The sequence below is a fragment of the Pseudoalteromonas distincta genome, from assembly GCF_000814675.1.
Classification (GTDB): Bacteria; Pseudomonadota; Gammaproteobacteria; order Enterobacterales; family Alteromonadaceae; genus Pseudoalteromonas; species Pseudoalteromonas distincta.
Genome location: NZ_JWIG01000030.1, coordinates 1 through 57,671, shown reverse-complemented (window position 1 = coordinate 57,671; position 57,671 = coordinate 1). Strand labels below are relative to the sequence as shown.

The window sequence follows — 57,671 nt, the reverse complement described above, 5'->3', positions numbered from 1 at the left end:
CGAATAGCTTGCTTGCTAAAAAAAGCCTACATTTTGTAAGGTCTCTCACACACAAATTTAGCTTTAGGAGCCTTACATGTCAGGCGAATATAAACAGCAATATAATGCCTTTAAACAAAACCCAGCCCAATTTTGGCTCGAACAAAGTAAAAATATTCCATGGTATAAAACCCCCACAAAAGCATACACACAAGACGACGACGGGCTTTACCATTGGTTTAGTGACGGGCAATTAAACACCAGTTTTTTAGCGCTAGACCAACACGTTATTGCCGGATTTGGCGAGCAAACTGCACTTATTTACGACTCCCCGGTCACTAATACAAAGCAAACTTATAGCTACTCACAACTACAACAAGAAGTTGCTAGATTTGCAGGCGTAATACAATCGTTAGGTGTTACAAAAGGCGACCGCGTTGTTATTTATATGCCAATGATCCCACAAGCTGTTATTGGTATGTTGGCGTGCGCTCGTCTTGGTGCTATTCATTCGGTGGTATTTGGTGGGTTTGCTGCACACGAATTAGCTGTACGCATTGATGATGCCAAGCCCAAACTTATACTTAGTGCCTCATGCGGTGTTGAAGTAAACAGCGTTATTGAATACAAACCACTCATTGATAACGCAATAGACTTAGCTACACACAAAGTAGAACACTGCGTTATTTATCAGCGCCCACAAGTTACCGCCACTCTTAAGCCTAAACGAGACATAGATTGGACTCAGGCAATGCAAACGGCTGCAAGCGCAGATCCGGTGCCTGTAAATGGAGATGATCCGCTTTATATTTTATATACCTCAGGCACGACAGGCACACCCAAAGGCGTAGTACGCGAAAATGGCGGTCACGCAGTGGCAATGCAATACAGCATGGCAACCGTTTATGGTATGAAGCCCGGCGACGTATTTTGGGCAGCGTCTGACATTGGCTGGGTGGTTGGGCACTCTTATATAGTTTACGCACCGCTAATGTATCGCTGCGCGACCGTATTATATGAAGGTAAACCCGTTAAAACGCCCGATGCTAGTGCATTTTGGCGCGTGGTAGAAGAATATAAAGTAAATGCATTATTTAGTGCCCCCACCGCATTTAGAGCAATTAAAAAAGAGGATCCAAATGCCGATGGTTTTAATCAATACGATACCTCAAGCTTAAAACGTTTATTTTTAGCTGGCGAGCGGTTAGATCCTCCCACTTACGAGTGGCTTAAAGAAAAAACCAAACTGCCAGTGCTCGATCATTGGTGGCAAACAGAAACCGGCTGGGCTATTGCTTGTAACCCTGTAGGGCTTGAGTACTTAGCAACAAAACCTGGCAGCTCTACCGTGCCTACTCCAGGTTTTGACGTGCGAATATTAGATATGGATAGCAATGAATGCGCAGCTAACGAGCAAGGCGCCGTGGTAATTAAACTGCCACTTCCACCAGGTTGCCTACCAACTATTTGGCAGGATACCACGCGCTTTAAAGCAAGCTACCTAAATGAATACGAAGGTTATTATTTATCTGGCGATGGTGGTTATATTGATGAAGACGGCTACCTATTTATTATGGGCAGAACCGACGACGTTATAAATGTAGCAGGACATAGGCTTTCTACCGGCGAAATGGAAGAGATAGTAGCCGCGCACCCTGCTGTTGCTGAATGCGCTGTTTTTGGTGTGAACGATCCTCTAAAGGGGCAACTTCCTATGGGAATGATCGTGCTTAAAAATGATTTTATGGGCTCAAGTACCGACGTGGAACAAGCGCTTGTTTTAAGTGTTCGTAATCAGATTGGCGCTATTGCGTGCCTTAAAAATATAGTTAGCGTAGATAGGTTGCCCAAAACACGCTCGGGTAAAATACTGCGTAAAAATTTGCGCCAACTGGTTGATGGCGAAGAGCTACAAATACCTTCAACCATAGATGATGCCAGTATCTTTGAAGAAATAAACCAACAACTAACACAAAGATAAACCCAACCAACCTATCTAAAGCCATTTTTATAATGGCTTTTTATTTCATCCTTATATTTGATCCTTTTACTTAAGCTTTGGTTAGAGTTTAAGCTTTAATTTAACCAACAGCTGAAATTTTTTACGGCTTAATGCTTTCTTCTTTTAATAGCGTTATTAATTTAATCAATTTAAAAAGGAATGGTGTATGCCCCGCTTGCTACAAAAACTATTAACCACAGCCCTATTGTTTATAGGTTTTTCCACACAAGCCTATGAAATAGAAGACTTAGGAGATGGCTTACACCGCTTTATAGACGACAGACACCGCTCAGTATTTTTAATCACTTCTGAGGGCGCAATTGTTACCGACCCGCTTAATAAAAAAGCCGCCACCTGGTTAAACGAGCAAATTAAAACCCGCTATAACGTACCGGTAAAGTATGTAATTTATAGCCATAATCACAGCGATCATATTTACGGCGCAGAGGTATTTAAAAGCCCGCACACCACGTTTGTAGCGCATAAACTCGCTGCGCAAGATATTAAAAACACGCAAATGAAAACAGTAACGCCCAGCCTTACTTTTGATAACGAGCTACTACTTACCCTTGGTGATTCCACAGTAAAGCTTAACTACCATGGTCCAAACGATGGTCGTGGTTCGGTTAGTATATTATTCGAAAAGCAAAAAACGTTATTTGTAGTTGATTGGATTGTTATTGGCAGAATGCCGTGGCAAAAACTGTGGAGTTACGATATTCAAGGCATGATTAACTCAACTCAAACGGTACTCAAATATGACTTTGATACTTTTGTAGGTGGTCATGCCGATATTGGCAGCAAGGCTGATGTAGCGCGTTACTTAAGTTATTTAGAGCAGCTTTACAGCCAAGTAACCGCGGCTGCGCTTGCAGGGCAAAGCCTAGAGCAAATAAAACAAAACGTTAAGCTCGATGAATTTTCAGATTTAAAGCAATACCAAGCCTGGCTGCCACTTAATATTGAAGGGGTATACGAGCGCCTCATGGAAGAATCCGGCATGGGCTGGCGCAGCGATTTATAAATTGTATGCGTGTGCATTTGTTGCTTGAATACAAATGCATACGTATTCACATTGAATTAACAGTGCAAGCTTGTGATAGTGCACTTTTTGTATGCTAAGGCGCCACCATGAAATTAGTTGCTTTACTGTTTAGCTTATTAATATTTGTAGTACATACCAGCTATGCAAACACGGCCACCGTGCAAGTAAGTAAAGGCCAAATTGAGGTAATCGACAATATAGAATCACAGTTTGTAAAAAACCGCTTTTTAAATGTTTGGCTACCGCCAGGTTACAACAAAAACACCACCTACGACGTGCTCTACATGCATGATGGCCGCATGTTGTTTGATGCAAATAGCACATGGAACAAGCAAGAATGGCGCGTAGATGAAGTAGCCGGCACATTAATAGAGCAAGGCAAAGTACGCCCATTTATTGTGGTAGGCATTCCAAACGCCGTAGAAAACCGCCACAGCGAATACTACCCACAACAACCGTTTGAGGCCTTAAGCAAGCAAAAGCAAAACGCCCTTTACCAGTTAGAAAAATACCCAGGCCATAAATTATTTGCCTCTAAGGTTTACTCAGATAACTACTCACGCTTTTTAGTCAAAGAAGTTATTCCTTATATTGAGTCTAACTACAACGTAAACAAAGGCGCGCAACACCGCTATATTGGTGGCTCTAGCATGGGTGGGCTAATATCGTGGTACACACTACTTAATTACCCTAACGAATTTGCCGGCGCTATTTGTATGTCGACCCACTGGCCAGGTATTTTTAGCCACGATGACGAAGTATTTGCCCAGTTTAAAAACTACATTGCCAACAACATCACAAAGCTAAGTAACCAAAAAGTGTATTTTGATTATGGCGATAGCACCTTAGATGCCATGTACCCTAAGTTACAAGCGCAAATTGATGATTTATTTATGGCGCAAAAATACCCAGCAAAACTTTGGCAAAGTCAGTACTTCCCTGGGGAAGATCACACCGAAAACGCATGGGCCAAACGCTTACATATTCCCCTTGAATTTATGTTTAGAAAAACCAAGCAAGCTGCCCCCGAGTAATCATTTATACCAATCGGCTTAATTAAGTGATCTATTTTGAGGATGGAAAAACGTGTTGATAGCTAGGCAAAAAATTCGCTATTTAGTTGTTCTCGGCAATTGCTCCTGCATTGCCTACTTTCTGCATCCATGCAGTTGTAAATGAGAAATTTTTAACGCTGAGAGCGACACGTTTAGCCCCTCAAAATGATTAAGTATTATTGCGGATTGATATTATAAGTAATACGCCTCATCATTAATCATAAAAAAGCGTATTAGCTAAAATCAACCACCACTTCATAACGCCCAGGCATGTCGTTCACTTCGTATACCCAACCGTGTCGTTTTATTATTTTTTCGCTTAACTCTAATCCTAAACCGTAGCCAATATTGGCAGGCTTGTTTGTGTTATTAGCAGTGTGTGGCGTATCAGTTTGTTCGCTGCTATTTACTATAATCACACGGCTGCCCTGCTGAGTAATTCGCACTTGCCCTTGTTGCGTATGCTGATACGCATTACGTATTAAGTTAGTAAGCACAATGTGGCATGCGGTGGCTTCGGTATTAATAGTCGTATTTTGGTTATCGGTATTTATAAGTACTTCAACTTGTTTTGAATTGAGTAAATAATCGAGTTCGTTACCCAAGGTCGTTATTTTTTCGGCTAGGTTTACGGGCTCTGGTGCACTTTGCTGGTCGTCATTTCTGCTAAGCCACAATAACGTCTCGGTTAAATCGCTCATGGTTAAACCGGCGCGCTCTATTCGCTGCAGTGTAAGTTGCTGTTTATCGCTTAAAGGTGCTTTTTCGCTTAAGCGGTTAAGTAACTCAACGTTGCTACGAATAACCGAAATTGGTGTACGTAACTCGTGGCTCGCATAACTTAAAAAGCGCTGTTCTCGCTCAAGGCTGTCGTGAGCAGAAAGCAAGCTACTGCGTATTAACGTTGCCAAGGTATTTAGTTCGTTATAGGTAAAGTCGGGCGGCGTGTTTTGTAAATTCTTTTGATTTAAAGACTTAGCCCAACCGCGTAGTGATTCAACTGGCTTAGCTATTTTTTTCATTACCATAAACAAAAAGAAGGTAAATAAAGCAATTGCCGTAACCCCTGTTAACGCTATCCATGCCAATTTTTTTATAGGTTTATCGGGTGAGCTTTGTTTTTTAAGGCGTTCTTTTTCAAGCATAATGCGTGATACGTAACGGGGCTCCCCTGCAGGGTTTTGAAAATACGCTACAAAATAAAGGTCTTCCGGCATTGAAAAAAACGATGGTTTTACTTTGCTTTTTTGTAGTACGCCAATCTCTGTAGGCTTTGTAAAGCGTTGCTGAATTTCGCTTGGCATGTCTTCCCAGCGACTCGCTATTTTAAAGCCAATCATTTCTGCAGGTTCACCGTTTTTAACCTCAGTAGATTGCGAAAGCGCATGCATTACGCCATTTAACCCTCGGTCTAAGCCATCAATAAAATAATTAACACTTAAAAACGAAAAACCAATTGCCATTAATGAACTTAAAAGCACCATGGTAGCAAAAAAATACAACCTCAGGCTGGGTCTAATTTTCATGCTTGTGTCCCATTTTTTAATTTTAGCGCAAACCCTACACTGGGTATTGTTTCTAGTACGGCTTGGCAATGCGCTTGCTCTAGCTGTTTACGCAAATGATGAATATGCACTTTTAAGCTATTGCTGTCTGGCTGATCGTCGCCCCATATTGCTTGCATAATTACCTGTCGGGTTACCGGTTTTTGCTGCTCTCGTACAAGCACTTCTAATAACTTAAAAGTAATGGGTGATAACTTTAAACTGTGCGCAGCCACTGTTGCTGTATGCGCGGTTAAATTAAGTGTTAAATTAGCAAAGGTAAGTCGCTTAACCTCTCCACTTTTACGCTTTGCTAATACTTGAACCCGCGCTACTAGCTCTTTCATCGCAAATGGTTTTACTAAATAGTCGTCACTACCGGCTGCAAACCCCTCAAGCTTATTGTCGAGGCTATCGCGCGCTGTCAGCATTAATACAGGTATATCAATGCCTTGCTCACGCAATGATTTACACATGGTTAAACCGTCCATTTTGGGCATGTTTACATCTAATATAATCATTTGATATTGATTACGTTCTATTAAATTTAAACCCATTACGCCATTGCTTGCATGGTCACACTCTATTGACTCAATTTCGAGATAATCAACAATGGTGGTTGCCAAGTCTATGTCGTCTTCAACCAGTAGTACGTTTATCATTAAGAGGCTGTTTCCTGCGTTTTATTTTTAGCACCTAGCGATATTAGCACAGCATCAATACCGCGTTTAGCATCGGTTTGAATCATCAATAATGCCGGTATAAGTATTAAGGTAATAACCGTGGCAAACAAAATACCGTAGCCAAGTGATGCCGCAGCAGGAATTAAAAACTGTGCCTGCATTGAGGTTTCGCTAAGTAGCGGCACTAAGCCTGCGTACGTCGTAATTGAGGTAAGTAATACCGCACGTAACCGGCTCGTACACGACTCAACTATGGCATCGTGCGTGCTCATGCCCTCTTCTTTTACTAGTTCGTTAAAGCGTGAAACAAGTAATAAGCTGTCGTTTACAACTACTCCACTGAGCGCCAAAATACCATTTAACGACAATATACTAATGGTTAAGTCGTTCCACCAATGTCCTAAAATAGCGCCCACAATGCCAAACGGAATTGCTACCATAATCAACATAGGTTGAATGTACGATTTAAGCGGAATAGCCAGCAACACGTAAATAACTAATAAAGCCGCTACAAACATAGTGCTCATTGAGCTGGTGGTTTCGCTTTGTTGCTCTGCCTCTCCTGCAAAATAAACACTTAAGTTAGGAAATTGCTGTGTTAACTCTGGAATTAAGTCGCGCTTTAAATTAGCAACTAACTCGTTTGGAGCAATCACGTTTTTATCTACTTGGGCGCTTAAATAAATTGCACGTAGTCCATCAATGCGGGTTATTTCATCTTGCTGATATTCACTGCTTACTGTGGCTACGTTAACTAAAGGGACAACCGTGCCATCGGGTAGGCGAATACGCGACTGCATTATATCGGCAGGTGTTTTACGAGCACCTTCTGGGTAGCGTACACGTACTTTAACTTCATCTTTATTACGTTGGTAGCGCTGTACAACTGCACCACCAAAGGCTTGCAGTACTTGCTTTGATAAACTAGCTGTATCCATGCCAAGCGCGCGACCTTGTGCATTTAGGGTAAATTTAAGCTGTGGCTGACCTGGGTTTAAGTTGTCGTCTATTCCGTTAACGCCTGCGGTATTTTGTAAGCGCTCCTTAAATAGTGCGCCCGCCGCCATTACGGTTTCGTCGTCCCACGCTTTAAGCTCAACTTTAAAGTTATCAACCATTTTACGCGTGGCTAATATTTGTAATTTTTTACTGCCCTCAAGGCTACCTGCTACGCGCTGCCACTCTTGAGCAAATTCGCTTGCTGTAAAAGCGCCTTCGTTTAATAGCTCAATGCTTACTTCACCGCTGGTGTCGCTGCTACTAATGACTTGTAGGCTGGTTATTTCGCTTTTGTCAGAGCTCAACTTAGTCATTAAGTTTTGCTCAGCTTGTAATGCACTTTGCTCAAGCGTTAGTAAGTTTTTGTTTGTTTGCCCATAAGCGGCGTCGTTTTGCATAACCAAATCGGCTGTTACGGTATCGCCTGCAATACTTGGGAAAAAACCAACTTTAACTGTGCCTGTCATCGGCATGCCAATAACTAATATAAAAAAGGCGATAAACGCAGCCACTACGGCGTATCTAAAGCGCAGTGAAAATTCAATAACCTTGCAGTAAATGTTTTTACTAAACCAGCTTAAGCCGCTATCAGCACCATGTTGTATTTTTGACCACAGACCTGCTAAGCCTTTTTTAACTTGGCGTTTAGTACTAATGTGGGCTAAATGCGAGGGTAAAATAAGTTTTGATTCAACAACTGAAAGCAGTAAACAAATGGTCACTACAGTGGCGAATTGAGAGTAAATTTTACCTAAGTTGCCCGACACATTCGAAAGCGCTACAAACGCAGCCACCGTGGTTAACACCCCAAATATTGTTGGCACAGCAACCTTCATGGTGCCTAAAACTGTATTATTTAATGTATCGCCATGTTTTTTACGTGTGGTGTAAATACTCTCGCCTACAACAACGGCATCGTCTACCACTATGCCCAGCGCCATAATAAAGCCAAAGGTGGTCATTTCGTTTATGGTCAGTGCGGTGTAGCCATCGGTCATAAAATAAAGCGTGCCAAAAAATACAAACGGCAAGCCACCAGCCACCCACAGTGCTACACGTACATTTAAAAATATGGCAAGTATTACAAACACCATAATAATACCGGTCACCGCGTTTTTAGTAAGTAGCGATAAACGCTCGGTGATCATGGTGCTTTTGTCGTGCCAGCTTTCAAGCTCTACGTTTTGAGGTAATAAACCGCTTTCGTGCCATTTATCTATTACGCTATTAGCTTGCTCAACAATGGTAGTTATATCGCTGTTATCGCCCATTAAAATTTCAACGCCTACGGCATTTTGTTGGTTATAACGGCTTAATGAATTGCTATCTTCGGCAAATGAGTCGGTAACGGTGGCTACATCGCCTAACTTAATTTGTGTGCCTGATGCGGTTGTTAACAATACAATATTGGCAAAGTCGCGCTGCCAGTAAGCTTGGTCGGCGGCTTTTAAGCGTATAATTTTACTGCTATCGCGTAAACTAGTCGAAAGCGGGCTTGATGACTCATTATTTATGACCTCACTTACATCACTAATAGTTAAGCCATACGCTTGTAATTTACCTTCGTCGATTTCTATGGACATCATCGGGTCGAGCACACCCGACTGCGCTACGTCGCTAATGCCTGATTGCGCTAATAAATCGGCTTTAAGTTTTTCACCCAGGTTTTGTAATGTATGGCGATCGGCATCCCCGAAAAGTTGCAGCGTTAATGCATGATCTTGCCTACGGGCTTTATCAATAACAGGTTGCTCAGCATCTGCCGGAAAGTTATTAATAGCGTCAACTTGGTTTTTAACGTCAACAAGTAACTCATCGAGTGAGTAATCAGTACTTTTTTCAATGCTTACATGGCTGCCGCTAGCATCGGATGTAGAGGTAATACGTTTAATACCCGATACGGTTTCGAGCGCTTCTTCTATTTTTAACGCTATTCCTTCTTCGGCTTGCAATGCATCGCCACTGTCGTAAACCACCGATACCGAAATAGTATCTGGCTCTAAACTCGGAAATGCCTCTTTACGTAAAGTCGTAAGCGACATAATACCCATTACAATCACACTAACTAACAATAAGTTAGCGGCAACAGAGTTATTTGCAAACCAATTAATAATACCGTGCAGCGGGTTATTATTACTGGGTAATTGAGGTGGTTGATGAGGACTCATTATTGCATCTCCTCAACTATTGGATTTACTTTCATGTCGTTTAAGTAACTAACAAGTGGGCGCGCCACCACTTTTAGATTTTTAGCACCATCTACTGGCGTAATATATACGTAATCCCCACGCTCGAATACTTTATTAGCGTGTGTGCTTACTAAGCTATTTTGATCATTTACGTACCAAATTAAGCCATCTTGAGATATCGCCGAAGCAGGCAGTTTTATTACGTTAGTTAACTGCTTACCGGCAATTTCTACCGCTAAAAATGTGCCAGGCAGTAACGGCGTTGTTTGCTCAAACGGTTTATCTAAGGCAACAATTACGCTGCGTTGACGCGAGCTGTCATCAAGGTGTTGCTCAAAACGTGCAATATAACCGTTCCATTTAGTATTAGTGGTTACATCAGTTAAAATAACATCGCCTGATTTATTATTTGCTAGGTTTTGCCACTGACTTAATGAAAGCGGTACCGTTATTTCTACTTTGTCAGTGCTGTTTAGCGTGGCAAGCGTATCGCCAATACCTACATAAGTACCTAAATCTATATCGCGCGATAAAATAACAGCGTCAAATGGTGCACTTAACTGGGTGTTATTTACATCACGCTGTGCGGTTTTAAGTGCATATTGTGCTTTATCGAGCGTAGCTTGCGCGGCTTCTAATTGCAGCGTTCTAAATACAAGCGGCGAACTTGGTGCTTGCGTAACGCCTGAGCGATCCCATTCACGTTTTGCTTGATTACCTAAATCTTGCTCTTCTTGCAGTGCTAGTTTTGCATCAGCCAATGTTGCTTTTGCACTAGCTAGAGCTTGTAAGTATTCGGTGTCATCAATTTGTGCAAACACCTGCCCTTTAGTTATTAAGTTACCGGTCGCAAATTGCTCGCTCATACTGGTTACTTCGCCTTTAACTTGTGCTTTTAAGCTAAGTGACCAATGCGCTTTAGCTTCACCATGCCCACTAACATAAGCCTGATAAGTGCTCGGAGCTGCATTAATTACCGATACATTTGGGGCAATAGCTTTAATAGCGGCAGGTTGTGGGCTATTTGCTTGTTCAGCCATTTTTTGACCGTTATACACAATAGCAAGCCCTATACAAACAATAGCAACAAGCGTTACAACAACCGGTGTCGGCGAAATTTTCATGACGATACTCCAAGGCCCAAAGCGAGGCCTAAATCTATGCGGTTAGTTAAAAGGGTGTAGTTTATTTGGCTAAGCTGGGCTTGCAGGTCGTATACTTTTTGCTGCACTGTTAGCAAATCTAAAATATCAACCAAACCTTGTTGATACTTACTTTGATAGTTACTAAAGCTGCGTTGAGCGCTGGTAAGTGCATTGCTAATTTGCAGTTGTTGCTCGGTTAATGATTGCTCCTGCCCGAGTGCATTTTCAACTTCGTTTACCGCACTTAGCAGCGTATCTTGGTACTGCCAAAACGCTTGCTCGGCATTTAATTTTGCAATATCAACTTGCGCACGCAGTGCTCCACCTTCAAATAAAGGGGCACTTAAACTGCCTAATAAACTCCACACTGGGCTGGTTAATAATGCTTGGCTTGGCGTGCTTGCTAAATCACTCAGTGATGCCGAAAGCGAAATACTCGGTAGTAACTCTTTGTACGATACATCAACCAAGTAATGCTTTGCCTGAATGTTGTAATAAGCACTTTGTAAGTCAGGTCTGCGCGCCAAATCTTGCTCTGGTAATGTACTTAATGGCTCAATAACGCTTGGCAGTGTTAATGTACTTGGCAGGTTTTGAAGTTTATCAGTGCCTACAATTAGCATTAAAGCACGCTTTGCTTTTGCTATTTGTTCTTGATAATCGGCAATGGTCGCGCGAGTAGATGCCGTGCTAGTACGGGCGGTATCAAGCGCTTCTAAATCACCTAATCCATATTGGTAGCGCTCTACAATACTTTGCTCATTATTTTGTAAAACAACTAAACGTTGCTTCTCTATATCGAGCAAATTTTGCTGCAAAATAATATTTAAATAAGTACGAATAACACTCGCTACTAATGTGTCTTTAGCACCTTGATAAGTAGCTTGGTTACTGGCAATAGTCATATCTTGCGCGGCTACGTTGTCAGCAATTTTTTGCCATATATCGGCTTCCCAACTTATACCTACTGATGAGCTGTATTGCGTGCCTTCGGTTTTACTGCGCTGCGCGTCAAATCCTGCATCTACACTAAACCACTGACTTGCAGCAGTTACATCACGCTGCGCATAAGCTAGTTTTAATGCAACATGCACTTGATTAAACGATGGGTTATTAGTAACAGCTTGCTCAATAAGCGAATCAAGCCCTTCAATATCCACCAAATCGGTAATGTAATTTACTTGCTGTGCGTTACTTTGCGTGTACTGCCAGTTTGTATGTTGTTTTAGCGACTGCTCAGTACTATTACCTTGATAGCTTGGCTGACTACTACATGCAGCAAGCGTACAACTAAGTGCAAGTAAAAAACCGGTTGAGTGCTTTTTAAAATAAACCATTTAACTATGCCTAATTCGTACTATTACACATAGCTTATTAGGTCGAGGGTTAAGGAGGGGTTAAATGATTTAATCTAAATATTGGGTTGCTAATTTAACAGTAAAAAGTAGTCACTTTAGATGTTTTATATCGTTATAAGTTTTGTAATTGCTCTATCAACCATTTATGAATAGGGCTGTTATTAGTACGCGGATGCCATGCGGCTATTACTTTAAATGTAGGGGGCAGAGCTTCTATTTTTAGCTGTTTAACTTTGCTGTTTGGTAATAATCTTGATGGGTAAAACGCGAGCATATCGGTTGTATGTAAAATGTCGGGCACCGCAGAAAAACTTGGTACCGACATTACAATATTACGTTTTAGCCCTTGGCTTTCAAACCACTGATCGTGCGATCCGCGCAAATTTGCACGAGATGGCGACACCACTAGCTGTGGATGCTTTGCAAATTGCGCCAAACTCAAAGGTTCAGTGTAAGTAGTGTTACCTATACCGGTAATACACAAATGTTGTTCTTCAAACAAAGTGATATAAGAAAGGTTGTCGGGTATAAATTCTGGAAAGCTTATCAGCAAATCAAGCTCGCCTGCCGTTATAAGTTGATTAACGTTATCTGATGCAAAGTCGCGCACTATCAGCTTTAAACCTGGCGCTTCGCGGCGGGTAATATTAAATAATTGTGGCAATAAAGCCTGCGTGGCGTAGTCGGTTGCGCTTATGGTAAACACACCTTTATAAGTTTGCGGGCTAAACTGCTCGGGCTCTAGTAACGACTCTAATTGCTTTAAAATATTATTAACAGGTGCCTTGAGCCCTTGCGCTTTAGGAGTAGCAACCATGTTATTGCCTTGGCGAATAAACAAGCGATCGTCAAATAAGTCTCGTAGTTTTCGTAGTTGCTCACTAATAGCTTGTTGCGTTAACCCCATTTTTTTGGCTACTTGTGAAAGATTTTGCAGTTCTAATAAGCTACTGAGTACTCTTAACTGCTTTATATCGAGCCGACTGATACCATTCATAATTGTATGCTGTACAAAAAAGTGTTGTTTCAAATTGTATCTTTAAATCTCTATGCTGCCAATGTTGCTTAACCACTATTTAAGCCTTTGTTTGCTTTATAAGAGAATTTAAAATGAAATCAGAATTAGTTAATACCGCCCCATTATTCTCATCAATTGAGCTTGGCCCTTTTACACTTAAAAACCGTATTGTGATGCCTCCTCTTACTCGCTCTCGCAGCACTCAGCCTGGCAATATTCCTAATGAATTAATGGCTGAGTATTACTCGCAGCGCGCATCGGCTGGTTTTATGGTTACCGAAGGCACACAAATAGAACCTCGTGGGCAAGGTTACGCTTGGACCCCAGGTATTCACTCGCAAGCACAAATTGAAGGCTGGAAAAAAGTAACACACGCGGTACACGCTAAAGGCGGTGTTATTTTTGCTCAGCTTTGGCATGTAGGGCGCGTATCGCACGCCACACTACAACCAAATTCAGGTAAACCGGTTGGTCCTTCAGACATTGCAGCTGACAATGTAAAAGTATTTATTGAAACCGCACCTGGTGAAGGCGCATTGGCTGACCCAAGTGAGCCTCGTGCGCTAACAACAACTGAAGTTGGCGAACTGGTAAACATGTATGCTCAAGCTGCACGCAATGCTCTAGAAGCTGGCTTTGATGGTGTGGAGCTTCATTGTGCTAACGGCTATTTAGTTAATCAGTTTATTTCTGAGCATACTAATAACCGTGACGATCAATACGGTGGAACGCTTAGTAATCGCCTGCGCTTTTTAAAAGAGATAGTTGAAGCGGTAAGTGACGTTGTAGGCGCAAACCGTTTAGGTGTACGCTTTGCTCCTTTATTTGAAAGCACAGATGAAACACGAGTGTATTTAGGGCTTGTTGAATCAAACCCTCATCACACTTATATCCAGGCCGTTAAAGTGCTTGAGCAAGCAGGTATTGCTTACTTATCGATTGCGGAAGCTGATTGGGATAACGCTCCCGATTTACCACAAGAATTTTATAAAGCAGTCCGAGCTGAATTTTCAGGGCGCATTATTTATGCAGGTAAATACACAGTAGAAAAAGCAGTGCGTATTTTAGGTGAAGGTTACGGTGACTTATTTGCATTTGGTCGCCCATTTATAGCTAACCCTGATTTACCAGAGCGTATAGCAAATAATTGGACGTTTAACGAAGCTGATGCAGCCACTATGTATGGCGGTACTGAAGTAGGTTATAGCGATTATCCTTTTTATCAAAAGTAATTAACCAGCAAAGCCAAGGAAGGCTTAATTACTAATTTAATAGCTATTTTTTGTGACACGACTAATCATTTTAATATATTAAAACGTTCCTATAATCGTCAAAAACTAGAGATTATGTCAAGAACCGTCAGTAAAATGTAAAAAGCTGTAAGCATAACTCCGTTTGCTGTTGTATGTCAGTTAACATTCAGTTTGAGCCGCTAGTATTGAACCCAGTTATGTAAAAACATAAACGAGGCAATACTATGAAACTTACTTTTTTACTACCTGCCCTGCTCGTCATTGGCGCAGTATCAGGCTCTGCGCTTGGAGCACAAAACGAGCGAGAGAATGATAAAAGCTTTAAACGCGATCACGACAAACGTGTTGAATATAAACGCGATGAACGCCGCCATGAAAAAAAGCAGCGTATTGAGCATAAAAAAGAAAAACGAGAAGACCGTAAGCAAGAAAAACGTAAACTTGCTAAGTACAAACAGGAAAAGCGTGAACAATACCGCTACAACCAGCGAAAATATAACTACTTAACAAGCCATCACAATTCAGTCGCTTACAGACAAAATCGATTTATAAACCATTTACCACGCAATAGCGCATCAATCAGATTTAATGGTATTTCGTTTACGTTTAACGACGGCCTTTATTACCGTAAAGCTAAAAGAGGCTACCATGTTGTTAAACCACCTAGAGGCCTGCGTATAAATACGCTTCCAAGAAATTACAGGCATTTTAAACACCATAATACGACTTACTACACTTATCAAAATGTGTACTACATTGCGGATAATGATGGTTATACGGTTGTTGATGAGCCATCAACTCGCCTTAATCAGGCAATAAAAGTGGGTAATGTGAATGACTATAGCTTGGGCCAAACTTACGACTCACTGCCTCAGGCTGCACAGGCCGTAATCATTAACTCACAGCAGTATTTTAAATACGGCGGTATTTATTTTTTACCGCAAATAAGTGGTGACGACATAAAATACCTTGCCATTAAGCTAGGTTAAACTCGCTATAAATTAAAAGGCCTTACTGTAAATAGTAGGGTCTTTTTCATTCCCCTCCGTAGGTAGTAATTTACAGCAATAAAATCAATTCTCTCTAAACATTAACATGTCTTAGTATTTGTAAGCTTTTTTGTTAAACTAGCTCGCATATTAATAGTGAGAGTGTATTTATGTCGGGTGAGTTTCCACGTGCTGGTTTTTGGCGCCGTTTTGCGTCGTTGGTCTACGATACGTTAGCCATTATTGCGTTTGCGATGTTAACTGTAGTGCTGTATTTATTTGCAGTACAGGGGCTTATTTCTCTCGATGTAATTAGTTTAAATGGCGCAGAGGATGTATCTGCATTTATTCAAAATTCAAATCTTCTTTCGGGTATTCGTACCGCTCTTTTAATTATTGTTAGCTTAGTATTTTTTGGCTACTTTTGGACTAAAAGCGGGCAAACCATTGGCATGCGTGCATGGCGTTTAAAAGTACAAACTCTTGAGGGTAATTTAATTAGCTGGCCGCAATCAATTATCCGCAGCGTTAGCGCTTTACTCGGTTTAGGTAATTTGGTGGTGTTAGTCGATTTTAAAAACAAAAAAGCACTGCAAGATTACATATCTAAAACAGAAGTTATTGCGCTTACTAAAGAAGAAAACAGACGTATTTATAGTGAGCTTGATTAATACCAGCTTTCCAAAACTGGTAATTAAAAAGCAAAAAGGGTGACCACTGGTCACCCTTTTTAATGCTTTGAATAGGTACTCTATACCCGTTTATTCATCAAATATGTCGCAAAGCCTATAAATATAATACTGGGTAATACCGCCCCTATAATGGCAGGTATTTGGTAAACCATAACTACAGGGCCAAATATTTCATTAGTTAAGTGAAACACGATCCCCGTTACAACACCCATAATAATACGTGCGCCCATAGTAACGGTACGCAGTGGGCCAAATATAAACGAGAGCGCCACCAGCAGCATTACCGCTACAGATACAGGCTGCATAAGCTTACGCCACAGAGCAAGCTCGTAGGTACTGGTGTCTTGTTCGTTTTGCTCTAAGTAAGTTAAATACGACCAAAGCCCAGTAAATGAAAGTGACTCTGGTTTTACCGAAACAACCCCTAACTTTTCAGCGGTCAATTGTGAAGGATAAAACTCTTCTGGTAGTTGCTCTGTTGTGGTTTTTTCGCTCGTAATAATAACCTTATTTACATCACGAAGTAGCCAGCCTTCTTTTCGGCTCAGTGCATCTTTTGCTTTAGTGATTTGGGTAAGCTCTAACGATTTGTCAAAGTGGTACATGTGTACCCCATTGAGCCTGCCGTTTTCGTCAACATCTTCAATATTAATAAAATTGCTGCCGTCTTTAGCCCATACACCTTTTTGTGTGTTAAATACATCGCCGCCATGTATTGCTTGGTTACGCATTTCTTTGGCGTGTAATTGCGCTTCAGGTGCACCCCATTCGCCAAGTGCCATCATGCATACAGCCATAAATATGGCCGTTTTCATCACAGAGCCAATTATTTGTAAGCGCGACATGCCAGCCGCTTGCATCACTACCAGCTCACTGTTTGAAGCAAGTGCCCCCAAACCCGTTAAGCCACCAATTAGCGCAGCCATCGGAAAAAACACCACTAAATCGCCAGGTATTGTGTAAAGCGTGTAAAGCATTGCGGTCATTAAATCGTAACTGCCACGCCCTACCGACTTTAGCTGGTCGATAAACTTAATTAAGGTGCTAATACCAACAAGTACCAACAATGCAAAGCCGGTAGTTTGTAAAATACTGCGGCCTAAATACCAATCAAGCGTTTTCATCATGAGCCTAACTCCCGCTTAGTTACAACGGCTTTAAGCCAAGCGCCCAGCGGTCGCCCTTTTATAATTAATAATCCACCTATAAACAAGGCACTTAAGTGAATCCACCACAAGCCGATTGAAGGCGGAATTTTGCCATCTTCAACTGCAAATTTAGCGGCATTTAGTAAAATAAAATAGCCTAAGTACAAGCTTATAGCAGGTACTAGTTTTGCAAATTTACCTTGACGAGGATTAACTACACTTAGCGGTACTGCCAGTAAGGTAAGTAGCGGAATTGATAACGGAATAGCGAGTCGCCATTGCCATTGAGCAATAGATTCTGGAGTATTAATGGCGAGTAACTGATTAGTAGGCACAGCCTCTAATTTACGGCGTTGGTGCTCTATTTCTTGTTCTCGTATTTGTACGCTGTAACCATCAAATTCTGTTAAGTTAAGTGCAGGCGTTGTGCCATCTGTTTCGTAACGTTTACCGTCTGTTAGTACGAGCTGTTGCTCACCATTTACGGCTTCAACCACAACACCTTGCTGTGCATATACTAAGCGCGCTAAGTTGCCTTTTTCGCTATCGGGTAACTGTGCAACAAATACCTTATTGAGCTCTTTGCCGCCCTTTTCAATATTATGAATAAACACCACGGCTTTTTCGTTACCGGTTTCTTGGAACCGCCCAGCTCTGAGTGCGGATAACCCCGCATCGGCTTTGGCTTGCTCTTTTAATTGATACTCTTGCTCGCTTGCCCACGGCGCTATATACATAGTCAGTGCTGCGGCTAATATAGCAAGCCCTACACTTGATATAAGCGTTACGCGCACAACATACCATTCACTTACGCCACAGGCTTTAAGTACGGTCATTTCGCTATCGGCGTAAATACGGCTGTAGGCTAAAATAATGCCTAAAAATATACTCAGCGGAAGTATTAGCGAGGCTAGTTGTGGAAGTTTTAGTGCAATCATCGATAACACTAATTTAGCAGGAATGCTGCCCTCAGAGGCATCACCTAAAATACCAACTAACTTTTGTGACAAAAATATTGTCATCAAAGTTAAAAATACGGCGACCTGCGATTTTAAAACCTCAGCGGTCAAATAACGGAAAATTAGCAATGCTCGCCCCTGTTAAACATGGAATTTCACTACGATAGTGAGAATTGAATAGTTAAATAGCTATTTTACCCAATTAATACCGGCAAATAGGCTATTATTATAAGCCATCAAAATTAATTATCCTACCTAAGTGCACGATATAATGTTGCATTAGTAGCCCTTAAGCATATAAAGTTCAATTACACAGTAAGAGTCTAACAAAATCAGCTAAAATAAGAATTATCCTTACATAAGTTACGTAGATAAGACTAGAAAATACTTTTTTAGCCCCAACTTAGTAACTTAAACGACTCAAAACCAGGAGTAACAATGGAATTTAACGTAAAAAGTGGTAGCCCAGAAAAACAGCGCAGCGCATGTATTGTGGTTGGCGTTTACGAGCCACGTAGGTTATCCCCCATTGGTGAACAACTCGATAAAATTAGTGATGGTTATATCTCTAATTTACTTCGCCGTGGCGATTTAGAAGGTAAGCCAGGCCAAGTTTTATTATTGCATCATGTACCTAATGTATTAAGCGAGCGCATATTGCTTGTTGGTTGTGGTAAAGAGCGTGAGCTTGATGATAAGCAATATAAACAAATCATTTCTAAAACTATTAATACCTTAAACGAAACGGGCTCTATGGAAGCAGTCTGCTTTTTAACAGAGCAACACGTTAAAGGTCGCGACACCTACTGGAAAGTACGTCAGGCAGTTGAGACAACGCAAGACTGCCTATATACGTTTAACCAACTGAAAAGTAAAAAAGTAGACCCTCGTCGTCCACTGCGTAAAATGGTGTTTAACGTACCAACACGACGCGAACTAACTATTGGCGAAAGCGCTATTGAGCATGGTTTAGCCATTGCAGCAGGTAGTAAGCTATGTAAAGACGTAGCTAATATGCCACCAAATATTTGTAATCCTGTGTACTTAGGTGAACAAGCACAAGAGCTGGCAACTGATTTTGACAACATCACTGTTGATCTTATTGGCGAAAAGCAAATGGCAGAACTTGGTATGAATTCTTACCTAGCTGTTGGCCGAGGTAGTGATAACGAATCGATTATGTCGATTATTAACTACAAAGGCGCCGCTGATGACCAAGCCCCTATTGTACTTGTTGGTAAAGGTCTAACGTTTGATTCAGGCGGTATTTCATTAAAACCAGGCGAAGGCATGGACGAAATGAAATACGACATGGGCGGAGCAGCAGGCGTTATTGGCGCAATGCGTGCACTTGCACAAATGCAATTGCCGATTAACGTTATTGGTGTTTTAGCGGGTTGTGAAAACATGCCTGGCTCAAATGCGTATCGTCCAGGTGATATTTTAACAACAATGTCAGGGCAAACAGTTGAAGTATTAAACACCGACGCTGAAGGCCGCTTAGTATTATGCGACGCACTAACATATGTTGAACGCTTTAATCCAGATACGGTTATTGACGTAGCAACGCTAACTGGCGCGTGTATTGTAGCCCTTGGCGCGCATGCTACTGGTTTACTATCAAACCATAACCCACTTGCGCACGATTTATTAAAAGCGTCTGAGCAAAGTGGCGACCGTGCATGGCAGTTACCGTTATGGGATGACTATCAAGATCAACTAGAAAGCCCATTTGCTGACTTTACGAACTTAGGTGGACGCTCTGCGGGCACTATTACTGCGGCATGTTTCTTATCTAAATTTACTAAAAAGTATAATTGGGCACATTTAGATGTTGCCGGTACAGCGTGGCGCAGTGGCGCTAAAAAAGGCGCAACGGGCCGTCCTGTTCCTATGCTTACTCAGTATTTATTAAACCGAGCAGGTGTAAGCGAAGCTACGCACGATTAATAATCTATTTAGCTATTTATAAGGCGCCATTTGGCGCCTTATTTATTTGTGTATTAATTGAAGCAAACCCCGTTATATGGCAAAATCTGCCTCTTAATTTATGTATATCAATTTGGTATACATTCAATGTCATGGGAAACCCCGATACAATGAACATGAACGCTAAATTTTTCGTTCTAAAGCAACAAGATGAGTCTAAAGCGAAGGCTGACGATCATTTTGCATTGGCAGCTCAAATTGCAGCCGATCAGTATCGAAATGGGCAGCGTGTGTTTATTTGTGTTAACGATAACGAAGCAGCCTGTGCCATTGATGAAATAATTTGGGCATTCGATCCAGATAGTTTTGTGCCACATAATTTACAAGGTGAAGGCCCTAAAGGCGGCGCACCTGTAGAAATTGGTATTACGCCACCTGTTGGCAATCGTAAAGTTTTAATTAACTTGGCTACTCAGTTACCGGATTACATTCGTCGGTTTAACCAAGTTTTTGATTTTGTCCCCGTAGAACCAGCTGCTAAGCAAGCAGCCCGCGAGCGTTTTAAAAAGCTACGCCAACTCGGTGCCAATCTCACCACGCAAGATATTAATAGCTAGCCAATCAGGCAAACTAACCAACTAATTTAAGTACTTATTTAAGGTTCTGTGTAATGGATAAAACCTACAATCCGCAAGATATTGAACAGTCGCTATATCAAGACTGGGAACAAAAAGGCTACTTTAAGCCATCTGGCCAAGGCGTACCATATTCAATTATGATCCCGCCGCCAAATGTCACTGGTAGCTTACACATGGGCCACGCCTTCCAAGATACAATAATGGATACCCTAACGCGTTTTAAACGTATGCAAGGTAACAACACATTATGGCAAGTAGGTACTGACCACGCAGGTATTGCAACGCAAATGTTGGTTGAGCGTAAACTGCATGCCGAAGAAGGCAAAACACGCCATGATTTAGGCCGCGAAGATTTTATTAATAAAATCTGGGAATGGAAAAAAGAATCTGGCGGCACTATCACTAAGCAACTTCGTCGCCTTGGCGCATCGGTTGATTGGGATCGTGAACGCTTTACCATGGACGATGGCCTATCTGAAGCCGTTAAAGAAGTGTTTGTACGCCTTCATAAAGAAAACCTAATTTACCGAGGCAAGCGCCTAGTAAACTGGGATCCAAAATTACACACGGCTATTTCTGATCTTGAAGTTGAAAATAAAGACAAGCAAGGCCACATGTGGAACTTACGTTACCCACTAGCTGATGGCGTTACAACACAAGACGGAAAAGACTACATAGTAGTAGCAACAACACGTCCTGAAACCATGCTTGGCGACTCGGGTGTTGCAGTAAACCCAGATGATGAGCGCTACACAGATTTAATCGGTAAAGAGATTTTATTACCCATCGTTAATCGTCGTATTAAAATTGTTGCTGACGAACATGCCGATAAAGATAAAGGCACGGGCTGTGTAAAAATAACCCCAGCGCACGACTTTAACGATAACGAAGTGGGCAAGCGTCATCAAATGCCGATGATCAACATTTTCGATAAAGACGCCGCTATTCTTACCCAAGGTGAAACATACACCTTTGACGGTAAAGAGCTTGAGTTTGATGCACCAATACCTGAGCGCCTACATGGACTTGATCGTTTTGCAGCGCGTAAAGCAATTGTGGCAGAATTTGAAGAACTAGGCCTACTAGAAAAAATTGAAGACCATGGTTTAACGGTTCCTTACGGCGATCGCTCTGGTGTGGTAATTGAGCCACTGCTTACCGACCAATGGTATGTACGTGTTGCACCACTTGCAGAACCTGCAAAAGACGCTGTTAAAAACGGCGACATTCAATTTGTACCTAAGCAATACGAAAACATGTACTTCTCGTGGATGAACGACGTACAAGATTGGTGTATTTCACGCCAGCTTTGGTGGGGTCACCGTATCCCAGCTTGGTACGACAGTGAAGGCAATGTATTTGTTGGTCGCGACGAAGCCGAAGTTCGCCGTGAAAACAACATTGCAGATAACGTAACGTTAAGCCAAGACGAAGACGTACTTGATACGTGGTTCTCGTCAGCACTTTGGACTTTCTCTACACAAGGTTGGCCTGAAAATACCGATGATTTAAAAACCTTCCACCCGTCTGACGTGCTGGTAACTGGTTTTGATATTATTTTCTTCTGGGTTGCGCGCATGATTATGATGACGCTGCACTTTGTGAAAGACGAAAATGGCAAACCACAAGTTCCGTTTAAAACCGTGTATGTAACGGGTCTGATACGTGATGACAATGGCGATAAAATGTCTAAGTCAAAAGGTAACGTTCTTGACCCACTAGACATGATTGACGGCATTGAACTTGAAGACCTAGTACAAAAGCGTACTGGTAACATGATGCAGCCAAAACTTGCCGCTAAAATCGAGAAAGATACGCGAAAAGTATTTGCAGGCGGTATTGAAGCACACGGCACCGACGCCCTTCGCTTTACACTTGCTGCAATGGCATCTACCGGTCGTGATATTAACTGGGACATGAACCGCCTTGAAGGTTACCGTAACTTCTGTAACAAATTATGGAACGCGAGCCGTTACGTATTAATGAATACAGAAGAGCAAGACTGTGGTTTTGCAAACGATGCACAAAAAGAGCTTTCATTAGCTGACCGCTGGATTTTAGGCCAATTTGAGTCAACAGTTAAAACGTACACTGAGCACCTTGATAACTACCGTTTTGACTTAGCTGCTAACACGCTTTACGAATTCACTTGGAACCAGTTCTGTGATTGGTACTTAGAGCTAACTAAGCCGGTATTATTTAAAGGTAATGAATCGCAGCAACGTGGTACACGTAATACACTTATTACCGTACTTGAAAGCTTACTACGTTTAATGCACCCAATGATGCCGTACATCACTGAAACTATTTGGCAACGTGTTGCACCTCTTGCAGGCCTTGAAACAACAAACACCAGCATTATGGTTCAGCCGTTCCCTGTATATAATGAAGCAAGCGTTGATGCTAAAGCGATGGACGACTTAGAGTGGGTTAAACAATTCATTTTAGCTATTCGTAACATTCGTGGTGAAATGGATATTAGCCCAAGTAAACCGCTTAGCGTATTACTTGCTAATGCATCAAGCGACGACGTGCGCCGCATTGAAGAAAACAAATCATTTTTAGCATCACTTGCAAAAATTGAAGAGTTTACAATGCTTGAAAACAAAGACGGGGCACCTGCATGTGCAACGTCTTATGTTGGCAACCTTGAGATCATGATCCCAATGGCAGGCTTAATTGATGTGGAAGCCGAGCTTTCGCGTATTAATAAGCAACTCGAAAAAGCAGAAAAAGGCCTAGCACAAGTGCAAAACAAACTCGCTAACGAAAAGTTTGTAAACAACGCACCTGAAGCCGTACTTGCTAAAGAAAATGCAAAACTGGCTGAGTTTAGCGATGCTAAAACTAAGTTACTTGAGCAAAAAACTAAAATAGAAAGCTTATAAGCTTTCATAAAATGCCTATTAACACTATTTAATAGGCATTAAAAAAGCCGCTCACTTTAATTAAAGTGAGCGGCTTTTTTGTGCCCAGAGCCTAAGCTCTAAGCATTTATACAAATATTAGAATTTGTAGTTGTATTGAGCGCCAATAAGTACTGCATTACCTTCTGATTCAAACTCAAATCCATCTTCTTCAAAGTTCTGAGTTTTACCACGGATAATACTTACGCCTAGATCTACGTTAGAGTTTTGATCAATTGTGTAGTTACCACCGAATGAAAGCCAGAAACGATCGGTATCTGGAATAGAGATCGACAGGTGATCTTGTGATACTGGAGACTGATCAAATGCTACACCAGCACGAAGTAATAAATCTTCGTTATATTGGTAATCTGAACCAACAGCGAAACGGTACGAATCAGAGAAGCTCTCATCTTTGTTAAATGCGCTAAACTTATCGCCTGTTGGAGCTGTTACTTGTGCTTCTAATGAATCAAAGCTACTCCAACCTGTCCATAAAATACTGTAATGAAGACCAAGTTTTTCATCTAATTGATGAGAACCTGAAAATTCAGCTATTGCAGGAAGTGTTATTTCAACAGAACCAGGTAATTCAGTTCCATTTAATCCACCAAAAGCTGTTGGTATTTGATTCGAATAATCACCTTCGAATGTAATATCTGTTTCTGTACGATAATTAAAACCAAAACGGCTGTTATCATCTAGCTGATACATTAAACCAACATTTAAAGCGTAACCTGTATCATCACCTTCCAAGTTCACAACTTCAGTGCTTGAAGCAAATGGTAAACCAGAGCCAGCATGACGCACAATTGTTGCATCAGCATAAATTACGTTTAAGCCAATACCATAGCTAAACTTTTCAGTAACTTTATAAGCAACGCTTGCATTTAAGTTAACGGTGAAGATTTCTGTTTTACCAGCAATCTGTCCTGCTGAGTAGTCATCGTCAAAGTCTGTTGATAAACCAAAGTTAGAAAATGCACCAAAACCAAGTGATACTTTATCGTTGTAAGGCATAGTAAAGTAAGCTGCTGGTACCACTGCACTTGGGGCAATGCTATCGTCATCTAATGTAGATTGATCAATACCAGTTGGCGCGCCTTCACCTTCTAAGCTTACATCTGGGATTACACCAATAGCAGCAACACTTAGTTGTTTATCTTTAAATAAAGTCATTAGTGCTGGGTTACGTGCAACTACAGACGCATCGTCTGCGATAGAAGCTTCACCAGCGTATGCACGGCCTAAACCCGATGCATTTTGCTCTGATAATTGAAACGCAGCTGCAAAGCTATCAGCTGAAACAAATGCAAGCGAAGCTGCAATAAGAGTTTTAGAAAATTTCATTGTTGAGTCCTTAACCAAACTGACTGTCTGGGTACTATGTGTGTTGTTATTAGGATTTGAAACTTTGCTACACTACCTTAATTTTTTGTAAAAAACTCTATGAATGCGTCAAAAAACAGCAAAAAACATGTTATTTAACGACATTTTAACAACTATTTAAAACTCATCGGATGAGAAATGTGTTATTAGAGCTAAAGCTCTAATTGTAATTAATTATCATTTAGATTGACTTGAAATATATAGCAAATTACACTCACTATAAAATCGCAAAGGAAGTAAAACTGTGATCATTTTATTTATTATTACAGGGCTAATATTTTGTGGGGCGAGTGTATTTTGCTTTTACAAAGCAAACTACTGTGCATGCACTCAAGCAGGACAATGCGATAACCCCGTAAACCATTATTGGCTTGGGGCAATGTTAAATGCGTTGATCTCTTTAGGACTGTGTTGTTTTGCATTGCACGTAGAGTTAGGTACTTTGCTATGGCTCACACTGATGGGAAGTTGTTTTTTGGGTGCGTTTATTTCTGCAAAACAAACTAAAAAAAGGCAATGCAGTAAAACTAGTTCAACAAATGCTCTTTTAGCAGGCGAGACAAATTAATCTGATAATCAAGAGGCTTAACACTCGCTAGTATTTTCAGCTCTTGGGTGTGCTCACTTAAATCTATGTCTTTAGGTGTAACATGATGATTGTGCTTAGCATTATAAAATAGTTTAATTTTAGGTTTTATAGGATTTAATACGTTCCCTTCAAGCACTAAGGCTAAACGTTCATTCGTTAATTTTACAATAGTCCCTACCGGATGGACCCCCAAGCATTTTATAAAGCGCTGAACTAACTCACCATCAAACAAGTGCTTATTGGCTAATAAGTAGCGTAATGCATTAATAGGCTCATCACCCTCTTGGTGCATTCTATCGGCTGTCATAGCATCGTACACATCTACAATTGCCATTATACGCGCCGGGCGACTTAACTTTTCAGCCTGCAGGCCTCGCGGATAACCAGAGCCATCTAAACGCTCATGATGATTTACTATCATATCGAGCATAAGGGGAGTTATACCCTTCTCACCTTTAACTAAACCTAAACCTTGGGCAACATGCTTTTTAATTGCTGCTAGCTCGTTATTACTTAGTTTAGTTGGCTTGGAAAATATACCCTGCGGTAATTTAGCTTGGCCTAAGTCATGAAGTAACGCCCCCATTGCAAGCTCTTGTACAACAGCCTTTTCATACCCTAAGTATTTAGCAAATACAGCAGTAAAAATGGCGCAGTTGATCATATGGCGCCAGTTATAGCTATGTTTGTCTTTTATACGAGTAAGAATAGTCATAGCGTTAGCATTACGAAAAACTGAGCTGACTATCTCGCTGGCAATTTCATCAAGCACTTTTATATTAACACTCAGGCCAGATGTTAAATCACCATATAATGATTGTAACTTTCGGCCATGCTGATCGTAATTTACAGTCGCTTTAGCAAACTCCTGTTCGATAGAAATAGCTATAGGTGTTTTTTCTACTTTTTTTTGGCTATTAGATGTTTTAGGTGCGCTTTGGGGCTTATATTTGGCAGGAACTGGCGCATCACCTTTAGTAAAATCTATAAGCAGCTCGAGCACCCCTTCAGACACTAAACGCTTAATAATAGATTTGTCGCGCACCAAGCCACTGGTCTTAATTTTTATGCTATTGATCCCCTCGTGTTGTTTAGTAACGCTATCAACGTACATACCAGGGGTGAGCTCAGACACAGGCAAAGTAATTAGCATAAAGGTGAGATTTTTTACATTTAAAGTAGATGTACCTTAAATAGCATTAATTAAGCTTAAAAGTCTAGTTTTTGAGTTGTAAGTAGTGATATATAACTACAAAGGATTACTTGCTGTATCACTCTTATTAGCTGTAGTGGTTAACCTTATTTTATGGATAATTAAAACCCTCTTCTATTTTCTTAATAACCTACAGCCACTTAGCACTTAAAAGGCTATTTGAGTATTATTTTTACGCTTTTAAACAAACTTAATTAACCTAATTTGAACATAATGTGGTTTTTCCTCGGTCTAAATATACACAACAGCTATAAAAATTTAAGAGCATCAACGTATATGACAAAATTAAACCACCCCGTATCAAACTTAAGTGTAGCGGCAATAAGCACCGTTTCTCCTTTGAGTCATATACTAAAAATAGCCGCTCCGCTGCTCGATAGCCTATTGGGCATCAATAAGCTGCGTGATATATACCTCTCTAATAATTTATCGGGTTTGGATAAACAAGAGTTTAGTGAAAAGCTGTTAAATGTATTAGGTATTAATGTGCTTGGTGCACAAGGTGTTATTAACAAAATACCAAAGCAAGGCCCTTGCATAGTGGTATGCAACCACCCTTACGGCATGATTGAGGGCGTAATTATTGCAAATTTACTCACCCATTATCGTAGCGATACAAAAGTAATGGCTAACGTGGGTTTAAAAATATTTAAAGAAATTAAAGACTATTTTATTTTTGCTAACCCACTAAAACCAAAAGCAGCCATTAATACCAGCGCAATTAAACAGTGTTTTAGTCATGTTAAAAATGATGGCTTACTTGTGGTTTTTCCTGCAGGAAGAGTGTCATTTTTTCAATCAGAAAAACAACGTGTAACTGACGGGCAATGGAATCGCTTAGCCGCTCAACTAGCTTTAAAAACACAAGCTCCTTTATTGCCTGTATTTATTAGCGGTCAGAATAGCTCAACCTTTTATAACTTGGGGCGTGTTTACTACCGATTTAGATTATTAATGCTAATACGCGAATTACTTAAAATTCAAAAAAGCTCTATTAGCTTAAGCGCTGGTAATTTACTTACACCCAAATTATTAAATAAGTTTGAAAAAACTGACGACATAAACGCACTTACACGCTTGCAGTGTTACTTAAACGATGAGCGCTTTGTAACGCCTTGGCAAGAGGATAACCAATCAACACAGCTCAAAGCTATTATGCAGGAAGTTGATAAAACAAAAATGAAAAATGAGCTTGCCAACTTGCCAAGCGAGCAGCACTTAGTCGACTTTAAAGGTTACTCAGTTTATTACGGCTACCAAGAGCAAATACCTAATTGCGTTACTGAAATAACACGCCTCAGAGAAATAACCTTTCGCACATTAAACGAAGGAAGTGGCGAGCTATGCGACACTGATAAGTTTGATGCGACTTACATGCATTTGTTTATTTTTGATCATAAAAATGAAGAAATTATTGGTGCTTATAGAATTGGACAAACCGATTTATTACAAAAAAATAGCGACGTGAGCGCTCTTTATTTATCGCAAATGTTTAACTTCGAACCTTCTTTTATTAATCAGCAACAGCCGTGCTTAGAAATGGGTCGATCGTTTATAGTTCAAAAACATCAGGGCAGTTACCATGGTTTATTACTGCTATTTAAAGGGATTGGTGCGTTTATGGCGCAAAATCCACGCTATAGGACTTTATATGGCACTGTTTCATTAAGTAAACTTTATGACCCTCGTTCTGTTGCAATTATTGACCATGCAATGGTTAATAATAAACAAGGTGTTAGCGCCAATACGCCTTTTAATAATAAGCTCCACCCAGAGTTTGAAGACTTTATTAATGACCACACGTTAAACATAGGCCATGTATCAGCATTGGTTATGGGAATAGAAGAAGATAAAAAAGACATACCGATTTTATTAAAGCAATACCATAAGCTAGGCGCTCAATTTCATTGCATGGGCATTGATAGCAACTTTAATCACACGCCAGGATTACTTTTAAGTGTGCACCTACCAAGTGCGCCTGAAAAGCTACTTAAGCTCTACCTTGGTGATAAAAAGGATGATTATATAAATCACTCATAATTTTTACCTGCTGTATTAATATAGCAGGTAAAAATTGAGCAAAAAAAGGCGACGCTATTAATTGCGTCGACTTTTTTAGTTATGTAACAGCTATAAAAATTTTTAGTTAAGCTGCAGCCACTTTTAAACAACCAATGCTACTAATGAGTTGAGACTGCTTATCAAAATAATTAAAACGTATAGTGTTACCAACTTTAATATGGCTAATACTGACCGTCATTGCATCTTCTCTTAGCATGTTTACGCCATATTGCCCTTGTTCGGCTTTACTGTAATGAAATGCTAAAAACTGCTCACTTTCAGGATGTCTTAAATCAATAAGTTGCTTAAATTGTTGTTTACGCTTTTGTGTCACCGTTTCAAGCTCAACACCTGATGACGTAGCAAGTGGTTCAACTTGGCAGTGGATTAACTGCTTTGCATCCCACCTAACAAAAACCACGTTATTGTTATTTATCGATAGTCCATCCGGAAAAATACACAACTTAAAAGGCGCGTAGCCCGATAAATCCATATTTTGTAACTGGTACAATGCAGGGGCTTTACTGCTCAGTAAATGAGGGATTAACAGACCTCTACTATGCTTTACCGCAGTTATATCAAATACACTTTGATAATCGTTTAATAATGCTAGTGTTTGCCCAAAATGCGATACCCCAAGCCAAGTACCTCCTCCTTGCGGATCAATGGGGAAAATTGCATTGCCCTGGTGCTTACTTGGAGCGATTGCCGTTTCTCGTGTTTTTTGCTCATCGCGATTAAAAAATAGCTCGTAGCCATCATCAGTTAAAAAGTAACTTAACGTGCACATTTTAATTTTGCATCGATTTTGGTTGTGCTGGCTGGCTATTTTCTCTTAAAAAGGTAGCTGTACTTGGTGCTAAACCAAAGCTTTGATCGAGCTGCGACTTTTGAGCAAAAGAAATTTGTGAAATCATCGCGTAATGGTGCACAGCGTGACTGCCTACAAAAATAAGCTCTCGCGCAAGTGATGTTGTTACTGTTTGTACATTTTTGCTTTTAATCGAAACTTCACTTGAAAGTGATAACGGTTTATTAAAATCATCTGGACTTAGCTGTTCAATCCACGTTGTTATTTCTGCAATTTTTTTTATTGCAGCAGTTGGAGAGTTTTCAATATCTCCTCCTCTTAAGCGGTAATCATAATCTACTTTTTGCGTGCTAAAGCCAGTCATTAAAGATTGATAATGATCGATAATATGTCGCATATGAGCTCCTGCCGAGCTAATAAAGTTAGGAGTAATGACTTGGGAATAGTCCTCTTTAGTTACACCTTCAAGATAAGCGTGTCCTTGAGCTAGTATCTCTAATTGACTATTTAACATTGAATCGGTCTTCCTCATTTATCACTAAATCTTATATGCAAAAAAGTACAACATGATTTTTGGATGCTAATTTTGCATTGTATAAATAACTAGAAAGCTGTTTTTAAAATTAACTTTCAAAGTTTTTGCAGTAAATGCATTTTTAAATACAAGAGTAATTAATAAGAAGCTAGGTAATATAGAGAGGATAATTAATACATATAAAAGCAAATGGCGCTCTCGGTAGGGATCGAACCTACAACTCAGCCTCCGGAGGGCCACGTGATATCCATTTCACCACGAGAGCACATTTGTTGCCGCCACACCAACTCGCGATATCAGTGCTTTAGCACCCGCAATGATAAAGAGATCTTTAAATAAATACCAGTAAGATCAGCTTATATGCTTATTAATTAAACTCTTTTAAATAAAACACTTCACAAAGGCTTAAAAACACGCTATTTATTCTTATTAGATAAGAAACAGTAACGGTTTAGTAACATTAAAATTATAATTGTCGCTGTGAGGATTAGTTTAATACGAGGAAAGAATGATGAGTTTAATGTCTACTGAGCAAGTCGCTGAGTTTTTAGGTGTAAAAGTAGAGCGTGTAAAACGCCTCTCTAGAGAAAGTTTATTAATTGCTAAATCTGAAGACGAGAATGGCGAACCACAATTTGATGCGGCCGAAGTAACAAAGTACAAAGAGCTCGCTGAACGCTTTGGTGGTTTGTAACTTTTATAAAAAAGTATTAGTAACAAGTTTATTTAGCTGCGCACGTAACATTATAGATTTACTAGTTATGTTGCGCTCCTCATACCAAGCAATACATAACACCAAAAAAAACAGTTTATAGTAATTTAGCTTATCTATTGATGGGTAAAACGTGCTTGTTTTATCAACGCTATTTTTATAGTTGTTTAACAATGTACTGTCACTGCTCTCATTAAGATTAAAGCTCACTGCAAGGGCTGCCAAATCAAAATATACATCGTTAGTTTGCGCGTACTCAAAATCAATTAAATACATGCCCGAAGCATTTACAATAATGTTGTCTTTTACCAAATCGTTATGACAAAAGCCTTCATCAAATTGCATGGCTGCAACTACTTTGAGTGCCCGTTCTATTTGAGGTTTATATTGCGTATATACGCCGGTGCTTTGATAAAAATGCAGCTCTTTAGCTATATCCATTGGCGCGGTAGACGCTTTGTAATTATGCACTTGAGCAAGTTTATTAATAAAGCTAAGCGTTATATCCGATTGCGCTGTATTACCTTCAATATAATTAAATACCGCACGGCTATTCTTTTTATCGAGCCAAACAGGCGCAGGACATATATTAAGCTCACTTAAAAAACGCTGTGCTTCAAGCCCTATGGCTGGCCAATGGCTTTTATAACACTTTAATAAATACCCTTGTTGCTCGGTACGTATTAAAAAATTATCGTTACTAAAACCATTAAGTAGTCGCTCGCTTGAAATAACGCTCGTAGGCTCTATAAACGCCCTACACATTTTTACTAGCTGATTATGCTCAATCATTAATTAAAGCTGAGCTAGCGGCTTAGCTTGGCTTTGTTCGTACTCTTCGTACCAGGTTTTAAAGCCCCACGCCGCCATAATGGTATAAAATATAAAGAGCGCAAGCGTTGGGTAATAGCCTTTTTCATAATATAAATACATGGAAGCGGCATCTATTACAATCCAGTACAGCCAGTTTTCGAGGACTTTTTTAGCAACTAAGTAGGTAGTTACTACGGCAAAACACGTTGTAAAACTATCAAGATAAGCAAAATCGGCATGCGTATAGTTTTGCATAACGTAACCAATTGTAATTGCAGCTACGGTTGTTAAACTAATTAAAACAGCATGACGGTTTATCGACCACGAGGTAATATTTAAATTTTCAGCTTTGCCTTTTCTCCATACAACCCATCCAAACACAGCCATATACATATAATAAAAATTAAGTAACGACTCCATGAGCAATGCGCCATTCCAGTACATAATTGTATAAATGAGCGTGCTAAAAAATGCCGCCGGCCAACACCATAAGCTTTCCTTTATTGCCAATAATAAGTACGCCATCGACAATCCTACCGCAATGTATTCCCAATGCGACATTGCTGTAAAACCGCTTAAGGTTTGTGTTAAAAAGTCCATATTATGCAATCACCGTTTAGTTGCGCCATTTGTTATACCAATCTGCTTATATACGGGGTCTATTTAACGTTAAGAAAATCAAGCTAGAACTAGGCAAAAATTTTTGTATCTAGTTGTTCTAAATAAAAAAATTTTAACGACGTTATAGTGCAATTTAATTCGTTAAATTGATCAAAGATTTATGCAGGTTGGTATTATAGATTATTCAGGCGATAAGTCGCCAGAGAGAAACTTACATACAAAAATAGCTTTACCAAATTCTTCATATGAGCGCTTAATTTCGGTATTTAACACCTGCATTACTAAATCATAATCACCAAAAATTTGCGTTGATAGCGTATTAGTAATCACTTTTAAATTTTCGTATTCGTTTAAGCGGTCAATAAAGCCTTTAATAAACGGAATGTAATCTTGGTGAAGTGGATATTTACTGATCTCTACTGATAATTTCATTTTAAACTCTACTTTTTAATTATTTGATTTAAACAAATCATTCAATGCCAGTTCAATACAGTGTAAAATTATACTAACACTCAATTTAACTGAGCTTATTATGGCACGCAGAATAACGTATACATTTAAAAACCAACCGCGCGAAATTAACTTCGCAAAAGATAAATACCACGACATGTATCAAGCTATTGCTGCTGCCGAGGGTATTGATTTAACAAATTACTTAAACATGGTACGCCAAATAGAAATGACCTCAAAAGGGTCTGCTTCTGTTCGTAACTTTCGCGACCAAGAATTTGCCCGTATGGGCTTTAGCGACATTTACTTTATAAAAGAGTAATTATACCCAATTGGTATACGCTAAAAACTAACTATGGCTGATACTCATAACTTACGCGTGGTGTAATATTACATAATAGCTCGTAAGGAATAGTATCAGCGCACAGTGCTATTTCTTCAACTGGAAGCTCAGGGCCCCACATAGTGACTCTGTCGCCAACTTTAATATTATGCTCATTAGCGCCTATATCAACGCTGATCATGTCCATAGCTACGCTTCCTACAATACCATAACGCTGCTCACCAATTATTACCGGTGTCCCCTCTTTAGCATGCCGAGGATAACCATCGCCATAACCCATAGCTACAACAGCTAACTTGGTTGGTTTATCGCTTTTCCAACGACCACCATACCCAACAGCCTCATTAGCAGGCACATCTCGTACTGCAATTACGCGCGTAGTTAAGCGCATAACTGGTTTTAATTTGTGTTGCTGCCCAATACCATTTGCCATTGGCGATACACCATATAACATAAGCCCAGGACGTACCCAATCGCCATGACCGCTTGGCCAGGCAATAATACCAGCCGAATTTGATAAACAATGCGCTTGGTCAATGCCATTCACTAAATTATCAAACAACGTAATTTGTTGAACCGTTTTAGCATTATCAACGTCATCAGCACACGAAAAGTGGGTCATTAAATTAACGGTATTTTTAGCGTTAGGTGTTTTTTGCAAGCGGTTATAAAACGCTTCAAACTGCTCTGGCGCAATACCTAATCGGTGCATACCTGTATTTACTTTTAACCAGCATGTTATTGGTGCATCTAGCTTTGCTTTTTCAAGCGCCGCTAATTGGTACTCATCGTGAATAATAGTTTGAAAATTGTTGGCAAGTAAAATAGGTAAGTCGGCTTTGTTAAAAAAGCCTTCTAGTAATACAATTGGCTTTGTTAAGCCCCCAGCTCGAAGGGCGAGCCCTTCATCTATACGTGCCACAGCAAATGCGTCAGCATTATTTAAATGCTGCGCAATCGTTACTAATCCATGCCCGTAAGCATTTGCTTTTAGCACCGCCATTACTTTGCTGTTAGGTGCAAAGCACTTAACTTGCGCTAAATTATGCGCAAGTGCCGTTAAGTTAATTTCAGCAGTGGCTAAGCGCATTAGTAATCGTCATCTACCGCTGGTCCCGCGTAATTATCAAAGCGAGAAAATTGACCTTGGAATGTTAAACGCACTTTACCAATTGGGCCGTTACGTTGTTTACCTATGATAATTTCAGCAATACCTTTATCAGTACTGTCTTCGTTGTAAACTTCGTCACGGTAAATAAACATGATTAAATCGGCATCCTGCTCTATCGACCCTGACTCACGTAAATCTGAGTTAATTGGGCGTTTATCAGCACGTTGCTCTAGCGTACGGTTTAGCTGCGAAAGCGCGACAACCGGACATTTTAGCTCTTTTGCTAGTGATTTAAGTGAACGCGAAATTTCAGCAATTTCAAGCGTTCGGTTATCAGCAAGGCTAGGTACACGCATTAGCTGCAAGTAATCGACCATGATCATACTAATGCCACCGTGGTCACGCGCAATACGACGTGCACGAGAGCGAACATCGGTAGGTGTTAAGCCCGAGGCATCATCAACATACATTTTGCCTTTTTCCATCAACAAGCCCATTGTTGATGAAAGTCGCGCCCAATCGTCATCATCTAACTGACCTGTACGTACCTTAGTTTGGTTAATACGGCCAAGAGACGCTAACATCCTCATCATAATTTGTTCTGAAGGCATCTCTAGCGAGTAAATTAGCACGGGTTTGTCTTGAGTCATTGCGGCATGTTCTGCAAGGTTCATCGCAAAGGTGGTTTTACCCATTGAAGGACGCGCTGCCACAATAATTAAGTCAGACGGCTGCAGGCCTGTCGTCATTTTATCAAGATCGGCATAACCTGTACTTACACCCGTTACACCATCTTGTGGCGATTGATAAAGCTCTTCTATTTTATCAACGGTTTTTTCGAGTATGTTATGAATACTTTGCGGGCCTTCCGTACTTTTTGTACGTTGCTCGGCAATTTTAAATACTTTGCTTTCGGCAAAGTCGAGTAAGTCGTGACTAGTACGCCCTTCGGTATTAAAACCCGCTTCGGCTATTTCATTTGCCACGCCAATCATTTCACGTACAACAGCACGCTCACGTACAATGTTTGCGTAGGCATCAATGTTGGCTGCACTTGGCGTATTTTTAGCAATTTCGGCTAAGTAAGCAAAACCACCAATACCTGCAAGTTTATTATTTTTTTCTAAACTTTCAGAAATAGTGATTAAATCTATCGGATCGCCAATCTCAGCAAGTGCCGTCATCGCCTCAAAAATTAACTTGTGCGTGCGGGTATAAAAATCCTGTGATACAACAAGCTCAGCTACGCGGTCAAAAGCTTGGTTATCAAGCATTAAGCCACCTAAAACAGATTGTTCAGCTTCTATTGAATGGGGAGGAACTTTAAGAGTATCGACTTGCTTATCTGGTTTGGCCATAACTTCACAGTAGTAAAATTGAATGGCTCTATTCTATCGACTTGCAGGGGCTGTGCAAATAGAAAAGCAGGAAATCTTTCCTGCTTTTTGTAATCGTGATGGGGAATGAGTGTTATTTGGTACGAAGCTCTATTCGTCCACTTATGGTATCCATTTCGACATTTGCATTACCGCCATTAATACTAAACTCTAAATCACTGGCTGGGCCATATTTAGCTTTACTGACTTTGTCACTACTGACTTTGTTAATGATTTTACCATTAGCATGGGCTTTAATTTCAAACTTTGCTGATACACTTTGTGGGAAATAAAAGTCGGCATCACCACTTACTGATTCAAAACGTACATCACCGCCTTTTAAAAGCTCGTTAATCTGTACTTCTGCTTCGCCATTGACCGTATTAATACGTAGGTTTTGAATAGCCGATAGCATAAATTCTATATCGCCATTTACGTTTTCAAGGCGTACATCATTAGCGCTTGAAGTTGATTTAATATCACCATTAACAGCGCTAAAACGCAGCTCACCACTTGATTGTCTATCGTTAATTTCACCATTTACGGTTTCAAACTGAATATTCCCGTTTAAGTTCTCAGCGTTCACATCACCATTTACAGTGGTGAGCTTAATGTTGCCAGTAATATCATCTACCGTAATTTCACCATTAACTACATCAACTTCAGCGCCGTTTTTAAGCTCCTTTGCAGTCACCGATACATTAACGCCAGCAAACTCTAAGCTACTGCTTTTAGGCATAAATATAGTTAGGTTTGAGCCGTCACCACTATTGCCCCAATTTGATTTACGGGGCATTTTTACAATAAACTGTGTTTTATCGCCACTTGTTTTAAGCTCATAACCCTGTGCTTTATCATCAAGCTCGCCAGATACTTTTAATTCGTTTTTATCCCAGCCTGTAATATGTATATCACCGCGTTGGTTTTCAATAAAAATAGTGCCGCCACTTGGTACGTCTATTTGCTTATCTATTTTTTCACCCGCAAATGCCGCCAACGGAAATAAGCTCAGTCCTAATAAAATCGCTTTCATATCGTACTCCTAAATGTGCTGCCAACGTGGCGCGTGCACCTTGTTAATTAAATCAAGTTGTTGTTGATATATTTGCGCTAACATTGTCAGTAGCGCTTGGTTTTGTGGTTCGTTTTCAAGAGCTTGCTTTATTGCTTGCTCAGCTTCTTCAAGTTCTTGTAGTTGCGTTTGCCAGTTAGTGGTTAATGCTTCTTTATTTTCGTATTCAACTAACAAACTATTTTTTTGAGCCGAAAAGTAATCACTTATAGCCACTACGGGCTGTGGTTCAGGTGCTATAACAAATATATTAACAGCAATTAAAGCAGCCACAGTACACGCTGCTATTGCCGTTAGTTTTGGCCAAATAATAGTGCTGTTTGGGTTCTGCTTATTATTAACAATTGCTCGCTCAATCCCCGCCCATAAATCTTTTTGTGGCGTAATTTCTTTATCAAGCGTGTTTAATGACTTATTTAAGTAGTCGTTAAAGTTTGGTTTACTCATTTTCATACCACTCTTGTAATAACTGCCTAGCACGATGATATTGTGACTTACTTGAACCAACAGCCATACCTAATTGCTCCGCGATTTCCTCGTGCCTGTAACCTTCAATAGCAAATAATACAAATACCATACGTGCGCGCTCAGGAAGCCTTACTATTAACTTATCGAGGCCATTTAAGCCTTTGCAGTCGTTAGCTGATTGCTCATCCATACCGCTGTGTTCAATACTTACTACTTTTTGTAACCAGTTTTTTTGCTTGCGCAGGTAACTTATCGCTACATTGCTGGCAACACTATATAGCCAAGTAGAGAACTGCGAACGCCCATCAAACAATGCTATTTTATGCCATACCTGTACAAATACCTCTTGGGCGGCGTCTTCGGCGTGTGCTTGGTCTGCTAATAAACGTAAACATAAACCGTATACTCGTTTTATATGTAACTCATAAAGCGTTGTGTATGCGCCTTGATCACCCGATTTAACTCGCTCAATGAGTGCAGCTTCGCACAAAGGCGCTGGTTCGGGTTTAACATGTAACATCCGTGATGCCGCCTTTTAATTATTATTGTTGAGTTGCTATTTAAGTGTATTGATAAGTTAGACGTAATGACAGTTCGAAAAGGTTTAAAAGGAATGAAAAAATAATTGAATAAAAAGGGGCTTATACGAGGTTTTATACCAATTCGCTTAATTAAGTGATCTATTTTGAGGATGGAAAAACGTGTTGATAGCTAGACAAAAAATTCGCTATTTAGTTGTTCTCGGCAATTGCTCCTGCATTGCTCTACCTTCTGCATCCATGCAGTCGTAAATGAGAATTTTTTAACACAGGTAGCGACACGTTTAGCCCCGCAAAATGATTAAGTATTATTGCGGATTGGTATTATTAAACTGTGCCCTCAACTAATGAAGTTAGCCAAATTATAGGCACAAAAAAGCCGTGCTAATAGCACGGCTTTTTTAGCTTAATTAAAAATTAAGCTTCAGCGATTACGATTACTTTGATAGTAGCCGTTACGTCTGAGTGAACTGAAATTGATACGTCAAATTCACCAGTCTCACGGATAGTACCTAGAGGCAAACGAACTTCTGACTTAGCAACTTCAACACCAACAGCTGAGATAGCGTCAGCGATGTCACGAGTACCGATTGAACCGAATAACTTACCTTCGTCACCAGCTTTAGATACTAATGTAACTTCTGCTAATGCTTCTAGTTTTTCAGCGCGTGCTTGTGCAGCAACTAACTGTTCAGCGATTTTCGCTTCAAGTTCTGCACGACGAGCGTCAAACGTTTCAATGTTAGCTTTAGTCGCAGGAACTGCCTTACCTTGCGGGAAAAGGAAGTTACGTGCGAAACCAGATTTAACTACAACCTGTTCACCTAGGCTACCTAGGTTAGCGATCTTATCTAGTAGAATAACTTGCATGTTTCTACACCTTTTAAAAACTGTTAATCCGCTGCTTACTTATGTAAGTCAGTGTATGGAAGAAGGGCTAAGTAGCGAGCACGCTTAATAGCAGTTGCTAGCTGGCGCTGGTATTTAGCGCTAGTACCTGTGATACGGCTAGGTACGATTTTGCCACTTTCTGTAACATAGTTTCTAAGAGTAGCTAGATCTTTGTAATCGATTTGTTGTACGCCTTCCGCTTTAAAGCGGCAGAACTTACGACGTCTGAAATAACGTGCCATGAGATTAATTCCTCAAATAATTCTTTCTATATGCTGAGCATGCAAAACCAATTGGCTAAGGCCGTTACGACCTTCGTGGCGATTTAAAAAACCACTCACTTGCAATGCCTGCCCAACGTGCAAATGTTGAGTCTGTTGTTGCATTTGCTTTCCACTGGCAACTACCTGAAGCCTCACATAACTATTACGGTTAAGGTCTGCTTCGGTTTGCATTGATTTATGTTCTACAACAAAAATACAATGCGGGATGCCAGCAGGGCTTTGGCTAAACTTGGGAGTTTTACAAACTACCCCAGATATAACCAGCTGATTCATATATGGGCTAACCATTATAATAACTGCTGACTACATGCCATGCTAGGACTCAAAACAATTAAGCAGCTGGTGCTTCTTTCTTCTCTTCTCTTGCAAGAGGAGACGCTTCAGTTACAGCATTTTTAGTACGCATAACTAAGTTACGAAGCACTGCATCGTTGTAGCGGAAAGTAGTTTCTAGCTCGCTGATTACTTCAGTAGGTGCTTCAACGTTCATAAGAACATAATGAGCTTTATGAAGCTTGTTGATTGGGTAAGCCAGTTGACGGCGGCCCCAGTCTTCAAGACGGTGGATAGTACCACCAGCTTCAGTGATAGAACCAGTATAACGTTCGATCATACCAGTTACTTGCTCACTCTGATCAGGGTGAACCATGAATACGATTTCGTAATGACGCATGGATATTCCTTACGGTTAATAGAGCCTTCTACCGTTTCGGCCGGTCGGTTTAAGGCAAGGAATTAATAGTTTAAAAGCCGAAATGAGCGCGCATTTTACGCTTAGACGGATAATTAAGCAAGCAGGTTTTTTTAAGCTTTTATAGATAAGAGTTTAAAGGCAATTATTGCGAGCTTCGCTCATCCCGTTAGCAAGCCGTAGGCCTAAAGGAAAGGCTAAACTCGCAGTTTAATATTTATCTTATACGCCAAGCTTGCGCGCGTAAAAAGCGCAGCTTTGAATTACTTAAGTCTAACACCTGCCTCAAAATATAAGTATTTACTCAAACTTAAAGCCGTGCAATTATTAAGCAATACATTATTAAATAAGGATATTTATGAAGCTCTTACTATCGCTTGTATTAATACTTACTTTTAGTACACCATTTTTAAGCCACGCAAAAACCAATGCAACTGACATAACCGTTGGTAAAAAAGTCATTCTGCAATCAAAAATACTTAACGAAGACAGACCCATTAAAATTTTCATACCTGACACTGTAAAAGACGATCAGCCGCTTTATGTTATTTATTTACTTGATGGTGTTGAGCACTTTCATACGGCGTCTGGTGTTATTAAATCCCTTGTTGATTACGAGCAGATACCTAACGCAATGCTCGTTGGTATTGATACAACTAACCGTGTTCGCGATTATTTACCAAAAGTAGAAGGCGAGCCTAAAACAGAGTTTCAAACCTTTGTTCAAAATAAATGGCCTGATGCTGGGCAAACCGACAAGTTTTTAAAGTTTGTGTCTGATGAACTCATGCCTTATATAAACAGTAATTACTCAACTAACGGCTACAACACCTTAATTGGCCACTCTAATGCAGGTACTTTAGCGCTTTATACTTTAGTTAATCAGCCTGAGTTATTTAATAACTATATAGCTATAAGCCCAAACAGTTGGTGGAGTGATGAAGAATTAAAAAATAATATTATAAAATACACTAAAAACCCTAAAGGCGGTCAATCGTTATTTATTAGTGTAGCAAGTGAAGGGTCACGCTTTTATACAGGTGTATTAAATACTTTGGTAAATTTAGAACAACAAATGCCAACACAGCTAAAATGGGAATATAAGCATTACCCTACTTTTAGTCATATGGGCACCATACTACCAGCCCTTAGCGATAGCCTAATTCACTTATTTGGCGACCTAATTTTTAGCGTTACTGACGAGCACGGAAGATTTGCTGATGTATCGCTTATTACAGGTTACTACCAAGCACTGAGTGATAAATATGGGTTTGAGCTTAAAATTCCACAAGATGTATATGTAGAGTTTGCTCATAGCCAGCAAAAATTTGGTAACACAGCTAAAGCTGTTACCACGCTTAAACACTTTACTACCCATTACCCAAATGCAGCCTATTCTCACATGCGTTTATCGCAAGGCTATACTGCAAATAAGCAGTTCAAAGAGGCCGTCACCAGTATGAAACACGCATTAGAACTTGCTAAGCAAAACTCGCGAGATCCGATGTTAATTGATGCGCTCAAGGATATGCTGAATGAAGCACAAAAGAATTTGTAACTGATTTAACGCAAAGCGCTTTTTTACTAAGGATAATTACGAGCTACGCTCGTCGCGTCAGCAAGCTAAACGCCTACAGGTAAAATTAAGCTCAGTGTGAAACTTTGCATGTAGACGCTGAGCTTGCTCGCGTAAAAAGCGCAGCTTTTAATATATTTAAAACCACCATAAAACAAAACCGATGCTTAAATTAAACATCGGTTTTTTATTAAAAGCGAATAACTAACCGCTTTTCTCGTGGAGTTTTGTTTCACTCAACCTACATCACTTTCCTATCGCTTCTTTGGCGAACAGGTGTTTTATTGGGCCTAGGTTATCAACTAATGATAGCCCTACTCCGCGGATAAGTTTTTTAACCGGGTTTGCACCTTCAAATAGCTCTTTTAACCCTTGCATCATGGCTATGTGCTTTTGCGCATCGAGCTTACGGGTACGTTCGTAATCGCGAAGTGTGCGCGTGCTTGCAAACTCCTTGCTATCACTTGTGAGTAGCTCAATTAAATAAGCGGCGTCTTTTAGGCCTAAGTTCATACCAAGCCCTGCAAGCGGATGGATTGTATGTGCAGCATCGCCAATGAGTACCACTTTGCCTGAAACCCATTGCTGAGCGTAGCGCATTTTAAGTGGGAAAGCTGCGCGCGCACTTTGCACTTCACATAGCCCGCATTGGCCATCTATTGCAGCCATAACAGCTTTATTAAAGGCACTATCGTTCATTGCAAGCAGCTCATCGCAGTGGTTTGGGCTAGTAGACCATACTATTGAATGCGTATTTGCATCGCTCAGAGGTAAAAATGCCAGTGGCCCGGTTGGTAAAAACACTTGGCGTGCGGTATTTGCGTGCGGCTCTTTAGTTTTAACAGTCGCAACTAGCGCATGATGGTCGTAATCTTTAAAGCTAAGCGCCATATTAAATTGTTTGCGAATAGCTGAGTTTGCCCCATCAGCGGCCACCAGCAGTTTTGCAATAATTGGCTCGCCGCTTTTAAGCGTTATAAATACATCTGATTCGCTTTGATGTATTTGCTGATACTGCGTATCAAACATTAGTGTTGCATTGCTTTGTTGCTCTAGCTCTTTTATAAGCGCGTAGCGGATAATGTCGTTTTCAACAATATGGCCTAAATGCTCAAGCTCAAGTTGCTCGTTATTAAAGGTTATTTTACCAAAGCTGTCGGCATCACGTACATCCATATGCGTATAAGCGCACGCTCGCTGTGCGATAATTTCTGGCCATACATTTAATTGCTCAAGTAAGGTTTGACTTGCAATGCTTAGCGCACTTACGCGCAAACCATATTCGTCAGTTGGCAACGCTTGTGTTGGTGCGCCGTCGAGTACAACGACGCTTATATCGGCTTTTGCCAATCCAAGTGCTAGTGTTAGCCCTACGCAGCCACCACCTACAATACAAACCTGTGCTTGCTTCATAAACGCCTACCTTGTTTAACTTGCCCCATTAACTGTTTGGCTAATGGCGCTTTTAATGCGGGAAATAAATCCATCGAGAACAACCCAATACTGCGCCCCAATGCGAGCACTCGCGATGAGTTTGAAAAAAGCCTAACAAGTGCATCGGTTAAACTCATTACGGTTTTTATATCATCATTACGCTTATTAGAATATTCACGTGTAAACGCATAGCTGCCTAAATCGTGTTGGCTGTTTGCTATTAAATTACTAAGTACTTGCACGTCGCGAAGGCCTAAATTAAAACCTTGCCCTGCAATAGGATGAATAGCATGTGCAGCATTACCAATAACCACTGTACGGTGCGCAGTCAAAGACTCGACTTGCCCGTAAACGAGCGGGTAACTCGTGCGCATGCCTACTTTAGTAAATTGACCTCCGCGATAACCAAACGCGCTTTGTAGGGCACTTAAAAAACCTTGTTCATTAAGTGCCATGTGCTGTTCAACCTGATCTTGGCTCATACACCACACCAACGAATAACGGTTATTGCTCATGGGTAATAACGCCATAGGCCCGCTTTGTGTAAAACGCTCAAAGGCATGATTATTATGCCCACCAGCCACTTCTACATTAGCAATAATTGCGCCTTGTTCATAAGGCTGGGTATTAAAACCAAGCCCAAGTAAATTACGTGTGGGTGATTGTGCACCATCAGCAATAACCAATAGCGCTGCGCTTAATTGCTCGCCGCTTTGCAGGGTAAGTGTATTGCTATGCAGAGTTTGCTCAATGGCAGTTACGCTATCGGGGCACAAAAGCGTAATATTTGATTGCGTTAAACGCAGGTGGAGCGCTCGGCCAAAAGGGTTAACTTCTACTACGTAACCAAGTGAAGGCTTAGAAAATTCGTCGCAATTAATGTGCGCTTTGCCAAAGTGGCCTCTATCAGACACGCTCACTTTTTTGATTGCGGCGGTGTAAGGGGCATTTTGTTCAAATAAATTGAGGCTTTGTAAATACTCTACCGATTGCTGAGCAAGTGCAATGCTTCTGTCGTCAAAGCTTGGGTGGTAGTCGCCGGTAACTTGATTAGCTTCTACAACGGCAATATTTAACGCGGGATTAGTTTTAGCCACACTTAATGCGCAGCTTGCTCCCGCTAAACCACCGCCAATAATAACTACATCAAACTGCTTAGCCACTTTACTCTCCGAGCTTTATACGTTTTTAGCACTTTGCATAAGTGCTTCTATATCGCTAATTTTTTTAGGTACGCTTAGGGTCAAGTTTTCATGGCCGGTTTCGGTAACTAGCAAGTTATCTTCGATACGAATACCAATGCCTTTGTATTTTTGCGGTGCGCTTGAGTCTTCGCTGATATAAAGCCCAGGCTCTATGGTGAGTACCATACCCGGCTCAAATGCACGCTCAACGTTATTTACTTTGTAATCGCCAACATCATGTACATCTAAACCAAGCCAATGCCCAAGCCCGTGCATGTAATATTCTTTACATGCCCCTTTTGCCATTAGCTCGTCAAAGTCGCCGGTTAAAATACCTAAATCAAGTAAACCTTGGGTCATTACTTCCATTGCTAGTTTATTAGCATGCGACATGTAACCACCGGGTTTTACTTCATCAAAAGCAACTTCTTGCGCTTTAAGAACAATATTGTAAAGCGCGGCTTGCTCTTCGCTAAATTGTCCATTTACTGGAAAAGTACGGGTAATATCGGCGGCGTAACCTTGTAGCTCGCAACCGGAGTCTATAAGTACCAGGTCGCCATTTTTTAATACGTCGCTATTTTGCGTGTAATGTAAAATATTGGCGTTGTCGCCACTACCAACAATTGTGCCGTACGCCGGGTGCGGCGCACCATTCATGGCATAATGATGATGCAGCTCTGCCTCTAGCTGAAATTCAGTAGCTCCGGGGTGTGAAAAACGCATAGCGCGCATGTGCCCTCGCGCACTAATTTCACAGCCTTCTCGCATAACATCTATCTCGCTTGGCGATTTAAACAAACGCATTTCATGAATAAGGCCGCGTATTTCTTTTAAAGTACTCGGTGCTTTGAGGCCTTTTCGCGCACCACTTCTAAGTGTACCTAGTAACGTAAACACCTTGGTATCAAATGAAGGATAAGCACCTTGTGCAAAATAAATCGCATCTTTTTCATTTAGTATATCAAGTAGCTTATCGTTTAATTCACTTAGTGGGTAAGCTTCATCAAACAAGTAGTCACTTTTAGCTTTATCAAAGCCAACTCTGCGGCCATGCCAAATTTCTGCAAGCTTGTCTTTATCTAGGCAAAATAAAGTACTGGGTGCATCGCTGTTGTTACATAGTACAAGTACAGCGTCGGGTTCGTTAAAGCCTGTTAAATAGAAAAAGTCGCTATCTTGTCTAAATGCATATTCGGTATCGCGGCTACGCGTCACTTCGCTCGCAGCAGGAATAATAGCAACGCTATTTTTATCCATTTGCGCAAGTAAACGCTCACGGCGTGCTTTAAATTCTGACTTTTGTACTTCAACCATTATTAACCAACCCGTTTAACTTTTTAAACTAATGAAGTGTTTTTTTAGTACTTTGCGTGTTTTGCTCTTTACCCAGTTCTGCAAAACAAAGTAGTGCTGATACGCGCACATATTCAATCACTTCGTGCAGCGCTTGGCTGTCTTCTTCGGTTTCTTCAAAAGTGGTATCTAGGCGAGTGATTTCGCTAAAGTCAGTAATAACCTCTTTAACATCGCTTGATAACTTACCGTAATCTTTTTGCTTTAAGCCAAAACCAAGCATAAAGCCTGCTACCCATGATACGAGGCCATTAGCCTGATCGATGAGTGTTTCGTCATCGTTTGGTAAAAATAAATCAAACTGAAATTCGTCATCATTAAAGCTCGCAACTACTTGCTTATAAATAGTGCCAAAAAACTGCTTTAAATCGTTACTAAATGATTCACCATCGTTAAACACATCGCTCAAAAGGCCTAAGTATTCTTTGTCGTCAATGGTTAAACCACACGCTAGTAAACCACTAATTACACCATGCGCTTCGGCAGGTGATACAAATATTTCGTTTTTTTCTAAAAGCAGTTGAGCTTTTTCGTAATCGGGTAAATCGTTCATAATCGAATCTTCGCTTTGCAAGTTAAGGCAATGCTACCACTCGATAAAAAGCAACTCCAATTAATTGTATGATCAAGCTCAAAAACCATGCGATAAAGTAAATGGCGAGTTAAAGGTGCGGGAAAACTAAGCGAACGGTTTAATTTTTTACGTTTAGGGTTTAAGGATTGGATTATGTCTTATATACTTAAATTGTTCCCTGGGGTACCGGAGCTTGGTTAAGTCCCTGAGCCGATAAATTTTATACCAGGATTTCTGTTCGTCTACTATTGTGCAAGCTCGGCATGTACCGAGAAGCCTACGGTAAACCGCAGATTTCCGCCCTGAAACCTTCTGGTTTCAGGACTGAAACCGGGTACCGTATCTTGGGGAACACCTTCTTACTTTTTATACTCCCTCTTATTGCTTATTCATTTTTTTGCTATACCTTCGTACATTATTTTTATAATTTTTGGCAAAAAAAAGCTGCAAGCAATTTCTTACTTACAGCTAAATTTTAAATGCTTACGCTTATTTACTTAAACCAACCTTGAAAGCGCTCCATCATCATGTAGTTTATTGGCACTAACAATAAAGTAATAAAGGTAGCAAAAATAATCCCAAACCCTAAACTTACCGCCATGGGTATTAAAAACTGCGCCTGAGTCGCTTTTTCAAATAATAACGGCATTAAGCCAATAAAGGTCGTTAAACTTGTTAGCATTACAGGGCGAAAACGCGATGCACCGGCAAGTTTAACTGCATCTAGTAATTTGCCGCCTTCACTGCGCTTTTTATTGATAAAATCAACTAGTACAAGGGAGTCATTTACTACCACCCCAGTTAGGGCGAGCATACCAAGCAAGCTCATAATGGTTAAATCCATGCCCATAATCCAATGCCCGACTACAGCACCTATCATGCCAAATGGAATTACACTCATTACTATAATTGGCTGTAAGTAAGACTTAAGCGGTATCGCTAATAGCGCATAAATTATGAAAAATACAAACACAAGTGCCCAAGCCAATGAGCCAAACGACTCTCGCTGCTCTTTAGCCTCACCTTCTAGTTTGTAATCTACTCCAGGGTATTGCTGCATTAATTCATCTAAATACTCCGTTAGGTCAGCCTGAAGTATGGTCATGTTGGTGTTATTTTTTTCGATATCCGCTGTTACATTTAAAGTACGGTAGCGGTCTATTCGGTTAATAGTTGACGGGCTTTGCCCTGCGGTAAGGGTTGCAACATGCGATAACGGCACCGAGCCACCAGTAGGTGTATTGATGAGTATATTTTGTAAATCGGCTACAGAGCGGCGCTCGTCTATAGGCAAGCGTACCATTACTCGTACATCATCACGTCCGCGCTGAATACGTTGGACTTGCGAGCCAAAGAACGAGTTACGCACTTGACCTGCAACATTAACTCTATTTAAGCCCAGCGCTAAGCCTTGCTGCGTAAGCTCTATTTGTAACTCTTCTTTACCATCAGACATGCTATCTGCAATATCAAACACCGTTGGGTAGGTCGATAAACGGGTTTTAATGTGATCAGCCACGTCTTGTAAAATAGTCAACGAAGTCCCGCTAAGCTGAACATCAATTGGGTCAGAACTTCGGCCAATTTCAGCTCTAAATGTTAAGCTTTCAGCACCTGGAATGACACCAATTAAATCGCGCCATTCGCTGGCAAGCTCTCTTGATCCTATGTCTGATTCACGCTTTTCAGCCGGTGTTATTTCAAAGCGTACAGAACCTGAATTAGATACACCACCGCGCCCACCTGTTGTGGCTAATATATTTAAAATAACGCTTTCACCTGTATCTGGGTCGCGGTATTTTTCTTGTAATTGCTGCGCCTTTTGCGACATATCAATTACGTATTTATTAGTGACTTCAAACGGCGTACCTGTTGGTAGTGTTAAGTTAACGCGGACTGTTTCGCTTGGTATACGCGGGAAAAATACAAACTTAGTCCAACCGCTAGTGATCATGGTTAAAATTATTATAAACACACCAACAAACAAACTTACCGAAGCCAATTTATGGCGCAGTGCTAAATTTAAAGTTGGTTGGTAATATTTTAAAATCGCGTTTTCAAATCCATCTGCAAAACGCTGTTGAATAACATCAAACTTTGAAGGTTCGCCTTTTTCGTGGCGTAGTTTTATATATTTTAAATGTGCGGGTAGTACAAATTTAGATTCAATCAATGAAAACAATAATACCGGAATAACCACTACCGGTATTTGTGCAAACAAAGCACCGCGCGCCCCTTCAATAAAGGCCAAAGGTAAAAAGGCGGCAACGGTAGTTAATACACCAAATGTTACTGGTGTTGCGACTTCTTGAGTACCTAAAATTGCAGCTTGCTCCCCCGACTTAGCTGTTTTTAAGTGGGTATAGACATTTTCGCCAGTAACTATGGCGTCATCAACAACAATTCCCAGTACTAATATAAAGCCAAATAAACTCATAATATTAAGGGTTACGCCAAATATAGGCATCGCTATAAACGCGCCCATAAATGAAACCGGAATACCAATAAATACCCAAAATGCAATTGCAGGGCGTAAAAACAAAGTAAGTAAAGCAAGTACTAAAATACCGCCTTGTAGGGCATTGGTCGTTAGTGTGGCAATTCGACTTTTAACCAGCTCCGAATCATCATCCCAGTAACTTAGTTCAAACCCTTGTGGAAGGGAGCTTTGTTGCTCTTTTATGTAATTTTTAACTTCGTCAGCAACAGTAATCGCACTTTGTGGACCAATTCGATATACGTCGATAAATGCAGCCTGCTTACCATTAAAGCGAGTACGTACTGGGGTTTCTTCAAAATCGTCTTTAATTATTGCAATATCGCCTAAACGAATAATCGTGCCGTCAGCTTGGTTTTTAACAACAATATTGGCAAATTCATCTTTACGATATGCTTGCCCTTTAGAGCTTATAAGTACGTCCCCACCTTCAGTTTTTAAGTTACCAGCAGAAATATCAGAGCTTGAATTAGCAATCGCACTCGATATTTGTGCAAGGCTTAAATCGTACTGGCGAAGAACGTCTTGGCTTACTTCAATGGCAATTTCGTAATCACGAACACCACTTAGCTCTACCTGCGTCACATTTGGTAAGCGTAGAATTTGATCGCGTACTGTTTCTGCATATTCACGGGTTTCTTTTTCGCCGTAATCACTCGATACAGTAACCGCGATAACTTCGCGAATTCGCTCCGCAAGCGCGACTATTGGCTTTTCAGCATCGGCTGGAAAGGTGTTAATTGCATCTACACGACTTTTAATATCGGCTAAAAGCTCACGCGGGTCGTAGCCCGTTTCAACTTCTATTGTTACAGAGCCAGAACCTTCAGAAGAGCGGCTAAATATTTGCTTAATACCTTCTAAATCTTGTACGGCTTCTTCTATACGAATTGTTACGCCTTGCTCTACATCCTCTGGTGTTGAGCCACGCAAACTTACGTTCACGCTTATCATGTCGGTTTCGAATGAAGGGAATACTTCAAGCGGTATTTTAGTCGATAAACTAAAAAGCCCCGACAGCAGCAACGTTACTAGCAATAAGTTAGCTGCAACATGGTTTTTGGCAAACCAAGCTATCATGGCTTATCTCCTTGCTTTGCTGGACGGCGTTTTTTTAACTCTTCAACACTAATACCAAGCTCTTTTGCTTTTTGTTCAAGCTGCTCTGGAGTCGGGCGCTTTCCTTTACCTTGCCCATTCGCTCCACGGCTTTTAGGTTGATCTGCGCTTTGTTCACCTAAAATACTTACTTGAGTTCCTGAACTTACTTGACCAAGTGGAGTAATAACAAGCTTATCATTTGCGTTTAAACCTGTTTTTATCATCGCCTGAGTCGCATTTTGCCAAGCTAGTGTGATGTCTTTGCGCTTAAGTACGCCACCTTCAACAATGTAAACGTACGTTCCTTGATAAATTGTACTGTTAGGAATTATAAGTGCGTTAGATACTGTTCTGCCGGTAATTTGCGCTTTTATATACTGCCCAATTTTTATTGGGTACTGGTTATTTGCTGTTGCTTTATACGGGTCATTAATTTTAGCAACTACATAAAGCTGCTGTGCGCCTTCATCTATAGCACCTTCTGTGCGTGCTAACTGACCTTGCCACGTTTGCTCACCTACTAAGTCAGAAGTAAATTTAACAATTGAACCCGCTTGGTTTTTAGCACCATCGCGATACTGCTCTGGTAAATTTACAAATGGGAGATCTTTATTTTTAATCGGTAAACGAATCTCTACGCTATCGATTGCGTAAATGGTAGCTAACTGTGTGTTGTTAGTAACAACTTGCCCTAAATCAACACTGCGGCTAAGTATACGCCCCGCATATGGCGCCGTTACTTTAGTGCGCTCTAAATCAAGCATCGCTTTTTCAAGTGCTGCCTGCGCCGACAAAACCTCAGCTTCAGCGGCTGCTAGTTGTGGCTCACGTAGTACTAAACTGCTTGCTTGATTTGAGCCGCCAAGGCGTTTCCAATCGGTAATAGCTTGTTGCCCACGCGCCTTCTCTTCTAGCAAACCTTGCTCTGCGGTTAATAAGTTGGCTTGAGCAGATTTAACTTCAGCCTGATGATCTCTGTCGTCTAGTTTTAAAAGTACATCGCCTTTTTCAAAAAAACCGCCTTCTCTAAAGTCATCACTTACTTCAATTATTTGCCCAGATGCCTGAGCCACTAACAAACTTTGTGTACGTGGTTTTACCGTACCGTAGCTATCTATCATAACTTGATAATTTTGTGGTTTTAGCTCAAGCGCAGCCACACTTATTGATGCCTTAGGAGGTGCCCCAAAGCGTTTAGCCTCTGGTGGGTTCCCCTTAATAAACATAACAATTAAAATTGTGGCAACAATAACCACCGCTGGAATAATAATTTTTGCTGTTTTAGTTTTCATCGTTATTGCTCTTTAGTTCACTTGAGGGCTTTGCAAAATCACCACCAAGGGCAATGTGTAGGTTAATTCTATTGGCTATTAATTGGTTTTTAATATCGATTAAGGAGCTTTGCGCGTCAAAAGAACGGTCTTGGGCATCAAGCACTGTCGTGTAAGTTACCAAGCCACTTTGATACTGCTCAAACGACAATTGCTCTGCAGCAAGTGCGTTTTCTTGCGCTTCAAGAGTACTGCTATATTGCGCTTTAAGGGACTGCTGCTGCGAAATAGCATTTTCCACATCACCAAATGCGTCATAAAGCGTTTGCAAATAAAGCTGCTCTTGCTTTTGAGTATTAAGACGCGCTATTTCTTCGTTGGCTTTTAAGCGCCCTCCTTCAAAAAGTGGCGCTGAAATACTACCTAACAAAGACCATGCAAGGCTTGATGGAGAAAACAAGTCGCTTACTCGGTCTGTACTATCACTTAATGAAGCCGTTAAATCTAAACTTGGAAAGCGTTGTTTATGCGCATATGCCAATGATGCATCGGCTGCTAAAAGCTCATACCAACTTGCACGTAGAGTAGGTTTTCGCGTTATAAGTTCAGAAGGTAATCCTAGAGGAATATCGGTATTAATAACAGGTAAGTCACTACTAGCAGTAATAGCGCCTTTTGGGTATTCACCAAGTAAACGCTCAAGTACACGTGCTGATGTCGATAAACTCGCTGTTTGAGTGGCAATGCGAGAGCGTTCATTATTAAGCTCATTACGCGCTAAATACACATCGAGCGCTTCGTTTATGCCTTGGCGATAGCCAGCTTCAATAATATCGAGATTTTGTTGTGAGTTGGCTTCGCGACGCTTAAATAAATCCAGTAATTGCTGCGCCGTAACCACATCAAACCAACCTGTTACCACATCAGCAACAAGTTGCTGTTTAGCTTGCTCAAACCGTGCCTGCTGAGCTAAATAGTTAAGATTAGCTTCGCGCTTGGCGTCAGAGAGCTTACCCCATAAATCAACCTCGTAAGTTAAATTTAAACTAGCTGAGCTTGCGTTGTCGTAACTTACAGGGCGGTTGTCTTTACTACGGCTTGTACGTGTTGATAAATCGAGGCTTGGCCAAAGTGCAGCGCCCGAGACTATAAGTTGCTGCTTTTGAATTTCAACATCATAACTCGTTTGCAAAAGCTGTTGGTTATTTTTAAGTGCTTGTTGTACAAATTTATTAAGCGTAGGATTTTGTAATTGTGTAAGCCATTGCTCTTGTACTTTTAATACTGAGCTTGATGCTTCTTGCTGCCATTGCTGAGGCATATTATTAGGGACTTGCATGCGCTGAGACGAGTTTAAATCACTCGCACAGCCGCTGAGCAGCATCACACTAATTGCCAGTAGGGTTGGCTTGCATTGCCAGATCATAATTAAACCTAAATTACTGCTATTTATGAACGTAATTCAAGCACTTTGGCAAATTTTGCTCAACTTACTTTACATAACATTACATAGCTAGCGATGAATTAACATAATAGCCAGTTATACGGTAAAAATGAGTAAATGATCAGCAATTTTTAATACTAAAATTAACTTTTTGTAGTGTGTTTAAGAGATTAACTATACAAAAACAAAAAAGCCCCGCTATAAGCGAGGCTTTTAAATAAATGGTGCCGACTAACAAAGTCGAGCGGGTAACTTATACAGACTACTGATTACAAGTCAGTTGCTTTAAGTTACCTAAATAAATGGTGCCGACTAACCGAGTCGAACGGTTGACCTACTGATTACAAGTCAGTTGCTCTACCAGCTGAGCTAAGTCGGCACACAAAACTGTGTGCTAAGGCACGTTCAATTTTAAAGATTGAGAACTTTTATAAAGCACTTAAAATAAAAAAACCTTGCATAAGCAAGGCTTTTCAATAAATGGTGCCTCGACGCGGAATCGAACCACGGACACGAGGATTTTCAATCCTCTGCTCTACCGACTGAGCTATCGAGGCACATAAACTGTGCTAGTTACCGATTAATAAAATTAACCTTTAACTTAATAAATGGTGCCGACTAACCGAGTCGACGGGTAATTTGAACAGACTACTGATTACAGTTTTTCTTTTCAAACTATTTTAAATAAATGGTGCCGACTAACCGAGTCGAACGGTTGACCTACTGATTACAAGTCAGTTGCTCTACCAGCTGAGCTAAGTCGGCACACAAAACTGTGTGCTAAGGCACGTTCAATTTTAAAGATTGAGAACTTAAAGTAAATGGTGCCTCGACGCGGAATCGAACCACGGACACGAGGATTTTCAATCCTCTGCTCTACCGACTGAGCTATCGAGGCACATAAACTGTGCTAGTTAATTGTGATGCTTTACAATTAACTTTATATAAATGGTGCCGACTAACCGAGTCGAACGGTTGACCTACTGATTACAAGTCAGTTGCTCTACCAGCTGAGCTAAGTCGGCACACAAAACTGTGTGCTAAGGCACGCGTAATAATGTTTAAACTGTTGATTAAACACCACTACTTTAATAAATGGTGCCTCGACCCGGAATCGAACCAGGGACACGAGGATTTTCAATCCTCTGCTCTACCAACTGAGCTATCGAGGCACTTAAACAGTGCTAATTAAAAATCTTGAAGGATTTTTAATGCAATTCCCACTCATCTCTACCGACTGAGCTATCTGGGCGTGCGGCGTATTAAACGAGTTTTGCCCTTACAAGTCAACTTTTTTTTTATTCTTTATAACTGTTTGAACGGTTTTCAGACAACTCAGTGTATTTTTCATTAATAACGTTCATTTTTACCACAAATCGAACTATAAATATAAATAAATCAGACTAAAACCGTAGTGAATTATTTTTTGTAAATGTTACGATTAACTTAGATACGTACGATAGGGACTTATCGTAGTAAAATCACATCAATTGGAAACAATCAATGCAGAGTAAATTTTCATCGCCAGTCAAAGGCTTATTACCTCTTTTTTTAATCATAAATATTGCAGTAACAGCGCTTGCTATTATTGCCCACTCATTTTATTCACAAACTGAAGTTAAGACAGCCCAACCTGCATCATCTGTTAATATTGTGACGCTTGCCGATAGATTAGACTTACCTATGGTTGATGCATTAACTATGTATGGTCAAGGTAAAGTAAGGCAGTTACTTGATTTAACGTCGTTATTAGATGATGACTTTGAATATACTCTATATCGCTTCAATCCAACATCAGGTACTCAATTGGTATATAGCAGTAGTAAACCTGCTATCGCTTCAATTAAAACTGAAAAGCATCTAGTAGAAGAAGGCATCCTACACCACTTACTGCTGTTAAACGATCAACCTATTGGCGAGCTTATTATTAAGCAAAACCTACCAACCGCTCCTTTAAGCGCTCAAAACTCTCAAGTTATTGCCTACATTATTGCGATAGCAAGCGTAGCTGCATTATTTATATTTACTTTAATGTTTAATATGTACATTAATAGTCGCTTACGAAAAAGTACTGACACTCTTACACAAGAGCTGCAGGCAATCACCGAAAATGCTAATTACAATAGTAGTGTTGATGAGCAGCTTGATATTGGTTTAGGTGTAGTGGCAAAAAACATTAACTTACTGCTACAAAAAGTACAGACTGCGATGAGTGAGAATGACGCCGCACAAAAAGAGCTTTATAAATTACAAAATGGCCTAGAAGCCGAAGTGCAAAATCGTACTATAGCGCTTGAGCAAGCCACACTAAAAGCAGAGCGAGCAAGCGAAACCAAAACGACCTTTTTAGCCACAATGAGCCACGAAATAAGAACACCGATGAATGGTGTTATAGGCACTATTGATTTACTGCGCCAGACCGAACTTGATGGCGCTCAACATCGTTTAAGTACAATTATTCGTGAATCAGCATTTTCGTTATTGAGCATTTTGGATGATATCTTAGATTTTTCTAAAATTGAGGCTGGAAAGCTAAATATTGACCCGATCCCATTTTCGGTAACCGATACCATTGAAGAAGTTGCTCGAGTGCTCTCATCAGTTGCTAAAAAACGTGAGCTTGATTTAGAGCTAGCAATAGCACCAGATATTCCGGTCAATCTTACCGGTGATAGTGTGCGTGTACGTCAGGTGCTTTATAACCTATGTAGCAACGCAATTAAATTCACTAGCACTGATGAAAAAACCCAAGGCCATGTAAAAATATCAGCAGAGGTTGTACATAATACGACTGATCACTTTACCTTACGCTTTTGCGTAACTGATAACGGTAAAGGCATGTCGCAGGCACAATTACGCGAAATATTTAATCCGTTTATTCAAGCCGAAAACTCAATTACCCGAGAATATGGTGGCACCGGTTTAGGTCTTTCTATTTGTAAAAGCTTAACTGAGCTTATGCTAGGTACTATTCATGTAACTAGTCATACGGGAATTGGCAGTGAGTTTACAGTAGAGCTGCCGTTTAGCACATCGGGTAAAATTAAGTACGCACATAAAGGTGCATTAAATGGCAAGAAAATTGTTGTAGTTAGTAATCACCTAGAACGTGAAAAAACAATGTACCGTTATTTATCGTTCATGGGCGCTAAAATAATTTATGCACACACAGAAGAAGAAATTGAAGAGCACCAGCATTCACAAGATATTATTTGGGTAGCTGATGGCATAGACAATATGGATAAAACTAATGCGCTGCTAAGACGTTTATTTTATTCATTAGAAGATTATAACCAACAAGTTGTAGTACTAAGTAAGCTTGATGAAGCAGCTATAAATCATAAAAACATTTTTTATATTAATGCTTCTCCTCTATGTAAATCTAACTTTATGCTTTCTATATTGGTGGCTGCAGGGTTACATACACCTAAGCAAATTAAAAAAACCAAAACACTTAATAACTATTTAAATGTTGAGCAGGCACGTGATTCAAACAAATTGGTTTTACTTGTTGAAGATAACCTTCTAAACCAACAAGTCCTCACCGATCAACTACATATACTGGGCTTTGGCGTTGAAATAGCGAACAACGGTGAAGAAGGCCTAGATATGTGGAGAAAAGGTGATTACTCACTTATTTTAACCGACTTACACATGCCTAAAATGTCGGGTTACGATATGGTCGAAAAAATCCGTAATGAAGCAGAGCTATTAGAATCGATTGATGCACAGCCTTACATTATTGCAGTAACAGCAAACGCACTTAAAGGCGAAAAAGAGCGCTGTTTAGCGGTAGGTATTAACGACTTCATTACCAAACCTATAGAGCTGAACGCGTTAGAAGAAACTCTAAAACGTTGGAGCGATAAACAAAGCCAAAACCCAAATGTAGTTATCCATCAAACTATGGCACTACCTATTGATATGGAAGCTGTTGCTAAATATGTAAACGGTGATAACGCTAAGCAAATCCGTTTCTTCAAAATGTATTTAGAACAAAGCCAAGGCTTAATTAAGAGTATTAATTCCGGCGTTATGGTTAACGACTTAAATGAGATTATTGAAGGGTGTCATCAATTAAAATCGATCTCCAAGACAATTGGTGCCCAAACGGTGGCAGAACTTTCAAGTGCATTTGAAGATAAATGTAAAGAAGGTGAACTCACAACCGATGAATTAATAGAGTTAAGAGATAAGCTGGAAATTGAATACTCTAAAGCTGCTCAATTTTTAAAGGAACAAATTAAAATATCTGAGCAAGAAGATGAGTTAAATGAATAAATAAACATAAAAAAAGGGCTAAATAGCTAATGCCAGTCAGTTAAGCTGACTGGCATCTTTCTTTTTATGGGGATACTTAGATGGTTTTGGCTTAACTCATCGGGGATATCTTCTATCCTCTCGTCTAGCTGGCAGCTTAAATAAGACCAGTGTATCGAGTAAGTGCTGCCAGTGTATTGGAATGTTCCCTGGGCTCATTATAGATACTGACGAGAAATACTGAATGACAGCCATCGAACTGCTAGAGAAACTAAGCTGGTTAGGCCATATCCCTGTGACTGTCGCCGCCATCGTCATTATTCTTCGTATTAAATTATAGGCGAGTAACACGGCCCATAGCTCCTGACGCACCATGTCTGGACGCTTACTTCTTAAATGGTATGCGCTATCAAGCATGGTTTGTTTGATTTCTCTAAACCCAAGTTCTATCTCCCAACGATGACAATATAATTCAACAATTTCATTACCTGGATAACGCAATCTATCCGTCATCGAGGTTAATATACGGTAGCTTTTGCCCTTTATTGTTTTGCTGATTAATCTCGCTTTAATTGTTTCAGGAACATCGGGAAAGTTTTTTTGTGCATGCTTTGTGGTTTTCAATTCAATGATATGGTCATTTTTACCTGCGCTGGAGATGATTTCATACTGTAAGTCGGGCCTTGCTGGTATCAGCCAGTGCCTCATCTCCCCAGTTTGATGCCAACGGTTTAACAGGCCTAAAGAATAATATCCTTTATCAAACATAGTCAGTGAATTATCTGGTGTACGTTCAATTAAACGCTCAGCTAATTTCATCTCGTTGGTTTTATAGTTATCAAACTCGCTACTGAGAAGTTGATGGCTGGTCAATTCCATATGACAGACCATGCGTATTTGAGGAAAGGCTGTATCACCGTATTGGTTGCTACCTGAAGAGAAGGCTTTACGATTATCAGGCGTGTCGGCTGTTCGCCACACAACACCGTCAACAGCTAATAGGTTCAAACCATTCCATGTTTCGAATGACTGTTGCTTATACATTGATTGAGCAGATTTATTGAAAACGTGTTTAACGGAATCATCACCTAACCTTTGTCTCGCCTGTACCATCGCACTTGGAGCAACGAGTTGGTTCTTGCCAGGTAACATGATATCTAGCTTATTAGCGATATTCCAAACTGATTCTTTTCGAAACAATGCCATGCCAATAACTGACCACAAAACGGCTTCAAGCGGTAATCTTCGCTTACGAACGGTTGCAATCCCTGCTTGTTGAAAACCTTGTTCAATGATTTCAGGGTCAAGAATTTCTGATAATTTTTCAAAGGTATGGTATCGGCTGCTTTCTTCAAGTGTTGCTTGCAGTGCTTGTTCTATATTCACAAAAAATCCGTAGTTAGTTTCCTAACTACGGATTTTGCATGATCGTTTGGATCGGTCAACCGGTCATTTTCTTAACTGATCGGCATTA

General features: G+C 40.4%; 47 protein-coding genes, 7 tRNA genes and 1 other RNA gene. 16 read left to right on the top strand and 39 right to left on the bottom strand.

Features of this window, described 5'->3' with window-relative positions; translation table 11 throughout:
- The first annotated feature begins 76 nt into the window (after positions 1-76).
- The 3 genes from QT16_RS19515 (at position 77) to QT16_RS19505 (ending at position 4,060) form a co-directional block, all read left to right on the top strand.
- Positions 77-1,960, top strand: a complete 1,884-nt coding sequence (locus QT16_RS19515; RefSeq protein WP_039490303.1) for a propionyl-CoA synthetase — start codon at positions 77-79, stop codon at positions 1,958-1,960.
- A gap of 187 nt (positions 1,961-2,147) precedes the next feature.
- On the top strand, positions 2,148-3,005 hold the full coding sequence (locus tag QT16_RS19510; RefSeq protein WP_039490302.1) for an MBL fold metallo-hydrolase: 858 nt from the start codon (positions 2,148-2,150) through the stop codon (positions 3,003-3,005).
- A gap of 107 nt (positions 3,006-3,112) precedes the next feature.
- The gene (locus QT16_RS19505; protein WP_039490300.1) at positions 3,113-4,060 is read left to right on the top strand and encodes an alpha/beta hydrolase; all 948 of its coding nucleotides are present in this window, start codon (positions 3,113-3,115) and stop codon (positions 4,058-4,060) included.
- A 254-nt stretch (positions 4,061-4,314) separates the two neighbouring features.
- Here QT16_RS19505 and QT16_RS19500 read toward each other — a convergent pair whose 3' ends face one another.
- The 6 genes from QT16_RS19500 to QT16_RS19475 form a co-directional block, all read right to left on the bottom strand.
- Complete coding sequence (locus tag QT16_RS19500) at positions 4,315-5,607, bottom strand: sensor histidine kinase (protein WP_039490297.1); 1,293 nt, start codon at positions 5,605-5,607, stop codon at positions 4,315-4,317.
- Entirely contained in the window at positions 5,604-6,287 is a 684-nt protein-coding gene (locus QT16_RS19495; protein WP_024596691.1) for a response regulator transcription factor, read from the bottom strand. The genes QT16_RS19500 and QT16_RS19495 overlap by 4 nt, the downstream gene beginning before the upstream one ends.
- The gene (locus QT16_RS19490; RefSeq protein WP_039490295.1) at positions 6,287-9,475 is read right to left on the bottom strand and encodes an efflux RND transporter permease subunit; all 3,189 of its coding nucleotides are present in this window, start codon (positions 9,473-9,475) and stop codon (positions 6,287-6,289) included. Before QT16_RS19490 ends, QT16_RS19495 begins: the two co-directional genes overlap by 1 nt.
- Positions 9,475-10,620, bottom strand: coding sequence for an efflux RND transporter periplasmic adaptor subunit (locus QT16_RS19485; RefSeq protein WP_039490293.1), 1,146 nt, complete (start codon positions 10,618-10,620; stop codon positions 9,475-9,477). Before QT16_RS19485 ends, QT16_RS19490 begins: the two co-directional genes overlap by 1 nt.
- Entirely contained in the window at positions 10,617-11,978 is a 1,362-nt protein-coding gene (locus QT16_RS19480; protein WP_039490291.1) for a TolC family protein, read from the bottom strand. The genes QT16_RS19485 and QT16_RS19480 overlap by 4 nt, the downstream gene beginning before the upstream one ends.
- Positions 11,979-12,111: 133 nt before the next feature.
- On the bottom strand, positions 12,112-13,029 hold the full coding sequence (locus QT16_RS19475; protein ID WP_200886975.1) for a LysR family transcriptional regulator: 918 nt from the start codon (positions 13,027-13,029) through the stop codon (positions 12,112-12,114).
- 80 nt (positions 13,030-13,109) lie between these two features.
- Between QT16_RS19475 and QT16_RS19470 the strand changes: the two genes are divergently transcribed.
- The 3 genes from QT16_RS19470 to QT16_RS19460 all read left to right on the top strand — a co-directional run bounded on the left by QT16_RS19470 (position 13,110) and on the right by QT16_RS19460 (position 15,930).
- A complete protein-coding gene (locus QT16_RS19470) occupies positions 13,110-14,249 on the top strand; it encodes an alkene reductase (protein WP_039490286.1) in 1,140 nt (379 codons plus the stop codon).
- Positions 14,250-14,494: 245 nt separating this feature from the next.
- Positions 14,495-15,259 carry a DUF6515 family protein gene (locus QT16_RS19465; protein ID WP_039490284.1) on the top strand — a complete coding sequence of 255 codons (765 nt, stop codon included), beginning with the start codon at positions 14,495-14,497 and terminating at the stop codon, positions 15,257-15,259.
- Between the two features lie 170 nt (positions 15,260-15,429).
- Positions 15,430-15,930: an RDD family protein gene (locus QT16_RS19460; protein WP_002962012.1), complete on the top strand. Its 501-nt coding sequence runs from the start codon at positions 15,430-15,432 to the stop codon at positions 15,928-15,930.
- An 80-nt stretch (positions 15,931-16,010) separates the two neighbouring features.
- Here the strand turns inward: QT16_RS19460 and lptG are convergent, their stop codons facing one another.
- Both lptG and lptF read right to left on the bottom strand, forming a co-directional pair.
- A complete protein-coding gene (gene lptG, locus QT16_RS19455) occupies positions 16,011-17,078 on the bottom strand; it encodes an LPS export ABC transporter permease LptG (RefSeq protein ID WP_024603537.1) in 1,068 nt (355 codons plus the stop codon).
- Positions 17,075-18,187, bottom strand: a complete 1,113-nt coding sequence (gene lptF, locus QT16_RS19450) for an LPS export ABC transporter permease LptF (RefSeq protein WP_007587281.1) — start codon at positions 18,185-18,187, stop codon at positions 17,075-17,077. The genes lptG and lptF overlap by 4 nt, the downstream gene beginning before the upstream one ends.
- 309 nt (positions 18,188-18,496) lie before the next feature.
- Between lptF and pepA the strand changes: the two genes are divergently transcribed.
- The 3 genes from pepA (at position 18,497) to QT16_RS19435 (ending at position 23,513) form a co-directional block, all read left to right on the top strand.
- A complete protein-coding gene (gene pepA / locus QT16_RS19445; RefSeq protein ID WP_039490278.1) occupies positions 18,497-20,008 on the top strand; it encodes a leucyl aminopeptidase in 1,512 nt (503 codons plus the stop codon).
- Positions 20,009-20,157: 149 nt separating this feature from the next.
- Positions 20,158-20,604 carry a DNA polymerase III subunit chi gene (locus tag QT16_RS19440; RefSeq protein ID WP_002962020.1) on the top strand — a complete coding sequence of 149 codons (447 nt, stop codon included), beginning with the start codon at positions 20,158-20,160 and terminating at the stop codon, positions 20,602-20,604.
- A 53-nt stretch (positions 20,605-20,657) separates the two neighbouring features.
- Positions 20,658-23,513, top strand: coding sequence for a valine--tRNA ligase (locus QT16_RS19435; protein WP_039490275.1), 2,856 nt, complete (start codon positions 20,658-20,660; stop codon positions 23,511-23,513).
- Positions 23,514-23,630: 117 nt separating this feature from the next.
- On the opposite strand, the gene QT16_RS19430 is transcribed toward QT16_RS19435, so the two are convergent.
- A complete protein-coding gene (locus QT16_RS19430) occupies positions 23,631-24,881 on the bottom strand; it encodes an outer membrane protein transport protein (RefSeq protein WP_039490273.1) in 1,251 nt (416 codons plus the stop codon).
- A 283-nt stretch (positions 24,882-25,164) separates the two neighbouring features.
- Here QT16_RS19430 and QT16_RS21065 point away from each other — a divergent pair, with 283 nt between their 5' ends.
- Complete coding sequence (locus tag QT16_RS21065; RefSeq protein WP_076914930.1) at positions 25,165-25,488, top strand: hypothetical protein; 324 nt, start codon at positions 25,165-25,167, stop codon at positions 25,486-25,488.
- Here QT16_RS21065 and QT16_RS19425 read toward each other — a convergent pair.
- Entirely contained in the window at positions 25,448-26,662 is a 1,215-nt protein-coding gene (locus QT16_RS19425; RefSeq protein WP_039490270.1) for a cyclic di-GMP phosphodiesterase, read from the bottom strand. The genes QT16_RS21065 and QT16_RS19425 overlap by 41 nt on opposite strands.
- Positions 26,663-26,998: 336 nt before the next feature.
- On the opposite strand from QT16_RS19425, the gene QT16_RS19420 reads away from it, so the two are divergent.
- Complete coding sequence (locus QT16_RS19420; protein ID WP_039490268.1) at positions 26,999-28,762, top strand: bifunctional lysophospholipid acyltransferase family protein/GNAT family N-acetyltransferase; 1,764 nt, start codon at positions 26,999-27,001, stop codon at positions 28,760-28,762.
- A 106-nt stretch (positions 28,763-28,868) separates the two neighbouring features.
- Here the strand turns inward: QT16_RS19420 and QT16_RS19415 are convergent, their stop codons facing one another.
- The 3 genes from QT16_RS19415 to QT16_RS19405 all read right to left on the bottom strand — a co-directional run bounded on the left by QT16_RS19415 (position 28,869) and on the right by QT16_RS19405 (position 30,394).
- Positions 28,869-29,573 (bottom strand): NRDE family protein, encoded by a 705-nt coding sequence (locus QT16_RS19415; RefSeq protein ID WP_039490265.1) that lies wholly within the window; start codon positions 29,571-29,573, stop codon positions 28,869-28,871.
- A 1-nt stretch (position 29,574) separates the two neighbouring features.
- Positions 29,575-30,108, bottom strand: coding sequence for a DinB family protein (locus QT16_RS19410; RefSeq protein ID WP_039490262.1), 534 nt, complete (start codon positions 30,106-30,108; stop codon positions 29,575-29,577).
- 211 nt (positions 30,109-30,319) lie between these two features.
- A tRNA-Arg gene (locus tag QT16_RS19405) sits at positions 30,320-30,394 on the bottom strand.
- A gap of 246 nt (positions 30,395-30,640) precedes the next feature.
- Here QT16_RS19405 and QT16_RS19400 point away from each other — a divergent pair.
- A complete protein-coding gene (locus tag QT16_RS19400) occupies positions 30,641-30,823 on the top strand; it encodes a hypothetical protein (protein WP_039490259.1) in 183 nt (60 codons plus the stop codon).
- Between the two features lie 3 nt (positions 30,824-30,826).
- Here the strand turns inward: QT16_RS19400 and QT16_RS19395 are convergent, their stop codons facing one another.
- The 3 genes from QT16_RS19395 to QT16_RS19385 form a co-directional block, all read right to left on the bottom strand.
- Positions 30,827-31,633, bottom strand: coding sequence for a phosphotransferase (locus QT16_RS19395; RefSeq protein WP_039490256.1), 807 nt, complete (start codon positions 31,631-31,633; stop codon positions 30,827-30,829).
- Between the two features lie 3 nt (positions 31,634-31,636).
- Positions 31,637-32,254: a nicotinamide riboside transporter PnuC gene (gene pnuC, locus QT16_RS19390; protein ID WP_002963042.1), complete on the bottom strand. Its 618-nt coding sequence runs from the start codon at positions 32,252-32,254 to the stop codon at positions 31,637-31,639.
- 201 nt (positions 32,255-32,455) lie between these two features.
- On the bottom strand, positions 32,456-32,707 hold the full coding sequence (locus QT16_RS19385) for a hypothetical protein (RefSeq protein WP_002963043.1): 252 nt from the start codon (positions 32,705-32,707) through the stop codon (positions 32,456-32,458).
- A 100-nt stretch (positions 32,708-32,807) separates the two neighbouring features.
- On the opposite strand from QT16_RS19385, the gene QT16_RS19380 reads away from it, so the two are divergent.
- A complete protein-coding gene (locus tag QT16_RS19380; protein WP_002963045.1) occupies positions 32,808-33,047 on the top strand; it encodes a DUF2960 domain-containing protein in 240 nt (79 codons plus the stop codon).
- Positions 33,048-33,078: 31 nt separating this feature from the next.
- On the opposite strand, the gene alr is transcribed toward QT16_RS19380, so the two are convergent.
- The 9 genes from alr to rpsF all read right to left on the bottom strand — a co-directional run bounded on the left by alr (position 33,079) and on the right by rpsF (position 39,482).
- Complete coding sequence (gene alr, locus QT16_RS19375) at positions 33,079-34,158, bottom strand: alanine racemase (RefSeq protein ID WP_039490253.1); 1,080 nt, start codon at positions 34,156-34,158, stop codon at positions 33,079-33,081.
- Positions 34,158-35,537, bottom strand: coding sequence for a replicative DNA helicase (gene dnaB, locus QT16_RS19370; protein WP_002963050.1), 1,380 nt, complete (start codon positions 35,535-35,537; stop codon positions 34,158-34,160). The genes alr and dnaB overlap by 1 nt, the downstream gene beginning before the upstream one ends.
- A 112-nt stretch (positions 35,538-35,649) precedes the next feature.
- Positions 35,650-36,588: a DUF4097 family beta strand repeat-containing protein gene (locus tag QT16_RS19365; RefSeq protein WP_039490250.1), complete on the bottom strand. Its 939-nt coding sequence runs from the start codon at positions 36,586-36,588 to the stop codon at positions 35,650-35,652.
- Positions 36,589-36,597: 9 nt separating this feature from the next.
- A complete protein-coding gene (locus QT16_RS19360) occupies positions 36,598-37,080 on the bottom strand; it encodes a hypothetical protein (RefSeq protein WP_024596807.1) in 483 nt (160 codons plus the stop codon).
- Positions 37,067-37,615, bottom strand: a complete 549-nt coding sequence (locus QT16_RS19355; RefSeq protein WP_039490247.1) for an RNA polymerase sigma factor — start codon at positions 37,613-37,615, stop codon at positions 37,067-37,069. The genes QT16_RS19360 and QT16_RS19355 overlap by 14 nt, the downstream gene beginning before the upstream one ends.
- 436 nt (positions 37,616-38,051) lie before the next feature.
- Positions 38,052-38,504, bottom strand: coding sequence for a 50S ribosomal protein L9 (gene rplI, locus QT16_RS19350; RefSeq protein ID WP_002962755.1), 453 nt, complete (start codon positions 38,502-38,504; stop codon positions 38,052-38,054).
- Between the two features lie 35 nt (positions 38,505-38,539).
- Positions 38,540-38,767 carry a 30S ribosomal protein S18 gene (gene rpsR / locus QT16_RS19345; RefSeq protein ID WP_002962753.1) on the bottom strand — a complete coding sequence of 76 codons (228 nt, stop codon included), beginning with the start codon at positions 38,765-38,767 and terminating at the stop codon, positions 38,540-38,542.
- A gap of 12 nt (positions 38,768-38,779) precedes the next feature.
- Complete coding sequence (priB, locus tag QT16_RS19340) at positions 38,780-39,097, bottom strand: primosomal replication protein N (protein WP_004588456.1); 318 nt, start codon at positions 39,095-39,097, stop codon at positions 38,780-38,782.
- Positions 39,098-39,140: 43 nt separating this feature from the next.
- Positions 39,141-39,482 (bottom strand): 30S ribosomal protein S6, encoded by a 342-nt coding sequence (rpsF, locus tag QT16_RS19335; protein ID WP_002962750.1) that lies wholly within the window; start codon positions 39,480-39,482, stop codon positions 39,141-39,143.
- A gap of 376 nt (positions 39,483-39,858) precedes the next feature.
- Between rpsF and QT16_RS19330 the strand changes: the two genes are divergently transcribed.
- Entirely contained in the window at positions 39,859-41,058 is a 1,200-nt protein-coding gene (locus QT16_RS19330) for an alpha/beta hydrolase-fold protein (RefSeq protein ID WP_039490239.1), read from the top strand.
- Positions 41,059-41,322: 264 nt separating this feature from the next.
- On the opposite strand, the gene QT16_RS19325 is transcribed toward QT16_RS19330, so the two are convergent.
- From QT16_RS19325 to QT16_RS19310, 4 genes are read right to left on the bottom strand one after another with little or no spacing between them, the layout of a single operon-like run.
- Positions 41,323-42,489 carry an FAD-dependent monooxygenase gene (locus QT16_RS19325; RefSeq protein WP_039490237.1) on the bottom strand — a complete coding sequence of 389 codons (1,167 nt, stop codon included), beginning with the start codon at positions 42,487-42,489 and terminating at the stop codon, positions 41,323-41,325.
- The gene (ubiH, locus tag QT16_RS19320) at positions 42,486-43,673 is read right to left on the bottom strand and encodes a 2-octaprenyl-6-methoxyphenyl hydroxylase (protein ID WP_039490235.1); all 1,188 of its coding nucleotides are present in this window, start codon (positions 43,671-43,673) and stop codon (positions 42,486-42,488) included. The genes QT16_RS19325 and ubiH overlap by 4 nt, the downstream gene beginning before the upstream one ends.
- Positions 43,674-43,688: 15 nt before the next feature.
- Positions 43,689-45,011, bottom strand: a complete 1,323-nt coding sequence (gene pepP / locus QT16_RS19315) for a Xaa-Pro aminopeptidase (RefSeq protein ID WP_039490232.1) — start codon at positions 45,009-45,011, stop codon at positions 43,689-43,691.
- Positions 45,012-45,039: 28 nt separating this feature from the next.
- Positions 45,040-45,603 carry a UPF0149 family protein gene (locus QT16_RS19310; protein ID WP_002962745.1) on the bottom strand — a complete coding sequence of 188 codons (564 nt, stop codon included), beginning with the start codon at positions 45,601-45,603 and terminating at the stop codon, positions 45,040-45,042.
- Between the two features lie 193 nt (positions 45,604-45,796).
- On the opposite strand from QT16_RS19310, the gene ssrS reads away from it, so the two are divergent.
- Positions 45,797-45,979: non-coding RNA, 6S RNA (gene ssrS / locus QT16_RS20705), on the top strand.
- A gap of 138 nt (positions 45,980-46,117) precedes the next feature.
- Here ssrS and QT16_RS19305 read toward each other — a convergent pair.
- The 9 genes from QT16_RS19305 to QT16_RS19265 all read right to left on the bottom strand — a co-directional run bounded on the left by QT16_RS19305 (position 46,118) and on the right by QT16_RS19265 (position 53,109).
- Positions 46,118-49,201: an efflux RND transporter permease subunit gene (locus tag QT16_RS19305; RefSeq protein ID WP_002962744.1), complete on the bottom strand. Its 3,084-nt coding sequence runs from the start codon at positions 49,199-49,201 to the stop codon at positions 46,118-46,120.
- Entirely contained in the window at positions 49,198-50,514 is a 1,317-nt protein-coding gene (locus tag QT16_RS19300; protein ID WP_039490230.1) for an efflux RND transporter periplasmic adaptor subunit, read from the bottom strand. The genes QT16_RS19305 and QT16_RS19300 overlap by 4 nt, the downstream gene beginning before the upstream one ends.
- Positions 50,504-51,919 (bottom strand): TolC family protein, encoded by a 1,416-nt coding sequence (locus QT16_RS19295; protein WP_039490228.1) that lies wholly within the window; start codon positions 51,917-51,919, stop codon positions 50,504-50,506. The genes QT16_RS19300 and QT16_RS19295 overlap by 11 nt, the downstream gene beginning before the upstream one ends.
- Positions 51,920-52,240: 321 nt before the next feature.
- Positions 52,241-52,316: transfer RNA gene (locus tag QT16_RS19290), tRNA-Thr, on the bottom strand.
- 102 nt (positions 52,317-52,418) lie between these two features.
- A tRNA-Phe gene (locus tag QT16_RS19285) sits at positions 52,419-52,494 on the bottom strand.
- Positions 52,495-52,626: 132 nt separating this feature from the next.
- Positions 52,627-52,702, bottom strand: a tRNA-Thr gene (locus QT16_RS19280).
- 57 nt (positions 52,703-52,759) lie between these two features.
- A tRNA-Phe gene (locus tag QT16_RS19275) sits at positions 52,760-52,835 on the bottom strand.
- Positions 52,836-52,886: 51 nt separating this feature from the next.
- Positions 52,887-52,962 (bottom strand) — tRNA-Thr (locus tag QT16_RS19270).
- A gap of 71 nt (positions 52,963-53,033) precedes the next feature.
- A tRNA-Phe gene (locus QT16_RS19265) sits at positions 53,034-53,109 on the bottom strand.
- Positions 53,110-53,440: 331 nt separating this feature from the next.
- Here QT16_RS19265 and QT16_RS19260 point away from each other — a divergent pair.
- Entirely contained in the window at positions 53,441-56,218 is a 2,778-nt protein-coding gene (locus QT16_RS19260; protein ID WP_039490226.1) for a hybrid sensor histidine kinase/response regulator, read from the top strand.
- 96 nt (positions 56,219-56,314) lie between these two features.
- Here the strand turns inward: QT16_RS19260 and QT16_RS19255 are convergent, their stop codons facing one another.
- Positions 56,315-57,583 carry an IS4 family transposase gene (locus QT16_RS19255; protein WP_002963319.1) on the bottom strand — a complete coding sequence of 423 codons (1,269 nt, stop codon included), beginning with the start codon at positions 57,581-57,583 and terminating at the stop codon, positions 56,315-56,317.
- Between the last annotated feature and the right edge of the window lie 88 nt (positions 57,584-57,671).

What these genes read in the sequence shown, in the direction of transcription:
- QT16_RS19515 (WP_039490303.1), top strand. Translation starts at nt 77, where the DNA reads ATGTCAGGCGAATATAAACAGCAATATAATGCCTTTAAACAAAACCCA.
- QT16_RS19510 (WP_039490302.1), top strand. Translation starts at nt 2,148, where the DNA reads ATGCCCCGCTTGCTACAAAAACTATTAACCACAGCCCTATTGTTTATA.
- QT16_RS19505 (WP_039490300.1), top strand. Translation starts at nt 3,113, where the DNA reads ATGAAATTAGTTGCTTTACTGTTTAGCTTATTAATATTTGTAGTACAT.
- QT16_RS19500 (WP_039490297.1), bottom strand. Translation starts at nt 5,607, where the DNA reads ATGAAAATTAGACCCAGCCTGAGGTTGTATTTTTTTGCTACCATGGTG.
- QT16_RS19495 (WP_024596691.1), bottom strand. Translation starts at nt 6,287, where the DNA reads ATGATAAACGTACTACTGGTTGAAGACGACATAGACTTGGCAACCACC.
- QT16_RS19490 (WP_039490295.1), bottom strand. Translation starts at nt 9,475, where the DNA reads ATGAGTCCTCATCAACCACCTCAATTACCCAGTAATAATAACCCGCTG.
- QT16_RS19485 (WP_039490293.1), bottom strand. Translation starts at nt 10,620, where the DNA reads ATGAAAATTTCGCCGACACCGGTTGTTGTAACGCTTGTTGCTATTGTT.
- QT16_RS19480 (WP_039490291.1), bottom strand. Translation starts at nt 11,978, where the DNA reads ATGGTTTATTTTAAAAAGCACTCAACCGGTTTTTTACTTGCACTTAGT.
- QT16_RS19470 (WP_039490286.1), top strand. Translation starts at nt 13,110, where the DNA reads ATGAAATCAGAATTAGTTAATACCGCCCCATTATTCTCATCAATTGAG.
- QT16_RS19465 (WP_039490284.1), top strand. Translation starts at nt 14,495, where the DNA reads ATGAAACTTACTTTTTTACTACCTGCCCTGCTCGTCATTGGCGCAGTA.
- QT16_RS19460 (WP_002962012.1), top strand. Translation starts at nt 15,430, where the DNA reads ATGTCGGGTGAGTTTCCACGTGCTGGTTTTTGGCGCCGTTTTGCGTCG.
- lptG (WP_024603537.1), bottom strand. Translation starts at nt 17,078, where the DNA reads ATGATGAAAACGCTTGATTGGTATTTAGGCCGCAGTATTTTACAAACT.
- pepA (WP_039490278.1), top strand. Translation starts at nt 18,497, where the DNA reads ATGGAATTTAACGTAAAAAGTGGTAGCCCAGAAAAACAGCGCAGCGCA.
- QT16_RS19440 (WP_002962020.1), top strand. Translation starts at nt 20,158, where the DNA reads ATGAACATGAACGCTAAATTTTTCGTTCTAAAGCAACAAGATGAGTCT.
- QT16_RS19435 (WP_039490275.1), top strand. Translation starts at nt 20,658, where the DNA reads ATGGATAAAACCTACAATCCGCAAGATATTGAACAGTCGCTATATCAA.
- QT16_RS19430 (WP_039490273.1), bottom strand. Translation starts at nt 24,881, where the DNA reads ATGAAATTTTCTAAAACTCTTATTGCAGCTTCGCTTGCATTTGTTTCA.
- QT16_RS19425 (WP_039490270.1), bottom strand. Translation starts at nt 26,662, where the DNA reads ATGCTAATTACTTTGCCTGTGTCTGAGCTCACCCCTGGTATGTACGTT.
- QT16_RS19420 (WP_039490268.1), top strand. Translation starts at nt 26,999, where the DNA reads ATGACAAAATTAAACCACCCCGTATCAAACTTAAGTGTAGCGGCAATA.
- QT16_RS19415 (WP_039490265.1), bottom strand. Translation starts at nt 29,573, where the DNA reads ATGTGCACGTTAAGTTACTTTTTAACTGATGATGGCTACGAGCTATTT.
- QT16_RS19410 (WP_039490262.1), bottom strand. Translation starts at nt 30,108, where the DNA reads ATGTTAAATAGTCAATTAGAGATACTAGCTCAAGGACACGCTTATCTT.
- QT16_RS19400 (WP_039490259.1), top strand. Translation starts at nt 30,641, where the DNA reads ATGAGTTTAATGTCTACTGAGCAAGTCGCTGAGTTTTTAGGTGTAAAA.
- QT16_RS19395 (WP_039490256.1), bottom strand. Translation starts at nt 31,633, where the DNA reads ATGATTGAGCATAATCAGCTAGTAAAAATGTGTAGGGCGTTTATAGAG.
- pnuC (WP_002963042.1), bottom strand. Translation starts at nt 32,254, where the DNA reads ATGGACTTTTTAACACAAACCTTAAGCGGTTTTACAGCAATGTCGCAT.
- QT16_RS19385 (WP_002963043.1), bottom strand. Translation starts at nt 32,707, where the DNA reads ATGAAATTATCAGTAGAGATCAGTAAATATCCACTTCACCAAGATTAC.
- QT16_RS19380 (WP_002963045.1), top strand. Translation starts at nt 32,808, where the DNA reads ATGGCACGCAGAATAACGTATACATTTAAAAACCAACCGCGCGAAATT.
- alr (WP_039490253.1), bottom strand. Translation starts at nt 34,158, where the DNA reads ATGCGCTTAGCCACTGCTGAAATTAACTTAACGGCACTTGCGCATAAT.
- dnaB (WP_002963050.1), bottom strand. Translation starts at nt 35,537, where the DNA reads ATGGCCAAACCAGATAAGCAAGTCGATACTCTTAAAGTTCCTCCCCAT.
- QT16_RS19365 (WP_039490250.1), bottom strand. Translation starts at nt 36,588, where the DNA reads ATGAAAGCGATTTTATTAGGACTGAGCTTATTTCCGTTGGCGGCATTT.
- QT16_RS19360 (WP_024596807.1), bottom strand. Translation starts at nt 37,080, where the DNA reads ATGAAAATGAGTAAACCAAACTTTAACGACTACTTAAATAAGTCATTA.
- QT16_RS19355 (WP_039490247.1), bottom strand. Translation starts at nt 37,615, where the DNA reads ATGTTACATGTTAAACCCGAACCAGCGCCTTTGTGCGAAGCTGCACTC.
- rplI (WP_002962755.1), bottom strand. Translation starts at nt 38,504, where the DNA reads ATGCAAGTTATTCTACTAGATAAGATCGCTAACCTAGGTAGCCTAGGT.
- rpsR (WP_002962753.1), bottom strand. Translation starts at nt 38,767, where the DNA reads ATGGCACGTTATTTCAGACGTCGTAAGTTCTGCCGCTTTAAAGCGGAA.
- priB (WP_004588456.1), bottom strand. Translation starts at nt 39,097, where the DNA reads ATGGTTAGCCCATATATGAATCAGCTGGTTATATCTGGGGTAGTTTGT.
- rpsF (WP_002962750.1), bottom strand. Translation starts at nt 39,482, where the DNA reads ATGCGTCATTACGAAATCGTATTCATGGTTCACCCTGATCAGAGTGAG.
- QT16_RS19330 (WP_039490239.1), top strand. Translation starts at nt 39,859, where the DNA reads ATGAAGCTCTTACTATCGCTTGTATTAATACTTACTTTTAGTACACCA.
- QT16_RS19325 (WP_039490237.1), bottom strand. Translation starts at nt 42,489, where the DNA reads ATGAAGCAAGCACAGGTTTGTATTGTAGGTGGTGGCTGCGTAGGGCTA.
- pepP (WP_039490232.1), bottom strand. Translation starts at nt 45,011, where the DNA reads ATGGTTGAAGTACAAAAGTCAGAATTTAAAGCACGCCGTGAGCGTTTA.
- QT16_RS19310 (WP_002962745.1), bottom strand. Translation starts at nt 45,603, where the DNA reads ATGAACGATTTACCCGATTACGAAAAAGCTCAACTGCTTTTAGAAAAA.
- QT16_RS19305 (WP_002962744.1), bottom strand. Translation starts at nt 49,201, where the DNA reads ATGATAGCTTGGTTTGCCAAAAACCATGTTGCAGCTAACTTATTGCTA.
- QT16_RS19300 (WP_039490230.1), bottom strand. Translation starts at nt 50,514, where the DNA reads ATGAAAACTAAAACAGCAAAAATTATTATTCCAGCGGTGGTTATTGTT.
- QT16_RS19295 (WP_039490228.1), bottom strand. Translation starts at nt 51,919, where the DNA reads ATGATCTGGCAATGCAAGCCAACCCTACTGGCAATTAGTGTGATGCTG.
- QT16_RS19260 (WP_039490226.1), top strand. Translation starts at nt 53,441, where the DNA reads ATGCAGAGTAAATTTTCATCGCCAGTCAAAGGCTTATTACCTCTTTTT.